Origin of the sequence: Marinobacter sp., from assembly GCF_041690615.1 — a bacterium.
Lineage (GTDB): Bacteria > Pseudomonadota > Gammaproteobacteria > Pseudomonadales > Oleiphilaceae > Marinobacter.
In genome coordinates this window covers 35,657-92,671 of sequence record NZ_JAWLGY010000011.1, presented here as the reverse complement: position 1 = coordinate 92,671, position 57,015 = coordinate 35,657, and the positions used below count along the sequence as shown (strand labels likewise).

Annotated in this window: 54 protein-coding genes, 2 tRNA genes and 1 pseudogene; 36 read left to right on the top strand and 21 right to left on the bottom strand. The window is 61.5% G+C overall.

Annotated elements, in window-relative coordinates; genetic code table 11:
• Together ACESMZ_RS09780 and hemN are read right to left on the bottom strand one after the other, a co-directional pair.
• Nucleotides 1-1,202 (bottom strand): sodium:solute symporter family transporter (locus tag ACESMZ_RS09780; RefSeq protein WP_372972529.1); only part of this gene is annotated, 1,202 nt, incomplete at its 3' end.
• Between the two features lie 871 nt (nt 1,203-2,073).
• The gene (hemN, locus tag ACESMZ_RS09775; protein WP_372956574.1) at nt 2,074-3,486 is read right to left on the bottom strand and encodes an oxygen-independent coproporphyrinogen III oxidase; all 1,413 of its coding nucleotides are present in this window, start codon (nt 3,484-3,486) and stop codon (nt 2,074-2,076) included.
• A gap of 156 nt (nt 3,487-3,642) precedes the next feature.
• Between hemN and ACESMZ_RS09770 the strand changes: the two genes are divergently transcribed.
• Nucleotides 3,643-5,175: a cryptochrome/photolyase family protein gene (locus ACESMZ_RS09770; protein ID WP_372956573.1), complete on the top strand. Its 1,533-nt coding sequence runs from the start codon at nt 3,643-3,645 to the stop codon at nt 5,173-5,175.
• 10 nt (nt 5,176-5,185) lie between these two features.
• On the opposite strand, the gene ACESMZ_RS09765 is transcribed toward ACESMZ_RS09770, so the two are convergent.
• Nucleotides 5,186-6,874: an HAD family hydrolase gene (locus ACESMZ_RS09765; protein ID WP_372956572.1), complete on the bottom strand. Its 1,689-nt coding sequence runs from the start codon at nt 6,872-6,874 to the stop codon at nt 5,186-5,188.
• 80 nt (nt 6,875-6,954) lie between these two features.
• Between ACESMZ_RS09765 and ACESMZ_RS09760 the strand changes: the two genes are divergently transcribed.
• The 14 genes from ACESMZ_RS09760 to ACESMZ_RS09695 all read left to right on the top strand — a co-directional run bounded on the left by ACESMZ_RS09760 (nt 6,955) and on the right by ACESMZ_RS09695 (nt 20,348).
• Entirely contained in the window at nt 6,955-7,110 is a 156-nt protein-coding gene (locus ACESMZ_RS09760) for a DUF2256 domain-containing protein (protein WP_372956571.1), read from the top strand.
• Nucleotides 7,107-8,633, top strand: coding sequence for an FAD-binding domain-containing protein (locus tag ACESMZ_RS09755; protein ID WP_372956570.1), 1,527 nt, complete (start codon nt 7,107-7,109; stop codon nt 8,631-8,633). The genes ACESMZ_RS09760 and ACESMZ_RS09755 overlap by 4 nt, the downstream gene beginning before the upstream one ends.
• Before the next feature lie 89 nt (nt 8,634-8,722).
• Nucleotides 8,723-9,559, top strand: coding sequence for a cytochrome c oxidase assembly protein (locus tag ACESMZ_RS09750; protein WP_372956569.1), 837 nt, complete (start codon nt 8,723-8,725; stop codon nt 9,557-9,559).
• Nucleotides 9,556-10,164: an SCO family protein gene (locus tag ACESMZ_RS09745; protein ID WP_372956568.1), complete on the top strand. Its 609-nt coding sequence runs from the start codon at nt 9,556-9,558 to the stop codon at nt 10,162-10,164. The genes ACESMZ_RS09750 and ACESMZ_RS09745 overlap by 4 nt, the downstream gene beginning before the upstream one ends.
• Nucleotides 10,165-10,307: 143 nt before the next feature.
• Nucleotides 10,308-11,672, top strand: a complete 1,365-nt coding sequence (locus ACESMZ_RS09740; RefSeq protein ID WP_372972528.1) for an ATP-binding protein — start codon at nt 10,308-10,310, stop codon at nt 11,670-11,672.
• 142 nt (nt 11,673-11,814) lie between these two features.
• Nucleotides 11,815-12,153, top strand: coding sequence for a hypothetical protein (locus tag ACESMZ_RS09735; RefSeq protein WP_372956566.1), 339 nt, complete (start codon nt 11,815-11,817; stop codon nt 12,151-12,153).
• A gap of 48 nt (nt 12,154-12,201) precedes the next feature.
• Nucleotides 12,202-13,605: a sodium:proton antiporter NhaD gene (nhaD, locus tag ACESMZ_RS09730; protein WP_372956565.1), complete on the top strand. Its 1,404-nt coding sequence runs from the start codon at nt 12,202-12,204 to the stop codon at nt 13,603-13,605.
• A gap of 18 nt (nt 13,606-13,623) precedes the next feature.
• On the top strand, nt 13,624-14,073 hold the full coding sequence (gene cadR / locus ACESMZ_RS09725; protein ID WP_372956564.1) for a Cd(II)/Pb(II)-responsive transcriptional regulator: 450 nt from the start codon (nt 13,624-13,626) through the stop codon (nt 14,071-14,073).
• A gap of 81 nt (nt 14,074-14,154) precedes the next feature.
• Nucleotides 14,155-14,793 (top strand): cation transporter, encoded by a 639-nt coding sequence (locus ACESMZ_RS09720; RefSeq protein WP_372956563.1) that lies wholly within the window; start codon nt 14,155-14,157, stop codon nt 14,791-14,793.
• A 107-nt stretch (nt 14,794-14,900) separates the two neighbouring features.
• On the top strand, nt 14,901-15,878 hold the full coding sequence (locus tag ACESMZ_RS09715; RefSeq protein WP_372956562.1) for an NADPH:quinone reductase: 978 nt from the start codon (nt 14,901-14,903) through the stop codon (nt 15,876-15,878).
• A 214-nt stretch (nt 15,879-16,092) separates the two neighbouring features.
• Nucleotides 16,093-16,803 carry a thioredoxin-dependent peroxiredoxin gene (gene prxU / locus ACESMZ_RS09710; RefSeq protein WP_372956561.1) on the top strand — a complete coding sequence of 237 codons (711 nt, stop codon included), beginning with the start codon at nt 16,093-16,095 and terminating at the stop codon, nt 16,801-16,803.
• A 93-nt stretch (nt 16,804-16,896) separates the two neighbouring features.
• On the top strand, nt 16,897-18,306 hold the full coding sequence (selA, locus tag ACESMZ_RS09705; RefSeq protein WP_372956560.1) for an L-seryl-tRNA(Sec) selenium transferase: 1,410 nt from the start codon (nt 16,897-16,899) through the stop codon (nt 18,304-18,306).
• 10 nt (nt 18,307-18,316) lie between these two features.
• Complete coding sequence (selB, locus tag ACESMZ_RS09700) at nt 18,317-20,242, top strand: selenocysteine-specific translation elongation factor (RefSeq protein WP_372956559.1); 1,926 nt, start codon at nt 18,317-18,319, stop codon at nt 20,240-20,242.
• Nucleotides 20,243-20,252: 10 nt separating this feature from the next.
• Nucleotides 20,253-20,348, top strand: a tRNA-Sec gene (locus ACESMZ_RS09695).
• Nucleotides 20,349-20,376: 28 nt separating this feature from the next.
• On the opposite strand, the gene ACESMZ_RS09690 is transcribed toward ACESMZ_RS09695, so the two are convergent.
• Nucleotides 20,377-20,856: an Lrp/AsnC family transcriptional regulator gene (locus ACESMZ_RS09690; protein WP_372956558.1), complete on the bottom strand. Its 480-nt coding sequence runs from the start codon at nt 20,854-20,856 to the stop codon at nt 20,377-20,379.
• A gap of 134 nt (nt 20,857-20,990) precedes the next feature.
• Between ACESMZ_RS09690 and ACESMZ_RS09685 the strand changes: the two genes are divergently transcribed.
• Entirely contained in the window at nt 20,991-21,611 is a 621-nt protein-coding gene (locus ACESMZ_RS09685) for a LysE family translocator (RefSeq protein ID WP_372956557.1), read from the top strand.
• A 140-nt stretch (nt 21,612-21,751) separates the two neighbouring features.
• Here the strand turns inward: ACESMZ_RS09685 and ACESMZ_RS09680 are convergent, their stop codons facing one another.
• From ACESMZ_RS09680 to ACESMZ_RS09640, 9 genes are all read right to left on the bottom strand, one after another.
• Complete coding sequence (locus tag ACESMZ_RS09680) at nt 21,752-22,495, bottom strand: SDR family oxidoreductase (protein WP_372956556.1); 744 nt, start codon at nt 22,493-22,495, stop codon at nt 21,752-21,754.
• Nucleotides 22,496-22,639: 144 nt separating this feature from the next.
• A tRNA-Sec gene (locus ACESMZ_RS09675) sits at nt 22,640-22,735 on the bottom strand.
• A gap of 5 nt (nt 22,736-22,740) precedes the next feature.
• Nucleotides 22,741-24,726 (bottom strand): selenocysteine-specific translation elongation factor, encoded by a 1,986-nt coding sequence (gene selB, locus ACESMZ_RS09670; RefSeq protein WP_372956555.1) that lies wholly within the window; start codon nt 24,724-24,726, stop codon nt 22,741-22,743.
• Between the two features lie 170 nt (nt 24,727-24,896).
• Nucleotides 24,897-25,424, bottom strand: a complete 528-nt coding sequence (locus ACESMZ_RS09665; RefSeq protein ID WP_372956554.1) for a UGSC family (seleno)protein — start codon at nt 25,422-25,424, stop codon at nt 24,897-24,899.
• The gene (locus ACESMZ_RS09660) at nt 25,421-26,854 is read right to left on the bottom strand and encodes a thioredoxin family protein (RefSeq protein WP_372956553.1); all 1,434 of its coding nucleotides are present in this window, start codon (nt 26,852-26,854) and stop codon (nt 25,421-25,423) included. The genes ACESMZ_RS09665 and ACESMZ_RS09660 overlap by 4 nt, the downstream gene beginning before the upstream one ends.
• Before the next feature lie 97 nt (nt 26,855-26,951).
• Nucleotides 26,952-27,395 carry a DUF2147 domain-containing protein gene (locus tag ACESMZ_RS09655; protein ID WP_372956552.1) on the bottom strand — a complete coding sequence of 148 codons (444 nt, stop codon included), beginning with the start codon at nt 27,393-27,395 and terminating at the stop codon, nt 26,952-26,954.
• A gap of 139 nt (nt 27,396-27,534) precedes the next feature.
• Nucleotides 27,535-28,527: a hypothetical protein gene (locus ACESMZ_RS09650; protein ID WP_372972527.1), complete on the bottom strand. Its 993-nt coding sequence runs from the start codon at nt 28,525-28,527 to the stop codon at nt 27,535-27,537.
• 60 nt (nt 28,528-28,587) lie between these two features.
• On the bottom strand, nt 28,588-29,508 hold the full coding sequence (locus ACESMZ_RS09645; RefSeq protein WP_372956550.1) for an AEC family transporter: 921 nt from the start codon (nt 29,506-29,508) through the stop codon (nt 28,588-28,590).
• 75 nt (nt 29,509-29,583) lie between these two features.
• On the bottom strand, nt 29,584-30,225 hold the full coding sequence (locus tag ACESMZ_RS09640; RefSeq protein WP_372956549.1) for a bacteriohemerythrin: 642 nt from the start codon (nt 30,223-30,225) through the stop codon (nt 29,584-29,586).
• Between the two features lie 286 nt (nt 30,226-30,511).
• On the opposite strand from ACESMZ_RS09640, the gene ACESMZ_RS09635 reads away from it, so the two are divergent.
• The 6 genes from ACESMZ_RS09635 to ACESMZ_RS09610 all read left to right on the top strand — a co-directional run bounded on the left by ACESMZ_RS09635 (nt 30,512) and on the right by ACESMZ_RS09610 (nt 36,067).
• On the top strand, nt 30,512-30,961 hold the full coding sequence (locus tag ACESMZ_RS09635; RefSeq protein ID WP_372956548.1) for a c-type cytochrome: 450 nt from the start codon (nt 30,512-30,514) through the stop codon (nt 30,959-30,961).
• Nucleotides 30,962-30,971: 10 nt separating this feature from the next.
• Entirely contained in the window at nt 30,972-32,387 is a 1,416-nt protein-coding gene (locus ACESMZ_RS09630) for a cbb3-type cytochrome c oxidase subunit I (protein WP_372956547.1), read from the top strand.
• A gap of 62 nt (nt 32,388-32,449) precedes the next feature.
• Nucleotides 32,450-33,409, top strand: a complete 960-nt coding sequence (locus ACESMZ_RS09625) for a 4Fe-4S binding protein (protein ID WP_372956546.1) — start codon at nt 32,450-32,452, stop codon at nt 33,407-33,409.
• 1 nt (nt 33,410) lies between these two features.
• On the top strand, nt 33,411-35,234 hold the full coding sequence (locus ACESMZ_RS09620) for a nitric oxide reductase activation protein NorD (protein WP_372972526.1): 1,824 nt from the start codon (nt 33,411-33,413) through the stop codon (nt 35,232-35,234).
• A gap of 5 nt (nt 35,235-35,239) precedes the next feature.
• Entirely contained in the window at nt 35,240-35,815 is a 576-nt protein-coding gene (locus tag ACESMZ_RS09615; protein ID WP_372956544.1) for a cytochrome c oxidase subunit 3, read from the top strand.
• A gap of 12 nt (nt 35,816-35,827) precedes the next feature.
• The gene (locus tag ACESMZ_RS09610) at nt 35,828-36,067 is read left to right on the top strand and encodes a cytochrome C oxidase subunit IV family protein (RefSeq protein WP_372956543.1); all 240 of its coding nucleotides are present in this window, start codon (nt 35,828-35,830) and stop codon (nt 36,065-36,067) included.
• 344 nt (nt 36,068-36,411) lie between these two features.
• Here ACESMZ_RS09610 and ACESMZ_RS09605 read toward each other — a convergent pair whose 3' ends face one another.
• Genes ACESMZ_RS09605 through ACESMZ_RS09590 form a run of 4 tightly spaced genes read right to left on the bottom strand, consistent with a single transcriptional unit; the run spans nt 36,412 to nt 39,192 of the window.
• On the bottom strand, nt 36,412-36,744 hold the full coding sequence (locus tag ACESMZ_RS09605; protein WP_372956542.1) for a hypothetical protein: 333 nt from the start codon (nt 36,742-36,744) through the stop codon (nt 36,412-36,414).
• A 7-nt stretch (nt 36,745-36,751) separates the two neighbouring features.
• A complete protein-coding gene (locus ACESMZ_RS09600; protein ID WP_372956541.1) occupies nt 36,752-37,540 on the bottom strand; it encodes a CbbQ/NirQ/NorQ/GpvN family protein in 789 nt (262 codons plus the stop codon).
• A gap of 51 nt (nt 37,541-37,591) precedes the next feature.
• A complete protein-coding gene (locus ACESMZ_RS09595; protein ID WP_372956620.1) occupies nt 37,592-38,809 on the bottom strand; it encodes a cytochrome D1 domain-containing protein in 1,218 nt (405 codons plus the stop codon).
• 23 nt (nt 38,810-38,832) lie between these two features.
• Nucleotides 38,833-39,192 (bottom strand): c-type cytochrome, encoded by a 360-nt coding sequence (locus ACESMZ_RS09590; RefSeq protein WP_372956540.1) that lies wholly within the window; start codon nt 39,190-39,192, stop codon nt 38,833-38,835.
• Nucleotides 39,193-39,407: 215 nt separating this feature from the next.
• Between ACESMZ_RS09590 and ACESMZ_RS09585 the strand changes: the two genes are divergently transcribed.
• The 10 genes from ACESMZ_RS09585 to trhA all read left to right on the top strand — a co-directional run bounded on the left by ACESMZ_RS09585 (nt 39,408) and on the right by trhA (nt 48,590).
• Nucleotides 39,408-41,135, top strand: a complete 1,728-nt coding sequence (locus tag ACESMZ_RS09585; protein ID WP_372972525.1) for a cytochrome D1 domain-containing protein — start codon at nt 39,408-39,410, stop codon at nt 41,133-41,135.
• 27 nt (nt 41,136-41,162) lie between these two features.
• Nucleotides 41,163-41,627, top strand: a complete 465-nt coding sequence (locus tag ACESMZ_RS09580; protein WP_372956538.1) for an AsnC family transcriptional regulator — start codon at nt 41,163-41,165, stop codon at nt 41,625-41,627.
• 29 nt (nt 41,628-41,656) lie between these two features.
• Nucleotides 41,657-42,169, top strand: a complete 513-nt coding sequence (locus ACESMZ_RS09575; protein ID WP_372956619.1) for an AsnC family protein — start codon at nt 41,657-41,659, stop codon at nt 42,167-42,169.
• A complete protein-coding gene (locus tag ACESMZ_RS09570; protein ID WP_372956537.1) occupies nt 42,153-42,641 on the top strand; it encodes an Lrp/AsnC family transcriptional regulator in 489 nt (162 codons plus the stop codon). The genes ACESMZ_RS09575 and ACESMZ_RS09570 overlap by 17 nt, the downstream gene beginning before the upstream one ends.
• Nucleotides 42,616-43,143 carry an Lrp/AsnC family transcriptional regulator gene (locus ACESMZ_RS09565; protein WP_372956536.1) on the top strand — a complete coding sequence of 176 codons (528 nt, stop codon included), beginning with the start codon at nt 42,616-42,618 and terminating at the stop codon, nt 43,141-43,143. Before ACESMZ_RS09570 ends, ACESMZ_RS09565 begins: the two co-directional genes overlap by 26 nt.
• A 118-nt stretch (nt 43,144-43,261) precedes the next feature.
• Complete coding sequence (gene nirJ, locus ACESMZ_RS09560; RefSeq protein ID WP_372956535.1) at nt 43,262-44,461, top strand: heme d1 biosynthesis radical SAM protein NirJ; 1,200 nt, start codon at nt 43,262-43,264, stop codon at nt 44,459-44,461.
• 11 nt (nt 44,462-44,472) lie between these two features.
• Nucleotides 44,473-45,336: a uroporphyrinogen-III C-methyltransferase gene (gene cobA, locus ACESMZ_RS09555; protein WP_372972524.1), complete on the top strand. Its 864-nt coding sequence runs from the start codon at nt 44,473-44,475 to the stop codon at nt 45,334-45,336.
• Nucleotides 45,336-46,826, top strand: a complete 1,491-nt coding sequence (locus ACESMZ_RS09550; protein WP_372956618.1) for a cytochrome D1 domain-containing protein — start codon at nt 45,336-45,338, stop codon at nt 46,824-46,826. Before cobA ends, ACESMZ_RS09550 begins: the two co-directional genes overlap by 1 nt.
• 141 nt (nt 46,827-46,967) lie before the next feature.
• Entirely contained in the window at nt 46,968-47,681 is a 714-nt protein-coding gene (locus ACESMZ_RS09545) for a Crp/Fnr family transcriptional regulator (RefSeq protein ID WP_372956533.1), read from the top strand.
• Nucleotides 47,682-47,924: 243 nt separating this feature from the next.
• Nucleotides 47,925-48,590, top strand: coding sequence for a PAQR family membrane homeostasis protein TrhA (trhA, locus tag ACESMZ_RS09540; RefSeq protein WP_372956532.1), 666 nt, complete (start codon nt 47,925-47,927; stop codon nt 48,588-48,590).
• 42 nt (nt 48,591-48,632) lie between these two features.
• Here trhA and ACESMZ_RS09535 read toward each other — a convergent pair whose 3' ends face one another.
• Nucleotides 48,633-49,196: a Yip1 family protein gene (locus ACESMZ_RS09535; RefSeq protein ID WP_372956531.1), complete on the bottom strand. Its 564-nt coding sequence runs from the start codon at nt 49,194-49,196 to the stop codon at nt 48,633-48,635.
• A gap of 110 nt (nt 49,197-49,306) precedes the next feature.
• Between ACESMZ_RS09535 and ACESMZ_RS09530 the strand changes: the two genes are divergently transcribed.
• The gene (locus ACESMZ_RS09530) at nt 49,307-50,449 is read left to right on the top strand and encodes an NnrS family protein (protein ID WP_372956530.1); all 1,143 of its coding nucleotides are present in this window, start codon (nt 49,307-49,309) and stop codon (nt 50,447-50,449) included.
• 258 nt (nt 50,450-50,707) lie between these two features.
• Nucleotides 50,708-52,300: an antiporter gene (locus ACESMZ_RS09525; RefSeq protein ID WP_372972523.1), complete on the top strand. Its 1,593-nt coding sequence runs from the start codon at nt 50,708-50,710 to the stop codon at nt 52,298-52,300.
• 49 nt (nt 52,301-52,349) lie between these two features.
• On the opposite strand, the gene ACESMZ_RS09520 is transcribed toward ACESMZ_RS09525, so the two are convergent.
• The 3 genes from ACESMZ_RS09520 to ACESMZ_RS09510 form a co-directional block, all read right to left on the bottom strand.
• Nucleotides 52,350-52,961: an ankyrin repeat domain-containing protein gene (locus ACESMZ_RS09520; protein WP_372972522.1), complete on the bottom strand. Its 612-nt coding sequence runs from the start codon at nt 52,959-52,961 to the stop codon at nt 52,350-52,352.
• A gap of 99 nt (nt 52,962-53,060) precedes the next feature.
• The gene (locus ACESMZ_RS09515) at nt 53,061-54,563 is read right to left on the bottom strand and encodes an MFS transporter (protein WP_372956527.1); all 1,503 of its coding nucleotides are present in this window, start codon (nt 54,561-54,563) and stop codon (nt 53,061-53,063) included.
• Nucleotides 54,564-54,604: 41 nt separating this feature from the next.
• Nucleotides 54,605-55,066 (bottom strand): universal stress protein, encoded by a 462-nt coding sequence (locus ACESMZ_RS09510; protein ID WP_372956526.1) that lies wholly within the window; start codon nt 55,064-55,066, stop codon nt 54,605-54,607.
• Between the two features lie 274 nt (nt 55,067-55,340).
• On the opposite strand from ACESMZ_RS09510, the gene ACESMZ_RS09505 reads away from it, so the two are divergent.
• Both ACESMZ_RS09505 and ACESMZ_RS09500 read left to right on the top strand, forming a co-directional pair.
• Complete coding sequence (locus ACESMZ_RS09505) at nt 55,341-56,696, top strand: MFS transporter (RefSeq protein ID WP_372972521.1); 1,356 nt, start codon at nt 55,341-55,343, stop codon at nt 56,694-56,696.
• A gap of 118 nt (nt 56,697-56,814) precedes the next feature.
• Nucleotides 56,815-57,015: pseudogene (locus ACESMZ_RS09500) on the top strand (ion transporter); the annotation flags it as partial.

Genomic DNA, 57,015 nt, shown 5'->3' with positions numbered 1-57,015 from the left:
CCCACGAACACCAGCATCACCAGGATATCCAGCGAGAAGCTGGCAAAGATCAGCCCGGCAACGGTAGCCACAATCATGGTGATACGGCCCACCATCATCATGATGCGGGGGCTGGGCTCGTCACCAGCGATGTTCTTGCCGTAGACGTCCGCCATCATGATGGTGGAGAGCGCTGACAGGTCAGAGTCTGCGGTGGAGGACAGCGAACCAATCACCAGGATAAAGAACAGGGCCACAAACACCGGCGACAGGTAGGTGGATACCATCTGCGGGATCAGGTTGTTCATCTTGCCATCAATGGGCTCCATGCCAACGGACAGCGCCATAAGCCCAATCATGCCGAGGCCGATAACGATGGCACCATAGCCAATGGTGGCCGTGACAAAGGTGGACTTGATGTTTTTCTCACGTACGGCAAACAACCGCTGGGAAATGGTCTGGTTACCGATGGCGTAGGCCAGTACCGCCACAAAGAAGGGGGCGCCCTGGTGCAGTATCGCCTCCATGGAAAACAGGTTTGCCTGCTCGTCCGTCAGTCGACTGAGTCCCTCCACCATGACCGAAGGGCCACCGGCCGCGAACAGCACCGCCGGGATGATAATAATGGCGATAGCCATCAGCGCCACCAGCTGGGCAAAGTCGGTAAACACGGACGCCCGGAAGCCGGACGTCAGGGTGTAGGCAAGCACGCCGATACCGGCAACCATGACGCCCACCTCGAACGACAGGGGCGAGAGTACTGATACCAGGGCACCGGCCGCGGTGAAGTTCACCATCAGGCTGATGACGCTGCCGAGGATATTGGAGCCAGCCAGGATCAGCTGGCTGGACGCGCCGTGGCGGGCGTGGATCAGTTCACCCAGGGTATGACCATTGGGCGCCAGCTTGCGGAAGCGACGGCCGAAAGGGTAGATAAACAGGATCATCAGCGCCCCCCAGAGCCCGTAGTGGATGGGACCGGAAACGCCGTAGGTGTAGCCGGATGTGGCCGCGGCGTAAAAGGACGCGGCCCAGATCCAGGTAGCGGTCATGCTCGCCGCGCCCATGCCATAACCAACGTGGTGCCCCGCCACCATGAAGCCGGAAGTGTCCTCTTTGTCCTTGCGGATCAGCAGGGTCAGCAGGTAGGTGCCACCGTAGAAGGCAGCAAGCAATAACAACACGGTAAGTGTTGAAAACTGGGTAAATCCGTTCTCGTTCAAATCAGGGCCTCTTTTTCTGAAACACAGGTATCCTGCCGGGACCGGGCCGATAGCTGACGGCCGCCAGGAACAGGGGTCTGGGGTTCCCGCGTGGGGTTTTGCCTTGAGGGCAACGGGCAGGGTGGGCTTTTCCAGCCCGGTTTCAGCGAGGCTAAGGGAAGCTCAGGTGTGGCAGCAGCTCACACAGTTCTTTAGACGTCATGATATTTGCACTCCTCAAAATCGAATACTGAACTGGCCGGCGCAGCGTTGTGCCGTGCAGTGTTCAAGCTTTTGGATGCGAAAATCTGACAAATCGCCGGTTTTCAGTCAGAAATCCGGGGTCAGAATGAGGGAGCGGCAGACCATACGAGATAACCGGGACAGAGTCCAGTGTTTAGTGGGCGTAATATTAGTGTTCGACTGAGGTCAATGCTGGAAGCCAGCTATTGGAGTTTGCGGTCTGGGGTTGGGGGCTGGCGCTGGGGCAAGGGCGCTTTTTACGCCGCAATTCACGGCCCGTCCATGGGCCGCCTTGCTAAAGCGACGTCCCTGTCGCAGCTCCAAAAGCGCCCTTACCCCATCACCGTCAGACTGCCTGCTGGTCGCCGGCAAGGAATAACGGAAATAAGGGTATTCGGTACCTTCGCCCGGTTAACCAAAATCGGAGCTAACAGTAACCGTTGAGATATCGAGAAAGTCACGAGTGTGAGGATGGGGGAGGTCTTTCAGAGCAGCGACATGGATGTCGCGGAAGCGTTGGGGTGGCAGGACGCCCCTCCAACGCGGCGGCGAAAGACCTCCCCCAGCCTTACACCGCCCCCCAAACCCTCAGGCTACAAACCCAAACTCCATAGCCCACAGGCAACTGAACCCAACGCTGAAGCCGAAATCAGATAATCCGGGAAAACCGCTGAGAAGCCCCTTCCTTCCGATAGAGATCGAAAATCTGGCAGATCGCCCGGATCAGCAGCCGGCCGGCGGGCTGGACCTGCAGAACACGGCCATCATCTCCGATCAGTTCATCCTGAATCATCGGCTTCAGGCGTCGCAGTTCATCGGCAAAGTAGCCGTCAAAGTCGGCACCCCAGGCGGCCTGGAACTGCTCCCGGTCAAGGCGGAACTGGCAGATCAGCTGACCGATTACCCAGCGGCGGATCTGATCGTCCCGGGTCAGGCCGACGCCGCGAATGGTAGCCAGCTGACCCTCATCGATGGCCTGCTCCCAGGCCGGCAGGTCATGGTTGTTCTGGAAGTAGGCATCATCGGTCTGGCCAATCGCTGACACACCAAGAGACACCAGGTCGCAGTCCGAATGGGTGGTGTAGCCCTGGAAGTTCCGGTGCAGCCGACCTTCCCGCTGGGCCACCGCCAGGGAGTCATCCGGCTTGGCGAAGTGGTCCATGCCGATGTACTCGTAACCGGCCTCCAGCAGACGGTTGATGGTGTTGTGGAGAATGGTCAGCTTCTGCTGTGGGCTGGGCAGCGTATCCCCCTGGATCCGGGTCTGGGGATAGAACCGGTCCGGCAGGTGGGCGTAGCTGAACACAGAGAGACGGTCCGGCGACATCTCGATCACCGACTCCAGGGTCTCGGCGAAGCTTTCCGGGGTCTGGTGAGGCAGTCCGTAGATCAGGTCCAGGTTGATGGACCGGAAGCCGATGCGGCGGGCCTCGTTCAGCACGCCCTCGGTCATCTCCCGGGGCTGGATGCGGTTGACCGCCTTCTGTACCACAGGATTCACGTCCTGCACGCCCAGGCTGATGCGGTTGAAGCCCAGCTTCCACAAGGTCGGCAGGGTGTCTTCGTCCACTTCCCGGGGGTCGATCTCCACGCTGTAGTCCCGCTCATCACCGGACTGCAGGTTGAACAGCTCGCCGTAACCGGCCATCAGGTGCTCCATCACATCCTTTGGCAGGAAGGTGGGGGTACCGCCGCCCCAATGCAGTTGCTGGACCGGGCGGTCAGCACCGAACAGCTTTGACTGGATAGCCGCCTCCTTCAGCACACGCTCCACATAGGGCATGGCCTTGTCCCGCTTCTTGGTGATGACCTTGTTGCAGGCGCAGTAATAGCAAAGGTGTGCACAGAACGGCAGGTGGGTGTACAGCGACACCGGGCCGCCCGTTGCCTTGCTGCGACCGGCCGCCTTCACCATATCGTCCACCCGGAAGTCCGGCGTGAACTCCACCGCCGTGGGGTATGACGTGTAGCGGGGGCCGCTCAGGTCATAGCGGCGGATGAGGGCCTCGTCCCAGATAAACTCGGGAAGAACGGATTCGGCAGTGGCCGGGGAAGCGGGCATGGCAATACTCGATCTGACGGGTGCATGGTGGTCGGCCAGTGTAGGACAACCGGCTGGGCGGCATATTGACCGACATCAGGTTCATTATAGGGCACGCGGTGCTGAACCACCCTCGGGCTGATGGCGTACTTCGGGTATCACTTAAGGAATAGCACCATGGCCAACCTGATCCTGATACTCGGTGACCAGCTCAGTCACCACCTCTCGGCCCTGGAGGGAGCCGATCCCGCCACCGACCGCATTGTCATGGCCGAAGTACACGATGAGGCCAGTTACACTAACCACCACAAAAAGAAGCTGGTGCTGGTTTTCAGCGCCATGCGCCACTTTGCCAGGGAGCTGACGGGTAAAGGGTGGCAGGTTGCCTACTACCGGTATGACCCCGATTCACCCCACAAGGATCTGCTGTCGGTTGTACAGGAACAGGTATTGTCCCTCAGCCCGGATAAACTCGTGATCACCGAATGCGGGGAGTGGCGGCTGGACAACCAGATTCGCAAGTGGTTCGATGCACTCGGCGTGCCCGTGGAAATCCGTCCGGACAGTCGCTTTATCGCCGGCAAGGCAGTGTTCGCCCGCTGGGCTGAAGGACGCAAACAGCTGCGCATGGAGTTTTTCTACCGGGAGATGCGCCGCAAGACCGGCCTGCTCATGACACCGGGCGACGAGCCGGAAGGTGGCCACTGGAACTACGACGCCGACAACCGGCGCAAGTGGAAGGGCCAGCCGCCGGCCCCGGCGCCTTTCCGGGTGGAGCCGGACGACATCACCCGGGAGGTGATAACGTTGGTCGACGGACACTTCAGGGACCATTTCGGCACCACCGATGACTTTCACTTTGCCGTCACCGCTGACAGGGCCCGGGAAGCCCTGGATCACTTTATCGACTTCGCCCTGCCCTGCTTCGGTGACTACCAGGATGCCATGGCGGACCAGGAGGACTGGCTGTTCCACGCTATCCTGTCACCCTACCTGAACTGCGGTCTGCTGGACCCCATGGAAGTGTGTGAAGCCGCCGAACGGGCCTGGTATGCGGGGCAGGCACCACTCAATGCGGTGGAGGGTTTTATCCGCCAGATTATCGGTTGGCGGGAGTTTGTGCGGGGTATCTACTGGCTGAAAATGCCGGAGTATGCCAGTGAAAACCGCCTGGACAATGACCGCTCCCTGCCCTGGTTCTACTGGAGCGGTGAAACCGGCATGCACTGCCTGCACCGGACCATCGACAGCACCCGGCGCAACGGCTATGCGCACCATATTCAACGGCTGATGGTCACCGGCAATTTCGCCCTGCTCGCCGGCATCAAACCGGAGGACATCTGCGACTGGTACCTGGCGGTCTATGCCGACGCCTACGACTGGGTGGAGCTGCCCAACACGCTCGGCATGGTGATGCACGCGGACGGTGGCTACCTGGGTTCCAAGCCCTACGCCGCCAGCGGCAAGTATATCCATCGTATGTCCGACTACTGCGGTCAGTGCCGGTACAACGTCAACCACACCTCGGAAGAGGACGCCTGTCCGTTCAACGCCCTTTACTGGCACTTCCTGGACCGCCACAAGGACGATTTCAGCCGCAATCCACGCATGGTGATGATGTACCGGAACTGGCAACGGCAAGACCCGGACCACCGCAACGCCACCCTGGAGCGAGCCAACTGGTTACTGGACCACCTGGACGAACTTTAAGGAAGCCCGGTCAGGGCGGGCCCTCTTCGCAGGCCAGCACAAGGGCCCAGAATTCCGAAAAATCGTTGACCACCACATCCGGCTTGTCCGGGTGCTTGTGGGTGCCCGGGAAGATCTTGTTAAGCCAGGGCAGGTCCCACTGGGCACCGTTGAAAAACACGGAGGTAAGTCCGGCCCGCTTGGCGGCGATCACATCCGTGGTGCTGTCCCCCACATACCAGACACTGGGGTCCGGCGGGTAGTCCAGCTTCTGGATCGCCAGCAACAACTGATCGGGATGCGGTTTGCGCAGCGGGGTATCGTCACCGCACACATCCACGTCGAACAGCTCCGTCCAGCCGGTACCCTCCACCGCTGCCAGCTCGTGCTCGAAGAACTCCCGGTCCCGGTTGGTAATCACCCCCACCTGGATATTCAGCCGCCGCAGGCCGTTCAGCACATCCCTCACCCGGGGCTCAAAGGCCTTGACCGTGCCGTAGTGTTCCCGGTAATGGCGGTTGAATGCCTTGTGGGCCACCTGCTTGGCTTCCTCGTCGTCACCAAACAGAACTTCGAAGATGTCAGTTCGGGAGATCTTGCGGTCCGCCCGCACCTTCGGGTGCAGACGGGCAAATTCCCGCACATAGGCTACCAGCCGTGCGTCATCCGGCGTCTTGCTGTCTTCCGGCGCCAGCATTCGCTCCATCAGGCCCAGTTCACTGAACTCCGGCAGCATGTCATCCACCGCGTGGTACATGGCGTCCAGGGTATCCACCAGGGTGGCGTGCCAGTCGAACAGCACCACTGCCGGGCGGATCAGCCTGACCACCGCCGGGTGCCAGTCCGGTTCGATGCGGGGCTCCGGACGCTCGGGGGGCGGGAACGGCCGCGGCCGGGCTTCGGCAGGGATAACCGAGAAGGCTTCCGGGTGACTGCGTTCCAGCAGGGCCAGCAGGTCCATCAGGTCCTCGAAGCTGTCCAGGATGGCCGCCGGCGCATCCCGGTGGCTGAACCAGCTGTCAATGCGCCCCGGCTCCCAGGCGGCGCCGTTATAGAACACGCCGGAGACACCGGCCTTGTTGGCGGTGAGCATGTCCACATAGCTGTCACCCACGTACCAGGCCCGTTCGTCCGCCGGCAGGTCCAGCTTTTCCAGCGCCTTGAGAATCACCTGGGGGTCCGGCTTGTATTCGGTTACATCATCGGCACAGACCGTGGCATCGAACAGGTTTGCCCAACGGCCTTCGTCTACCGTCTGCAGTTCCTTGTCCAGGAATTCCCGGTTGCGGTTGGTGGACACCGCCAAGCGGATACCCATGACCTTAAGGGCAGACAGGTACTCATAGGCGCCCGGCTGGAAGGGCTTCACCTGGCCGAAATACTTGCGATAGCAGTCGTTGTAGGCCTTGTGGGCAACGAGCTTCGCTTCCCGGTCGTCACCGAAGATGGCATTGAAAATATCGGTGCGGCTGACACGACGTTCCGCCAGGATGCGCGGGTGCAGACGACGGAAGATGCGGATATAGCGCACCAACCGGGCATCATCGGACGTACGGCACTGATCCTCCGGCAGCAGCCGCTCCACCAGGCCCAGATCCTCCAGCTGGGGCAGCATGTCTTCCATGGCGCTGAACATGGCATCATGGGTATCCACCAGGGTGCCGTGCCAGTCAAAGACCATAACGGAAGGCGGTGGCAGGCAGTCACTGAATCGCGCCATTGAGGCATCTCCTTGCAGACCCGTTTCCGGGAACCGAACGTAAGGGTTTGTTGTCTCTCAGTAAAACCCAAACCATCACGATGCACAAAAAAAGCCGCTTACCCAGCAAGACCTGCGCCGTTTGCCAGCGACCATTCAGCTGGCGCCGGAAGTGGGCCCGCGACTGGCCCCGGGTTCGCTACTGCAGCGAACGCTGTCGACGTAACCGGCAAAACCCTGGAGCACCCACCCAATGACAACGGTTGTCTGGTTCAAGCGTGACCTGCGCACCCGGGACCATGCCCCGCTGATAGCCGCCGCCGAACGCGGCCGGCCCGTCATTCCCCTGTACGTGGTGGAACCCGGGTACTGGCAACTGCCGGATACCAGCGAGCGTCACTGGGGGTTTATCCGCGAATCCCTGGAAGACCTGGACCGTCAGCTGCGCAAGGTCGGCAGTCGCCTGCTGGTCATCCATGGTGATGTGCTCGATGTGCTGGGTACCCTGCACGCCCACTACGGCATCGGACGCATATTCTGCCACCAGGAAACCGGCGGCCAGTGGACGTTTGACCGGGACCGGGCGGTACTGGGCTGGTGTCGCAGCCATGGCACCGAGTACCGGGAGTGGCAACAGTTCGGCGTGGTACGCGAGCTGCCGGACAGGGACGAATGGGATACCCGCTGGCAGTCCCTGATGACCGCTCCGGTGCTGTCGCCGCCGGAACACCTGCCCATGCCGGCAGACCGGTTCCAGGACTGGCCGGATATCGCCACCCTCTCCATGCCCGATATCTCCCACGGCATGCCCAGTCCGGACCGCCAGGCCGGCGGTAGCGGCCATGGCGAGAAATTGCTGGCGTCGTTCCTGGACCGGCGGGTTGCCGGTTACCAATACAAGATCTCCAGCCCCAATACTGCCCCCAGGGCATGCTCCCGCCTGAGCCCACACCTGGCCTATGGCACGGTCAGCCTGCGACAGGTCTACCAGCAGGCCCGGGCGATGGGGGATCATCAGAGCAGCCTGCCCCGCAAGCAACGCAGCCTAACCAGCTTTCGCTCCCGCCTGCACTGGCATTGCCACTTTATCCAGAAACTGGAGGACGAACCGGAGCTGGAATTCCGCGCCCTGCACCGGGACATGGAGCAGCTCAAGGCAGGCCCGGATGACTCCGAGCGACTGCAGCGATGGCAGCAGGGCCAGACCGGCTGGCCGCTGGTGGACGCCTGTATGCGGGCGCTGCACCACACCGGCTGGATCAACTTCCGCATGCGGGCCATGCTCATGGCCATTGCCAGCTATCAGTTATGGCTGCACTGGCGCGAGCCGGCCCTGCACCTGGCGCGATTGTTCACAGACTTCGAACCGGGCATCCATTACCCCCAGGCCCAGATGCAGTCCGGTCTTACGGGCATCAATGCCCTGCGTATCTACAATCCGGTGCTCCAGAGCCGCAAACTGGACCCCGAGGGGGCATTTATCCGCCGCTGGCTGCCGGAACTGGAAGGGGTACCGGATGAGTTCATTCATACCCCCTGGCAGATGACCTTCAGCCAGAAGCAGCGGTTCGGGGGCGACCAGTACATCGAGCCGGTCTGTGACCACGAGCAGGCCGCCCGTGAGGCGCGGCAGGCCATGGGCGAATTTATCCGCCATCGGGTAAACACCGGTGAAACTGACCGCGTCCTGGCCCGCCACGGCAGCCGGCGGCGGCAGCACCGTGCCCGTGCCGGTACAAACAGTTCCGCCCCGGATGATCAGCAACTTACCCTGTTCTGACAGCGGGGTTCCGCTGGTCAGTCTATGTTGCTATTCTCGGAGACCTGAGGCATTCCAATAACAACAGGCCAAACACCCGAGCTTCATCCATGAACTGGAATCTGCTGCTGCCCTACGATTTCTCGCCATTGACCATACTGGCGTACCTGCTGGTGGCCAGCGGCTATATCGTTGCGCTGCGGGCCCTTCCCGGCGAGGAAAAGCCCGGCCCGGTACGCATCTTTGCGTTCTTCCTGGGCCTTCTGCTTTGCTATGCGGTGATGCAGACCTGGTTCGACTACTACGCCTCATTCATGTTCTTTATACACCGGGGCCAGCACCTGATTCTTCATCACCTTGGCCCCATGCTGATCGCTCTGTCCAACCCCTTGCCGATTCTGCGCTTCTGGCACCGACAGCTGGCACCCGCCATGGGCGCCTGGGCCCTGCCCATCCGATGGGGTTACAACACGCTGCAACAGCCCTTTATCGCCGCCTTCCTGTTTGCGGGACTTGTGTACTTCTGGCTGTGGCCACCCATTCATTTTGATGCCATGCTCAGCCGCGACCTGTACTGGGTCATGAACTGGAGCATGCTGCTGGACGGCTTGCTGTTCTGGTGGCTGATTTTCGATTCCCGCTCCCCCCACGACACCCCGTCGCTGGGGTACGGCAAACGCATCCTGCTGCTGGTGATGGTGGCCGTACCCCAGATGGTGCTGGGGGCCTGGATCGTGTTCAACCGGGGCATGGTCTACGACGTGTATGAGGTTTGTGGCCGTGCCTGGCCCATGTCACCAGCGGATGACCAGCTGATCGGGGGCATTCTGACCTGGATTCCGGCCGCCATGATGAGCGTGGTGGGTATTCTGATTCTCATCGGCCGGGCCATGCGGGATGACCGTCCCCGTCCCCGGCGGCAAGTTGCGGAGGAAGTAACACCATGAGATTCCGAACCCTTTTCACCCGGTCCCTGTTGATCACCGGCCTTGTTCTGATGCTGTCGGGTTGTCTGGGTGAAGAACAGCAGTGGAACGCCAAGGAGATCGACGGCCTGCTGCCGGACCTGGAGTTTACCCTCACCCGGAGCGACGGCCGGACCGTTACCGCCGAGGAGTACCAGGGCCAGGTGCGCCTGATGTTTTTCGGGTTCACCAACTGCCCGGACGTCTGCCCTGCCACCCTGGCCAAGCTGACCCATGCCATCAAGGCCATGCCCGAAGACCTGCAGGACGAGGTCACGCCCCTGTTTGTCAGCGTCGACCCGCAACGGGACACCCCTGAGCGTCTGGGCGAATATGTGAACTTCTTCTACGACCGTACCGTGGGCCTGACGGCAGACGAGCCTGCCCTGCGCGAACTGGCCAAGCGTTACCGCACCACCTTCGGTTACGACGACCCGGACGACAGGGGCAACTACAACGTTTCCCACAGTGCCGCCATCTATGTCTTTGACCCGGAGGGCAATGCCCGGCTGCTGCTGCGCCCGGACCTGCCCACCGACCAGATTACCGAAGACCTGGTCCAGCTTGCCCGCGAGGCCCGCTCCTGAGCGGCCTTGGCAGCTCGCGTTCCGTGACCCTGTCTCACTCGTAATGTCCTCCCGGGCTCCGGTGGTTCACAATATTCCCTCGGGGCCAGAGCCCCTGCGCCCGAACCAAGGGAAGTCCGAAGTGTAAGGGAGATGTACCCGTTATGAGCCGTTCCATCCGCTCCAGCCTGTTCCTCATGGTGGCACCCTTTGCCGTGACCTTTACCCTGGCGGCCTGGGTGGTAGACAGCAAGATGGGACCATGGCTGGATCGCCCCCTCTTGCTCAACTGTACAGAACGCGGGTTCTCGCCCTGGATCTGCAGCCTGCAGGATGGCCTGTTAACGTGGATCGCCCTCGGGTTCGGCATCCTGGTTCTGCTTTCAGTGACGGCGCTGCTGTCCCTGAGTCTGTTCCGTAATCAGCTGCACAGCCTGCAGCAGGATGTGATGGACTTTCAGAAAGGGCACCGCAGTCATCTGCCGAATGCGCCCCGGGAAATGCACCCGCTGGTCCAGCTGCTGAACCGTATTCTGCAATCAGCCCTGAAAGATCCTGCGGGGGCCACGTCCAGCCACGATGAAAGCGCAGAGCCGCAGCCCAGGGCATCCGCCCCGGCGCCGGAACACCCGCCAGAGCCCGCGCAACCTTCTCCGCCACCACCACGGCCACCCCGCCCCCGAGCCGCTACCGAGCGCCCACGGGAGCCGGTCAGTTCACCCGGGCCGGTCGCACCGCGGAAACAGCCACAGCCGCGAACCCCGGAGCCGTCACCGGAGCCGGCTCCCCGGGAGCGGCCGGATGAACGGGACCTGGAAGTTTCCCTGAGTGAGCTGGACGCTGACCTTGAGCAGGCTCTTGCCGAGGCCGAGGCGTCCATTCCCGACGCTGAACCTGAACCTGAACCTGAACCTGAACCTGAACCTGAACCTGAACCTGAAAAAAGCGTACCTCCGCAGAGGAGGGACGCCACCGGCAACCCCGGTGTGGAGGTGCCCGAACCTCCCCGCGATACCCCCGCGCAGCCCGAGGCCCCGGGGAGGCCCGGGCGCCGCAAGAATGAGGCGTTCCCGGCCCGCAAGTGCCGCAAGCTGATCGCCATACTGGGTCACCGTTACCCCGACGTGAACTTCGAGCTGATCACCGATGTGACCGAAGACGCGCCCTGGTCCATCCATGAGGCGGAGCTGACCGAAGTCTTTGGGGAACTGCTGGATAATGCCGGCAAATGGGCAGCCTCCCAGGTGAACATCTTCCTCGCCATCAAGGGCAATATGCTGGTGTTTGGCGTGGCCGATGACGGCCCCGGGGTAGATCCGGAGCTGATGCCACACCTGGGCGAGGAAGACTTCCGGGGCAAGACGGACCAGGCACCCGGCCGGGGGCTGCCTGCCGTACGCCGGGTAATTGACAGCCACGGCGGGTCACTGGCGTTCGACCGCAGTCGTCTCGGGGGCCTCGAGGCCATTGCCGCGCTGCCCGGCTCACCGGTCCCCCGCCACGCGAGGGCATCCGGGCTTCATCACTAACAGCCAGTGCGGGAATACCGTGGCAATAATGAAATAGCCCTTTGCGGGTCCGGTGCGGTGTGATAGATATAGCGTCCACCAGAACCGGGCTTTCGGCTCCCCTGCTGCCCTGCCCGGATGTCCACTGCATCAGGTACTCCCCGTGCCCACAGCGAAAACCGCCCCGACCATTCTGTGTCAACTGGCTGCGCTCCTCGTGCTGTCGGGCATGGTATTGTGGGATGCTCCGGACCGCCTGACCAGCGACACAGAGAGCCCCGGCCAGGCCATCTGCGCAGAAGAATGCCTGCTGGTCACCGGCCCGTCCGCAGACGGTGCTTCTGCCGATGTCGTGGGACCGCCTCCGACAGCAAGCCGTGCACCCCGGCTTCCCATCGCCCGGACCACGATCACCAGCGGGACAGCACCATCAGCCTTCCGCCCCTCCGACCACCCCGGCCTGCCCAGGGCGCCACCACTCGGCTTCGCCTCCAGCGTCTGAATCCTGTTTTGCATCAACATTGATCGGGGCGATCCCCGGAGTAACCTAATGAAAAAAAGCCTGTTGTTGCCGGCAGCTGCCTTGTTGTCGGTATCCGATTCCCTGTGGGCAGCCGAAACCGGCCGTGCACTGGACCTTATCCATCACCCGGTGGGCTACCTGGCCATCGCCATCTTCGTGACCGGCTACATCCTGGTCATGCTGGAAGAGAAAATTCACCTGGCCAAGTCCAAGCCCATGCTGATGGCCGCTGGCCTGATCTGGATCCTGCTGGCCCTTGTGTATCGCAATGCAGGCGTGACCGGCGAGGTGGAGGAAGCCATCCGCCACAACTTCCTGGAGTACGCCGAACTCTTTTTCTTCCTGCTGGTGGCCATGACCTACATTAACGCCATGCTGGAGCGGGGCGTCTTCGACCAGCTGCGTATCTGGCTGCTGGGCAAGGGCTTCGGCTATCGCCGGCTGTTCTGGATCACCGGCACCCTGGCGTTCCTGATCTCGCCGGTGGCGGACAACCTGACCACCGCACTGATCATGTGTGCCGTGGTCATGGCCGTGGGTCGGGACAGTCCGGCGTTTGTGTCACTGGCCTGCATCAACATTGTTGTCGGCGCCAATGCCGGTGGTGCGTTCAGCCCCTTCGGCGACATCACCACACTGATGGTCTGGCAGAAAGGCATACTGCCGTTCCAGGACTTCTTCCAGCTGTTCCTGCCCAGCCTGGTTAACTTCCTGGTGCCGGCCCTGCTGATGCATATGGCGCTTCCCAAAGGCCAGCCCATGGCCCCGGAGAGCCACGACCGGGTCCTGCGCCCCGGGGGCCTGGTCATTTGCGGCCTGTTCCTGGCCACCATTGCAACCGCCATCAGCTTCCACCAGTTCCTGCACATTCCGCCGGTGTTCGGCATGATGACGGGACTGGCCTACCTGAAGATCTTCGGTTATTTCCTCAAGCGCCATGAGGAATATCAGTGGCAGGAATCCTCGGAAACCCCGCCCGGGGACAGTTCCGGTGAGCACAGTTTCGACGTGTTTGCCCACATCGCCCGCTCGGAATGGGATACCCTGTTCTTCTTTTACGGTGTCATCCTGGCGGTTGGCGGTCTGGGCTTTATCGGGTATCTGGGATTGATGTCCACTACGCTGTATGTGGACCTTGGCCCTACCGTGGCCAACATCCTGGTGGGCGTCATTTCATCCCTGGTGGACAACATCCCGGTGATGTTCGCCGTACTGACCATGAATCCCGATATGCCCGAGGTGCAATGGCTGCTGGTCACCCTTACCGCCGGCGTCGGCGGCAGCCTGCTCTCCATTGGTTCCGCCGCAGGGGTGGCACTGATGGGTCAGGCCAGGGGGCATTACACCTTTTTCAGCCACCTGAAGTGGACACCCGCCATCGCACTGGGCTACGGCGCCAGTATCTGGGTACACTTCCTGGTAAATGGCTGAGACAAGGCGGAGGCAGGCATGAAAATCGGCGAAATGGCGGAACAGTCCGGTATCCCGGCGGAAACCATCCGCTACTACGAGAAGATCGGCCTGCTTCCGGCCCCCGACCGGCAAGCCAACAGTTACCGGCATTACCGCCAGTCTCACCTCGACCGGCTGCTATTCATCCGCCGCTGCCGCAACCTGGACATGGCCCAGGAGGAAATCCGCGAACTGGTCCGCCTGGCGGACCAGCCCGACGCCGACTGCAGCGAGGTCGACGCCCTGCTCGACCGCCACCTGGGTCATGTCCGGGCCCGGCTGCAGGAACTGCGGGAACTGGAAAAAACCCTCAGCAACCTGCAAAAAGCCTGTTCCGAGGGTCGCACCGTAGCTGAATGTGGCATTCTTGGCGGTCTGACCCGGGACCTTGGGAGCGACCCGCCGCCGCATCACAGCAACCACATTCCCGGCAGCCATGGTCACTGAGACTTTTCTTGCCGGCGGAGGCTTGACCCTGTAGCAACTACAGGCCTTTGAATGGCTTCATACCATCAAAGGAGGAATGACATGGCCTGCAGTTGCTCCGCACCGCAACCCAAAACGCCCAGCCCGGGATTTCGCCGGGCGCTCTGGATTGCCCTCTGGGTGAACCTCACCATGTTCCTGGTGGAGGGGGTTGCCAGTCTCCAGTCCGGTTCCGTCTCCCTGATGGCCGATGCCATCGACTTTTTCGGCGACAGCGCCAACTACCTGCTGTCGCTGTCGGTCCTGTCCATGGGCATGGTCTGGCGCGGGCGAGCCGCCATGGTCAAGGGCGTCACCATGACCGTATTCGGCCTGGCGGTGCTGGCCCGTGCAATCTGGGTGGCGCAAAGCGGCATCACTCCGGAAGCCATCACCATGGGCGCGGTGGGCTTCCTCGCCCTCGCCGCCAACGTCGCCGTGGCCTGGATACTGTTCCGCTACCGCAGCGGCGACTCCGACATGCGCTCGGTATGGCTGTGCAGCCGCAACGATGCCATCGGCAATGTGGCCGTCATGGTAGCGGCCCTGGGTGTGCTGGGCACCGGTACCGCCTGGCCTGACCTGTTTGTTGCTGCCATTATCGGCAGCCTGGCGGTCACTTCCGGTATCAGTGTCATTCGCCACGCCCGTAGTGATATCAGCGAGGCACAACTGGCCCTGGCTCAACAACCCCGACACTGAAGCGGTACCATCTCCTTCCGTGATTTGGCGTATGATGAGGCAGTGCCATGATTGCAACAGCTTCGCAACGCTGAACAACAACAGCCTCAGAAAAAAGGAGCCCGGTTATGACCAAAGCCATTCGATTCTCCCGCACCGGCGGGCCGGAAGTGCTGGAATTCCTTGACGTGGACACCCCGGAACCCGGCCCCGGTGAAATCCGGGTCAGCAACCGGGCCATTGGCCTGAACTATATCGAGATCTACTTCCGCTCCGGCGTCTACCCGGTGCCCGGCCTGCCTTCCGGCCTGGGCACCGAGGGCGCCGGCGTCGTGGATGCGGTAGGTGAAGGTGTAACCGGTTTTGAAGTGGGTGACCGGGTCGCCTACGCCCAGGCACCGCTGGGCTCCTACGCCGAGCAGCATGTCCTGCCCGCCGACAAGGCCATGCAGTTGCCGGAGTCAGTGGACTTCGAGACCGCTGCCGCCACCATGCTCAAGGGTCTCACCGTGCAATACCTGCTGCGCCAGACCTGGCCGGTCAAAGCCGGCGAAACCATCCTGTTCCATGCCGCCGCCGGTGGCGTTGGCCTGATCGCCTGCCAGTGGGCCAGGGCCCTGGGTGTCAAGCTTATCGGCACCGTCAGCGGACCGGAAAAGGCGAAACTGGCCACGGACCATGGCGCCTGGGCCACCATCAACTACAAGGAAGAAAACATCGTCGAGCGGGTGCGGGAACTGACCGGGGGTGACATGGTGCCGGTTGTCTATGATTCCGTGGGCAAGGACACCTGGGAAACCTCCCTCGATTGCCTGCAGAAGCGCGGCCTGATGGTCAGCTTCGGCAACACCACCGGCCCGGTGAGCGGCGTCAACATCGGCATTCTCAACCAGAAAGGCTCCCTGTTTGTCACCCGACCCAGCCTGGCCGGCTACGCCGACACACGCCCACGGTTCGAGGCCATGTGCGGCGAGCTGTTCGAAATGCTGGCCAGCGGCGATATCAGGGCAGATATCCACCAGCGTTTCCCGTTAACTGATGCAGCCAAGGCCCACGAGGCGCTGGCGAGCGGGCAGACCACAGGGTCGACGGTCCTGTTACCCTGAACCTGGCCAGGGTTCCGGATTTCCGGTGGCTACAGCTGCTTTTCCCCTCCGGTGACTCCATAGATCTCGCCTGAGATAAAACTGGCCGCCGGCGATGCAAGGAAGGCTAAGTGTCGTCACCCTTGACCCAACTCACTGACAAGCTCCGTGGCGTAAGCTAAGCTGATGATGACGGGGCGAACGTGTCCGTCATAACTTGAGGGAGAGAAAACTGATGACAAATCAGGATTCTGCATCATGTGACCGGCCAACAGGCTCGGTCGGAAGCAGCCCGTCACCGGCTGCATCTGAACCAATTGCGAAAGAAGAGGTATCTGTGATGACAGCACGTGTCGGGCAAAAAGCCCCCGACTTCTCCGTGCCGGCTTATCACAAGGGGGGATTCACCAACGTGAAACTCTCCGATTATGCCGGTAAATGGGTGATGCTCTGTTTCTATCCGGGTGATTTCACATTCGTCTGAGCTACTGAAGTGTCGGCGGTCGCCGCAAATTATCAGAAGCTTCTGGACCTGAATGTTGAAGTTATCTCCGTAAGTGTCGACAGTCAATTCGTGCACAAGATCTGGGATGAGCACGAGTTGAGTAAAATGATTGGAGGTGAAGTACCCTTCCCGATGGTAGCGGATCAGAACGGTGCCCTGGGTCGTGCCTATGGTTGCTGGGACGAGAATCAGGGTGTGGAGCTCCGTGGCCGGTTCATCATCGATCCTGATGGTGTTATCCAGGCCATGGAGATGCTCACGCCGCCGGTGGGCCGTAAACTGGCCGAAACCATCCGGCAGATTCAGGCCTACCAGCATGTTCGTGCGACCCAGGCGAAGGAAGTCTGTCCCGCTGGCTGGGAACCGGGCAAGACCACCCTCAAACCCGGGCCGGACCTGGTCGGGAATGTGTGGAAGGTGTGGGACCCCTCCATGGAATAATCGGCCCTGCCTTGAAGCCGACGACGAACCCCGTCCAGGTGACGGGGTTCTTTTTGACCGAACGGCAGGGCCAGCAACAAGTGGAACTCCATAATGAATGCGCTTTCCAGGTTACCCTCAGTCAGCCACCTGCTTGCCCATAGCCGCATTGAGTCCCTGATTGATAGCCATGGCCGCGCCGTCGTTACCGGACTGATTCGCGACCAGCTGGCTGGGGCCCGCGAAGCCGCCCGAAACGGGGCAGGGATTCCTGACGAGTCACTTCTGATCGATGGTGTTTGCACCGCCGCCGGGAAGCAGGCCTTACCCCGCCTGCGCCCGGTGTTCAACCTGACCGGAACCGTATTGCATACCAACCTTGGACGTGCGTCCCTGCCTGAAGAGGCCATCACCGCCCTGGTGGAGGCTGCCCGCAATCCCTGTGCGCTGGAATACGACATCGAACAGGGCGGGCGGGGTGATCGTGACGACGTTGTTGAACAACTGCTCTGTGAACTGACCGGCGCCGAGGCCGCCACCGTGGTCAACAACAATGCCGCTGCAGTGTTCCTGCTGCTCAACACCCTGGCGTACAAGAAAAAAGTGGTGGTTTCACGGGGTGAACTGGTGGAGATCGGTGGCGCCTTCCGGGTACCGGATATCATGAAGCGGGCCGGCGCCAAACTGAACGAAGTCGGCACCACCAACCGCACCCACCTCAAGGACTTCGCCGCTGCAATCCGTCCTCGTACCGGTATGCTGATGAAGGTGCACACCAGCAACTATGCCATCGAGGGCTTCACCCACGCTGTCCCGGAACGCGAACTTGCTGCCCTGGCCCATGAACACGAACTGCCATTTACGGTGGACCTGGGTTCAGGGACCCTGACTGACCTCGAACGGTGGGGATTGCCCCATGAGCCCACGCCACGCGAGAGCATTGAGGCGGGTGCCGACCTGGTCACCTTCTCTGGCGACAAGCTCCTCGGCGGTCCGCAGGTGGGCATGCTGGTGGGCCGCCGGGACCTGATCGCCCGGATCAAACAGAACCCCATCAAGCGGGCATTGCGGGTCGGCAAGCTGACCCTGGCCAGCCTGGAAGCGGTACTGCGCCTGTACCGTGACCCCGATCGGCTTTCACAACGCCTGACCACCCTGCAGCAGCTGACGCGGCCCGAGGCCGGGATTCGTGAAGCCGCTCAAAGGGTGTTACCCGCCCTGCAATCCGCGCTGGAAACGCTGGAAGTAGACGTGGAAATCGTTCCGCTGCGATCCCAGATCGGTTCGGGTTCGCTACCGGTGGATCGCCTGCCCTCTGCCGGCCTCGCAGTACGCCCGCGGGGGCGGAGCAGTGGTGTGCTCAACCGCCTTGAGGCCGGACTCCGCAGCCTGTCCAAACCGGTGGTGGGACGCATTGAGGAGGGAGCCCTGCTACTGGACCTGCGCTGCCTGCCACCCGAACAGGAAGCGGATTTCACGGCGCAGCTGGCGCAACTGGATTTACCTCCGACACCAACACGCTGAGCTCCGTACCATGCTGATAGGCACTGCCGGACACATTGACCACGGCAAAACCACCCTCGTCAAGGTGCTAACAGGTGTCGATGCGGACCGACTACCGGAAGAGAAAACCCGCGGCATCACCATCGACTTGGGCTACGCCTACACCCAGCTTCCGGACGGTTCGGTGCTGGGCTTCGTTGACGTGCCGGGGCATGAAAGGCTCATCCGCAACATGCTCGCCGGGTCAACCGCGATTGATTTCGCGCTCCTGGTCATTGCCGCCGATGACGGGCCAATGCCCCAGACCCGGGAACACCTGGAACTGCTTGATCTGCTGGACCGGACCGAGGGGGCCATCGCACTGACAAAAATCGATACCGTCACGCCAGAGCGACTTGAGCAGGTACAACTGGAAATCAGGGAATTACTGGCCAGCACAGGGCTCAGGGACGCCCCGGTTTTCCCCCTCTCCGGCCACACCGGCGAAGGCGTACCGGCTCTGCGGGCGTATCTCGAATCGGCCGCAACCAACCGGCCAGCGCCTCCATCCGGAGGCAGGTTCCGACTGGCCATCGACCGCCGCTTCACCATCAACGGCGTCGGCACAGTGGTGACCGGCACAGCCCACGCAGGCACCATAACCGTTGGCCAGACCGTCATGGTCTCACCCCCTGGTCTGACGGCACGGGTGCGAGGACTACATGTCCAGGACCGGAAAGCCGAGACCGGCCGCGCCGGTGACCGCTGCGCCGTGGCATTGAAAGGGGATTTCGATAAACAGGACATCGAGCGAGGCATGTGGCTAATCGACCCGTCACGGCATCTGCCGCTCACTCGATTCCAGGGCGAGCTGCGTGTTCCTGCCGGCCAGCAACCACTCAAACACATGCAGACCGTGCATGTGCACCTGGGTACCGATAATCTTGTAGGGCGTGTGGCACTATTGGATTGCAAGCATGTCGAACCGGGCGGCACCGCGCTGGCTGAAATTCTGCTGGAACGGGAAACCCTGGCCCTCCGGGGTGATCGTTTTATTCTGAGGGATGCAAGTGCACGACGCACGGTTGGCGGAGGCCGAGTGCTTGATATCTTTCCACCGACGCGACACAAGCGGACGGAAAAGCGCCTGGCGCTACTTGACCAGATGCGCCATGACGACCCGGCTGCCACACTGCAGGCCCTGGCTGAACAAGCAGCGGCTGGCATCGACCTGCAGCGTTTCGCCCTCGCATGGAACCTGTCAGATGGAGAAGCGGAAACCCTCTGGGAACACTCCGGAATAAAGGTGATCCGCGACCGGGACAGCACCACCGGCTTCACCCAGCCAGCCTGGATTGCGCTCAAGACCCGGTTGCTCGATACCCTTGCTGGCGAACACGAGAACAGCCCGGACATGATCGGTGTCGAACCTGACCGGCTGCGTCGGATGACCCTCGCCCCGCTAGCCCGAGCGCCCTTCGACGCCCTGTGCCACGAACTGCTTGCCCTCGGCCAGATCCTTCAAACCCGTGCCTGGCTGCACCTGCCAGCGCACCAGGCGAACGTCACCGAAGCAGATCAGGAGCAGTTCGCCCAGCTCAAACCCCTGCTGGACGAGCAGCCCTACAACCCGCCGCGCGTCAGGGACGTCGCCAACGCCACAGGCGTGCCAGAGCATGAGGTACGGCAACTGTTCAAACGCCTCGCCCGTGCCGGCGAACTCTATCCGGTCGCCCACGATCACTATTTCACTGCCGCCACCGTTGCCAGGCTGGCCGGAATCGTCCGCGAGCTTAACGAAGGCCATGGCGGCGCCCGTGCGGCAACCTTTCGTGATATCGTTTATCCTGACGGCAGTGGTGGTCGCAAGGTTGCTATTCGTATCCTCGAATTCTTCGATCGTGTTGGCTACACTCGGCGTGTCCGGGATGATCATGTGCTACGCGAGGACAGTGCTGCACCGCCATGGTCAGCGTAAAAAGTTAAAAGGAAGAGATCGTTCCCCGGTGGGGCGTCCGGTCTTCAAAACCGGGAGGGGCTGTCAAGCAGTCCCTGGTAGGTTCGACTCCTGCTCTCTTCCGCCAGATTCCCCTTCCAGCAACGTCACCCCTTTCAAGGAAGATGGCCCAGCGGCAATGGCGACTGGGATTTCACCGTCTGAATCGCAAAGTTACTGCGAATATCCCGGACACCGGGTAATTTCAGCAACGTGCCTGTCAGAAAGTTCTCATAGGCGCGCAGATCCGGCACAACAACCTGCAAGTGGAAATCGGACTGGCCAGATACCAGGTGCGCCATGACCACTTCCGGTAACCGGCTCACGGCTTCCCGAAACGCCTCGGCTTCCCTCTCTCCGTGCTTCTCCACTTTGATATCAACGAACACCGTCAGGTTCAGGCCGACTTGTTCTCGGTCCAGAACAGCACTGTAGCCACTGATCACGCCGGACTTCTCAAGCATGCGCACACGCCTTGAGCAGGGTGATGGTGACAGCCCGATATCCGCCGCCAGGTCGATATTGGCCATACGCCCTTCTGCCTGAAGGGACTCCAGAATTCTCCGATCGTAGCGGTCAAGCTTCATTATTGGCATCCTTCTTCAATTTATCGGACTTGATCAGTCATTCTAGCCAATATTTGCCTGATTCCCAGCGCATTTAGCAAACCTTCGCTACATCATCCGTTATACGATTCTGATTACCCCCACTCCAACCTGAAGGTGCTGACATGGGTGACCTGGTCCTGTTTTCTTTTACGCTGGTGGCCATCTACCTGACCCCCGGCCCCGACATGCTCCTGGTTCTCAGTACCAGCATGAATGGCGGAGCCAGGCAGGCCGTGGCAGTCAGCGCCGGGCTGGCCCTGGCCCGCGCCCTCCACGTACTACTCGCCGCGATTGGCCTCGCGGCCCTGCTGCAAACCACGCCCTGGGCCTATCACGTGATCAGGCTTGCCGGTGCAACCTACCTGCTCTACCTGGCCTGGCGTTTCCTGACCCTGGATGCCCCCACCATGCAAACTGTGGAAGCCGCACCGGAACCACCCCGCCGCCGATATCTGCGTTCATTCAGCCAGGGTACCCTGACCAACCTGCTGAACCCGAAGTCGCTGATTTTCTGTTCGGTCCTGCTGCCGCAGTTTGTCGAACCGGCACGGGATGTGACCGTCCAGTTCGCCACACTCGGACTGATCCTCGTCGTTATTGGTCTCGGGTTTGACCTGGTTTATTCGCTGATCGGCAAGGAGATTGCAGCGTTCACCGCTTCGCGGAAAGGCCTGCAGAAGATGCAGAATCGGGTTGTGGCCGGGCTACTGGCGCTGATCGGGTTGAAGGTGGGGCTGGCCTGATTCTGGCACCCTGGTTTACAGCCGCCTCGCGGTTCCCAGGCCTGGCGAGCGAAGCCCCCGCCCTCTCGCATCACAAAGAGGACGCAAACCCGCTTCTCATCCTCACGATAAAACGCCACACGGTATGCAGACAATACTGACTACCAGGGCAGTTCCGAGCCATCCCAGCTCAGGAAACGGCCGTTATCCTCTTCGCTTAACGCATCGAGTACATCAAGCAAATTGGCAGCCGTTTCATCGGCTGAATGGACTTTCAGTCTGGCCAGGGACTGCTTGAACGGTTCACTCAAAGCGGATTCCGTGGTACCCGGATGGAGGGACACACAGGCAAGCGGTTTGCAACGGCGCGGTAGCTCGATAGACAGGTTTCGCACCAGCATATTCAGTGCAGCCTTCGAGCTCCGGTAGGCGTACCAGCCACCGAACCCGTTGTCGGTGATCGATCCAACTTTCGCAGAAATGGCCGCAACCTGCTTGAACCGACCGTGTCGAAGCCATGGCAACAGCACTCTCGCAAGTAATGCGAATCCCGTGGCATTCACTGCAAATGCACGCGCCATGCTGTCAGCATCCAGATCTTCAAGACGCTTCTCCGGGAACATGTCCGGCCCATGGAGCACCCCCGCAGCATAAATAAAGGTATCGATGCCTTCATCCCTGGGCAGAAGCAACTCAAGCGCCCCTGCCACCGCCGTCGGTGATTCGCCATCCCCGGCGTCCCACGCCAGCACATCACTGCGGTTGCTGGCCTGGAGTGCCTCGGGCGCCCGGTCAGGGTCACGACATAATCCGATCACCCTAACCTGCGGATCCCGCTCAATCAGCCGGGTCGCAAGCGCGCCCCCGATCGCCCCCGAAACACCAGCTATTACAACTCGTTTCATATGCACCTCCTTCACAAGGAGGACATACGAAGAAACTACTCCGTGGAGATGAGGTCACACATGAAACCGCTGATGACCGTGTTCAGTTAACGCAGAAGGCAGCGGCGCACGCTAGCGCGTCCGGCGGAGGCCGAAGGTGGGAAATGGCGGAAGGGTATGGGAGTCGAACCCACCAGGCACGCGTTGCGCACCTCACCGGATTTGAAGTCCGGGCGCTCCACCGGGAAGCGATCCCCTTCCTTTGATCAGAGCCTGGCAGTGTAACCTTTTTCGTTTGTCGTTGAGAGCGTTACCGCGGCCCTTCGCCGGTAGGCCGGTTGCAGGCGGCGTTCCTCGTTGATGAAGGCGGTGACACCGGCGCGGTCCAGGTATTCGAGTACGCTGACGGTAAGACGGCGGCCGATGCCGGAACGGTCGCGGTAGGCGCGGGCGTCGAAGGCGCCGGTGGGTGCGCTTTCCGCCAGCTCCACGGCAATGGCAGCCAGTTCGGTGACGGTTTCTGGCCGATAGAAGCGGTTCGGTGCCACGGCGACAAGAAAACCCAACCGGTGCATGCGCTGCAGGAAGGTCAGCATGGCGTCCCGTTCAAGACCCATTGCCTCTGCCAGTTCGCCGACAATGGGCGGTTTCAGGCCGGTACCTTCCAGTTCAGCCATAACCTGGCCAAGCAGGCACTGGTCCGCCTCAGTCAGTTCTGGCTGATGGCCTGGCCGATGAAACCGGAAGCCATTACGGGCCATTTCACCGGCTGCCAGTAGCCGATGCAACAGTTCATGACGCAGCTCCGGTTGCAGTCGTATACCGGGCAGCCGGGTCAGCTCCGGCTCTGTGGGGCCGATCTGGTCCGGGTGGTTTTCGTGCCACTGGTCCAGCTGCTCCAGCACGCGGGTCTGCAAGGCGGCCCAGTGCCCGGGGGCAAAGCCGACGCGACCTGTAGTGGCCTGGATAATGACAGGCTCAAGGGCCGCAAGAGCCGGGTCCAATTGGTCTTCCGGCAGGTTCTCAGCGGCTGCTAACCGGTCGATGTCTATGCCTTCCGGGGACGCGTCGAGCCAGGCCTGCAGTCGAACCTGCCGGTGACCGGCTTGCAGGCCATTGGCCGGAGAAGACTGATTTTCCAGAAGTGTTCGCAGCAGCTGCACCCGTTTGGCGGTGGACCGCCCACGGCCCTGCCCGAACGGGTCCACCACCTGGCCGCCACCGATGGTGCGACTGAGGGGCGGGTCACGCAGGATCAGCCGGTCACCCACACAGGCCTGCACTGGCTGCTCCAGCATCAGCTGCGCCAGCATCGGGCGGTCGCCCTGGCCTTCGTCCAGTACCACCACCCGGGCACTTCTCACCGCTGCCCCCAGGTGTACCTGGAAGATACCCCGGTGGAGCCGGGTGTCCGGGAGCAGGGCCAGCGCCACATCCAGGCGATCCGTGGGATGGTGTAACCAGGGGGCGACCAGCCAGTCGCCCCGGTGGAGGCTGTTATCGCTGATGTCTCCGGCCAGGTTGATGGCGCATCGCTGGCCGGCGCCTACGCTTTCCACCGGCTCACCGTGCGCCTCAAGCCCGCGGACCCGGACCGGATGGCCCGCTGGCGACGCCATCAGGGTGTCCTCACTGGCCAGCGTCCCAGTCACCAGGGTGCCGGTGACCACGCAACCCCGCCCGGTTACCGAGAAACTGCGGTCGACCACAAACCGTGTGCCTGCCACCGGGCTGCTGGCTTTCTGTCCATGGACGCGAGCCTGCTCTGTCAGCCACGCTTTCAGTGGTGGAAGACCGTCTCCCGTCAGTCCGGACACCGGAAACACCGGGGCGGTCGCCAGTCCGGTATCCACCAGCAATGCCCGAACTTCTTGCGAAACCTCGGCCAGCCTGGAGGCATCCACCCGGTCTGCCCGGGTCAGGGCCACCAGGCCGGCGTCCACGCCCAGCAGATCGAGAATGGCCAGGTGCTCCCGGGTCTGGGGCATGGGGCCGTCATCGGCGGCGATCACCAGCATGACGGCATCCACCGCCGCTACGCCGGCCACCATGTTGCGGACAAACTTCCCATGACCAGGCACATCGACAAATCCGAGCCAGTGGCCCTGCTCTGTGCGGCTCCAGGCGAAGCCCAGGTCGATGGTCAGACCCCGGCGCTTTTCCTCCGCCAGCCGGTCCGTATCCTGCCCGGTCAGGGCATGGATCAGGGTGGTCTTGCCATGGTCTACATGTCCGGCGGTGGCGATGATCACAATGTCACCATTTCCGGCCCGGATCGGGCAATAAGGGGCGAGCATGACAGGTGCAAAGCCGTGCCCTCAGCAGTTTGGCCTGCAGCGGGGCCTTCATTGAGGGCCATTCTCGGGGGGACTTTCTGAAGGGTTGTCATGGACTCCGCCATCCCTGGCGGAACCAGGGACATCTACTCTGTATGTGTCAGTAGCCGGACGATCTCATCAAGGGCCTTATCCGCCAGCTTTCGCATCTCGTCATCGGTGCGATCCTGGATCGGGTGACCCACGAACACCATGGCCGGCTCGAAGCCCAGGGTTTTCGACTGGGCCGCTGCGGCCTGGATGAACTCGGTGGAGGCCACGCCTACGCCCGGAATATTGCGACCTTCCAGGTCTGCGATGTCATGTGTACAACACGACGTGCAGGAACCTCAGTCGGCCAGCCCTTCAACCACCAGGTCCACTTCACCGGCAATCTGTTGCTTCAGCTCGGTGGGTGCCACCCGGGTGAATGTGGGCTTGCGGTAGCGTTTGACGGTGACTTCCATCTCCGTCAGGCGCTCCTCGATGCGGTCGAGGAACACATCGCCCCTGGGCTTTGAGATGTCCAGCAGCCCGACGGTCTTGCCCGCCAGGCTTTCGGGCCGGGCCAGCCGGGCCCGTACCGCTGGTGACAACTCGCCCGTGGGGTCGAGCATCACACTTGCTTGGGTCATACCTTCACCTCTCTGGTTACAGGACTGGAACCGACCGGACCGGAGGCGGCCCAGCCGGCAATGACAGCCGAAAACAGGCCGGCGGTGCCGCCAGCCCGGACAATCAGTAAACCGCCGGGGCGGAACTTGGGTATGGTCTTGTCCCGGTACTGCTCCGGCAGGCCTTCGGCAATACCGCCGGCGCCGGCCACCATTTCCTCCCCGGGGAACTGGAGCAGGCGCTCCAGTTCTTCCAGCAGGCGGGCCTTGGTCCAGCCTGCTTCAATGAATACGCGACTGTGCTCCGGCGATACCACCAGTACGGCATCGCCAGCCATGGCCATTTTCGGGTGATCCACCGCCCGCAGGGCCAGGGCAAAGGATTTCGCCAGGGATTCCGGTGTGCGGGATTTCTGGTCGACGATGCCCTGCACGCCCTCCCCCGCGAACAGGGTGACGGCGGAATTTCCGGAAGGCACACCGCGCTCTTCCGCCAATGGCAGCCACTCGCTGTCTTCCGCTTCAGCAAAGCAGAAGGTGTACTTGCCCGGTGTACCGAGGGTGGCCCGGTCGATTTCGCCGGGGCGGCCACCGCCCACGTTGCGGACGATCAGCTGCAGGGCCCGGCCAATGGTGGCATTGGCCCGATTACCCTGCCCCAGGGCGTTACCGCCGGAATTCATGCCAATGGATTTGGCCACCGGGCCGTTCACAACAACCATCGGACCGGCAAACATGGTGGTGCACAGCAGGCCGTGGAGGCCGAATTCCTCGGTCAGGGCCGCTTCCAGGGCCGCCAGCACCACCGGCATGTATTCCGGCTTACAGCCGGCCATGACCGCGTTGATGGCCACCTTTTCCACGGTGCAGGGCGCAAGGTCCGGCGGTACCAGGCCGATTTCCTCTGACGGGTTTCTGTCAGTGCCCTTGAGCATCCTCAGCACCCGCTCGGGCGTGGGCGGTACCACCGGCAGGCCGTCGCTCCACCCTCGTTCATAGCAGGCTTCGATCAGGTCGTCGGCATCGGTTTCTATCTCGCGGGCATGGAGATGGATGTTGCCAAACTGCAGCTCCAGTTTCTCGGCAATGCCCGGCTCCAGGGTCTTCGAGCCGCAGCCCGGGCGCATCACCGGCAGGTCATCACCCAGCCCGGGGATGCCGGTGAGGCGCTGCCAGTCTTCCCGGTGCCAGCCATAGGCGCGTTCCACTTCCTCTCCGTTCTCGACACGGATCAGCGTGGGGACAAATTCGGTTTGCAGGCGAAAGGAGTGTTCCAGGGTGGAGTCATACTGTGCGCCACGGACCCCCGCCGCAAAGGCCGGATCGTCCTGGGAATACACGGTCAGGGGGCCGGCCCGCTGCTCGATATCCGCCAGCAGCGGTTCGATCAGCTGGCAGGTGGGGCAGTCGCGCTTGGCGACGACAATGAGGCCATCGGGTAATGGGGTCATGGTCTGGGTTCCGCCCGATTTTCGGGTCTTGTTGTGTGTCAGGGAATGACTGTCAGCATAGCAGGCCGGACGGAAAAATCGAGCGCTTGCCCGCTACTTATTCAGCCCGTGTCCAGGTGGATGTGCGGCCGAACAAGGGCGCACCCACATAGCCCCTCAGCTTGAGGGTGTTCTCGTCTTCCAGGGTGACCTTGGCGTTGTAGGTCTTGCCGCTTTCCGGGTCGTAGACCTTTCCGTCTTTCCAGGTTTCACCGTCACCGCTGTCCTCCAGGCCCCAGACAATTTTCAGGCCTTCAATGGTGCGGTCACGGAGTTCTGGCTCGGGGTTTTCAGCGTCGGTTTTGGGGTTGCCGTTATCGTCCAGAGGCTCTTCCAGTGAGACGATACGTCCGCAAAGGTTATCACCGCAGGTTTCCACCTGAACCCTGGCGCTACGGTCTTCGGTATTCCACAGGCCGGTGGGGTCGGCGTAGGCTTCGCGGACGGCCAGGAAGGACATGGCGACCGCCACGACGGTCAGAAGATTGAGTCTGGTTCCCATGGATCTTTCTCTTTTGTTGTTGTTTTACAGCGCCTCGGCGCAGTTCACCGAATCATAGCCATACTGCGCGATTCAGGCCAGAGCAAATTGCCGCAAACCCGGCGAATCGCACAGAGTCAGTCTCTCCCTGGCCCGGCGTTTATCGCAGGGAGGCCCGGACCACCGTGTTGGTGTCGGTGCCGAACCACAGGCTGCGGGTTTTCCCGTCGAACACCATATGGCGCACGGTACCGCCGCCGCTGGGGATGGTGGCCGGCTCCGAGAAGCTCTCCGATTCGGGATCAAAGCCGATTAACCGGTTGGGGCTGGGGCCGGTTTCTACGAACCAGGGCCGACCCTGATCGTCCAGCGCCATGGCGTAGGGGTAGGCGTCGACGCCTCCCGGCACCGGCCACTCCTGGATGTCGCCGCTATCGATGGTCAGCCGCCCCAGATACCCCTTGGCGTAGTCCACGTACCAGACCTGGCCGTCATCAGTGATGTCCAGTCGGCGGGGCCGGGCCCCTTCCCTGGGCAGGGTGATTTCGTGGATTTCGCCCCTGGCATCCACGGTGGCCAGCTTGTTGGTGCCGAACAGGGCTACCCAGGGGCGGCTGTCCTTGCTGACCACCAGCCCGTAGGGCCTGGCCCACTCGGTCTCCACGTCAAACATGCGATAGTCGTACTGGTCCACATCCAGCCAGCCGATACGATTGCCACCCTGCTCGGTAAAGAAGATATCGCCGTTGGCGTCAAAAGCCATGGTGTGGACGTCTTTCGGGCCTTCCCCTTCCAGCCTGAACTTGCGGATTTCGCCGTTTTCCGGGTCCAGCAGTCCGATATGCTCCGCCTGGTTGCCCGCGTAGAAAGCACCGCGCTCATCCGCAATCACGTTGTGGGGCCCGGTGCCCGGGTCCAGCCGGTAGCGTTTCAGGTCACCGGTTTCCGGGTTCAGGGTGGCCAAGTAGTCGCCGGCCTGGCCCACAAACCAGACGGTGTTCTCGCCGGGCCCCACCCAGGGGTCGCGGGGACGAGTGTTATCCCAGGGGATGTCCCATTCCTTGAGGTTCGGGGTGGCGGGGGCCTCGGCACTGGCCACCGGCACGGACAGCGCCAGGGTCAGGCTGGTCAGGGCGGCGGCAATGGACTTCATGGCAGTTCTCCTTGAACAGGCGTAGGGACTGTTCGACCAATATAGTACGACCGAGCGGCCTCAGGACAGTACCAGGGCCACCATGACAGGGATGTAAACCAGCGCAAACAGGGTGCTGAGCAGCGCCGTGCCCGCCGCCTGCCGGGGCGCCGTGTCCAGCAACGTGGCAATCACCACGGTGTTGGCGGCTATGGGGGTGATGGACAGCAGGAAGATGGCCTGGTGCACCGCCGTGTCGTAGATACCCAGCACCGCCGCATCGAGCCACCACAGCCCCAGGGCCACCAGTGGCCAGACCACGAACTTGCCGGCAAAGGCCAGGCCGGTGAAGCGGACGTTCCCCGCCAGCCCCCGGAAACCGAGAATGCCCATGCCAATGATCATCATGCCGAGGATGCTGTAGGCTCCCCGCAGGTTATCAAACAGCGGTGTCAGCACATCGGGAATACCGATGCCGGACAGGTTCAGCCATACGGCCAGAACAAAGGCGTACACCGACGGCAGGCGCGCCACCCGCACCAGGGCATCCCGGATGCTGTACCTGCCCCGGGCCGCCAGGTAGAAACCGACCGAATTCTCGAACAGTGTGGTGCCCAGCATGCAGACGATATAGATCGCCAGCCCCTGCTCGCCGAACAGCAACAACGCCACCGGGATACCGAAGTAGCCGGTATTTCCGGTGCCCACGGACAGCGGAATGATGTTGGCGCTGCCGTCAGTCAGCACGCGCCGGGCCACCCAGAGATGAGCAACCCCGATCAGCGAGCACAGGGCAAAGGTCAGCAGCGGGAGAACAATGACTTCCGGGGACAGGGGGGCCGCCATTACCCCGGAGAACACCACCGACGGCGTGACGATATACAGCATGATGCCGGCAATATGACGGCTGCTGGCCTGCAGGTAACGGCCGGCAATCCACCCCAGGGCGACAGTGATGTACAGGGGCATCAGTTTCAGCAGCAGGGTCAGGGCGGCGATCATGGCGTCTCCGGATCAGCGGATGGCCATTGTACTGTCACGGTGTCTGAATCGACAGGATGACCGGAAAGGTACGTTCTACTCGCCTTCCGGCCTGCCCTTTTCCGCCCGCAACTGGCGCACTTCTTCCTCCAGCGCACGACGGGCGGCGCGCTCCTTCATCAGCTGCAGGGTGCTGCTGGAGAGCTTTCCGTAGATTTCCAGAATCGCTTGCACCATGACCGAGGTGGTGCCCCCGAGGGTGCGGTCGGCATCGTCGGCGGCTTCCTCCAGGGAGTGACCGGTGCGGATGGAGAACGTCATCAGGGCCATGCGCCGGTCGGATTCGAGGATGTGGAATGCCAGCCAGCGGGTGAGGAAGTCGAACATTTCTGCCAGGGTGTTTTCATTCCCCGCCTCACGACGTTCCTGATAGTGGCGCACCTGCTCAAAAAAGTGCTCGTGGGCCTTGTGGTGGTTGGCCTCGATGCTGCTGCCCGCAAAGTACTGTTTCCAGATACCTTCCTCAGAACGGAAGTGGTAGTGGGTGTAATCCAGCAACTCGTCCAGCACGTCGCTGGCCTGCAGTTCATCTTCTTCGGCGGACAGGTGCCACGCCAGGCGATTGAGGATGGCCACCAGCCTGCGGTGCTGCTCGTCGATCTGCTCAATGCCGGTCTCGAACTGGCTGTTCCAGGGGAAGAGTTCGAAATCGGGCTGGTTGGGGGCCCTTGCGCTCATAACACTGCTACCTTTCGCGACAATGTTGCAACGATATCACGTGAGTCAACCCCACCCCTTGAGAAATGAAAATCCTGACGGGTCACTTCCGACTACAGTGAACCACGGTTCTCCGGGGCCAATCCAACATTTTCAACAAGACACGACCTACCCCTCTTGGGGTAGTCAGGTGGTTCATTAGTGGCGCTTCCGGCCAGGCTTGATAACCATCAAGTCAGGCACTTCTTTATGGAAATAACCTAGTGCTGTAGTCAGGCATTTAAAAAACAACCATGGAGAGAGCGCTATGGCCGAACGCTTTACCAAAAGCATGGCCAGGAACATCTATTTGGGAGGAAGTGTCTTCTTCATCCTGTTGTTCCTGGCCCTGACCCTGGACACCCAGGTGAGGGCGATGCCCGAACGGGACAACCGTGACCAGCTGACCGATCAGGTGGTTCGCGGCAAACATCTGTGGGAAGACAACAACTGCGTGGGGTGTCATTCCATCATGGGTGAAGGGGCCTACTTCGCCCCCGAACTGGGGAACGTATTCGATCGCCGTGGCGGTGGTGACACCGAGGTCTTCAAGTCATACATGAAGGCCTGGATGAACGCCATGCCCACCAACGTTCCCGGGCGTCGGCAAATGCCGAACTTCAATCTGACCGATGACGAGATTGAAGACCTGGCGGCGTTCCTGGAGTGGACCTCCAAGATCGACGACAACGACTGGCCACCCAATATCGAAGGCTGAGGGCACTGACATGAAATACGAATCACAAAGGGTAGCGATGCCCTACTTCATCTTTGCCCTGATCCTGTTTGCCGGCCAGATCGTGTTCGGCCTGATCCTGGGGCTCCAGTACGTTGTGGGTGACTTCCTGTTCCCGGAAATTCCCTTCAACGTGGCGCGGATGGTGCACACCAACCTGCTGATTGTCTGGCTGCTGTTCGGCTTTATGGGGGCGACTTACTACATGGTGCCCGAGGAATCCCAGACGGAACTGCACAGCCCGCTGCTGGCGTGGATTCTGTTCTGGGTATTCGCCGTTGCCGGCACCCTGACCATTCTGGGCTACCTGCTCGTGGACTATGCCCGGCTGGCGGAGCTGACCTTCAACGAATACTTCCCCACCATGGGGCGGGAATTCCTTGAACAGCCCACCATCACCAAATTCGGGATACTGCTGGTGGTCGGCGGCTTCCTTTATAACGTGATGATGACCGCCCTGAAAGGCCGCAAGACCGTGGTCAACATTGTGCTGATGACCGGTCTGGTTGGCCTGGCAGTACTGTGGCTGTTTGCTTTCTATAACCCAGGCAACCTCGCCACCGACAAATATTTCTGGTGGTTCGTCATTCACCTGTGGGTTGAAGGGGTGTGGGAACTGATCATGGGTGCCATTCTGGCCTATGTGCTGATCAAGCTCACGGGTGTTGACCGGGAAGTCATCGAGAAATGGCTGTACGTGATCGTTGCCATGGCACTGATTACCGGCATCATCGGCACCGGCCACCACTTCTTCTGGATCGGGCCGCCCGAGTACTGGCTGTGGCTGGGTTCCGTGTTCTCCGCACTGGAACCGCTGCCGTTCTTCATGATGGTGGTGTTCGCCTTCAACATGATCAACCGTCGCCGCCGCAACCACCCCAACAAGGCCGCCCTGCTGTGGGCCATGGGCACCACCGTGATGGCGTTCCTCGGGGCTGGCGTATGGGGCTTCCTGCACACCCTGGCACCGGTGAACTGGTATACCCACGGTAGCCAGATCACGGCGGCCCACGGTCACATGGCGTTCTACGGCGCCTACGTGATGATTGTGCTGACCATCATTTCCTATGCCGTGCCCATCATGCGGGGCCGACCCTACGGCAACAGCAACACGGCCCAGATCGTCGAAATGTGGGGCTTCTGGCTGATGACCATCTCCATGGTGTTCATCACCCTGTTCCTGACCGCAGCAGGTGTGCTCCAGGTCTGGCTGCAGCGCATTCCGGAAAGCGGAGACGCCCTGTCGTTCATGGCGGGCCAGGATCAGATCGCCATTTTCTACTGGATGCGGTTCGTGGCCGGTGCCTTCTTCATGGCTGGCCTGGTGGTGTACCTTGGCAGTTTCTTCATCAAGGGTGCCGCAAGCCCTGCCGAAGAAGTCCGGGGACCCGCCACCGCAGACGCCTGACCGGCAACTAACCGCCGGGGCCTTCGGGCCCCGGCCATTCCCTCACTATCCGGACCCGTGTTGTGCATGCGCAAACCGTCAACCGCAAGGACACTCTCCAGCAGAAGCGCCTGATTTCCCGCAGCGCCTTCTTTCTGCTGTTCCTGCTTGCGCCCGTGCTCAACCTCTTTCGCTACGACCTCACCGAAACCCGGTTTGTCGTGCTCGGCTTTCCCCTGTCGTTCAACCTGGACCTGGCCTGGGTAAGCCAGAGTACACCGACGGAAGTCGCTGGCCAGATCCTGCTCTGGTTCGTTCTGCCCATTCTTGTTCTGGTACCCCTGGTACTGTGGATTTCCTTCCGGTGGGGGCGCATCTACTGTGGCTGGTTGTGCCCGCACTTTTCCGTGGTCGAGACCATCAACGACCTGATGACCCGCATAACCGGCCGGCCCACGCTCTGGGAGGCCCTGAAGAAAGGCAATACTGGCAAGGCTTTACACTGGACAGGGCTGACCCTGGTATGCGCGCTGATCGGTTTCGCCTGGGCACTCGCCCTGCTTTCTTACCTGCTGCCGCCCATCCCGCTGTACACAGACCTGGTGACCGGCGAACTGAGCCGTTACCCCGCCATTTTCCTGGCGGTTGCGACGGCGGTGTTTACCTTCGATTTCCTGTTTGCCCGGCACCTCTTCTGCAAATACGGCTGCGCCTTCGGGCTGGTACAGAGCATTGCCTGGATGGCCAACGGTCGGGGGCCGGTGGTCACCTTTGATACCAGGCGGGCCGCTGCCTGCCGGGACTGCACAAAGGCCTGTGACGAGGCCTGCCCCATGCGGCTGCCCACCCGCAGCCACAAGCGGGCGAAGTTCTCCTGCACCCAGTGCCTGCAATGCGTCAGCGCCTGCCGCGAGGTGCAGAAGGACAACCCGGAGGGTTCTCTGCTGACCTGGGAGCCCGGCACCCCGGGGCGACAAACCGTACTGATACCAATGCGTCAGCTCGACACCACAGCAACGACACACCTGAACCGGGGGAGTTGATATGGAAGAGTGGGTAGGCTTCAAATGGCACGAATACATCACCCGCCAGGCGATGGGAGAATTCCCCGAGTACGCGGTTCATCTCAAGGATGAAGCCCGGACCCTTGGGCTGCTGTTCCGTGCCATGGGGGGTGACCCGGCCCTGAGCCTCGTGGTGGCCGAACCCCGCCATTTTCGTACCCGCCGCCGCTTACTGCAGAAACTGGCCGGCACCCACAGGAAATTCGAGTTGGCCTGGCGGGATGAGCAAAGCCTGCGCCTGCCGGACCGGCTGGCCCTGTTCCCCTCGAAACGGGTCAACCGGGACCTGTACCTGTGGCTCGCGGCCCTCGCGTCCCGGGGCGAGTGTACAGACGAAGACTGGCTGACCGGCAACCAGGCCATGGTGCAGACCCTGCTGGGCCGCTTTCCGGGACTGGAACCGGTGTATCAGCGGCTGGTTCGCCACACCCTGCAGTGGCGCCCGAACCCGGCCACCCTGCCCGCCGCCGAAAGTCGCCGGGAAAAGGCCATTCGCCAGGCCCTGATCCATCCCGGCAGCGTGGAAGCCCTGCCGGCGGCAGACTCCGACCCCTGGCCGGTGATTGTCTGGCTCTACCCCACCATGACCCCGGGCAAACTGACCGGCCAGATCATCGGTGATGACAACATGAGCTCGAAACCCGGCGGGCTGGAGAAAAAACGCAAGCGACGGCGGGCGGAACGGGTGGACGCCTTTGACAAGGACCAGGGGCTGATGCTGTTCCGGCTGGAGAGCCTGTTCTCCTGGAGTGAGTTCATTCCCGTCGACCGCGCCAGTGACGATACCGAAGAGGAAGACGCGGACTCGGTCGCGGATGACATGGACATGATCTCGGTCTCCAGCGACCGCCGGGAGGCCTCCTCCGCCATCAAGTTCGACCTGGACCTGCCTTCGGAGGAGAACGACGACCTGCACCTGGGCCCCGGCATTCACCTGCCGGAATGGGACTGGCGCAGCCAGGGCTACCGGGAAAAGTTCTGTTGCCTGCAGCCCATGCTGAGCAAGGACTCTGTTCCTTCCCCCCTGCCGGTCCACCTGAGTCGGTCCGCCATGCGCCTGCGACGTCAGTTCAGCGCCCTGAAGCCCCTGCGCCAGTGGGAACGTCGCCAGACCGAAGGGGAGGAGCTCGACCTGGACGCCTGCATGGAACGGGAAGTCCAGCAGCGCCGGGGTATCGGCGAAATCGACCAGAAACTCTTCCGTCGCTGCAAACAGAACCAGCGGGACCTGGCGTGCCTGATCCTGGCGGACATCTCCATGTCTACGGATACCTACATCAACAACAGCCAACGGGTGATCGACATTGCCCGGGACGGTCTGCAGCTGCTGAGCGAGGCCCTGCAGGCCAGCCGGGATCCGTTTGCCCTGTTCGCGTTCTCATCCCGGCGCCGGGACCATATCCGCTTCCACCACATCAAGGCCTTTGACGAACCCTACTGTGACATCAGCCGCGGCCGCATCCAGGCCCTGGAGCCGGGCTACTACACCCGAATGGGTGCTGCCATTCGCCAGGCCACCCGGCTGCTGCAGGGCCGCCATGAACACCAGAAAATCCTGCTGCTGCTCACCGATGGCAAACCCAACGACCTGGACCTGTACGAGGGCCGCTACGGGGTGGAAGACACCCGCATGGCGGTGCAGGAGGCCTACAGGGCGGGGCTGACCCCGTTCTGCGTCACCATCGACGACGACGCCAGCGAGTACCTGCCCTACGTGTTCGGCAGCAACAACTTCGTGGTCATAAAGGACCCGGTGCAGCTGCCGCTCCAACTGCCGAAACTCTACATGAACCTGACCCGATGACGGCCATGGAAACAGTCCCCACCGGAAACCAGCGACACCTGCCCGGCGACCTCGCCGTGTGGTTCTTCATCTTCGCGGAACTGGCCGTGTTCGGCATCCTCTTCATCGGTTTCGGCGTCGCCCGCAGCCTGGACCCGGACACATTCGCCGCCGGCCGCGAGGCCCTGCACCCCTGGACAGGCCTGATCAACACCTTCGGCCTGATCACCGCAAGCTACCTGGTGGCGGTATCCGTACACCGCCTGCGCCACCGACAAACCCACGTCGCCCCGTTGCTGTGGGGGGCTATCGCCGCCTCGTCCATCTACACCTTCGGCAAGCTGTGGGAGTACGTGGAGTTATATGGCAGCGGCTATAACCTGGGGACGGATACCTTCTTCATGTTCTATTTCTTCCTCACCTTCTTCCACTTCATGCATGTGGTGCTGGGGCAGATCATTCTTGTTGTGCTGGCGGTCAAGGTGAAGAACGGCGACTACAACGGTGACGACATGAACGGCATGGAGTCCGGCGCCTCCTACTGGCACATGGTGGACCTGGTCTGGCTGGTGCTCTTTCCCATGCTCTACGTGCTGGCATAAGGAGGTCGGTTAATGGCAACCGTATACCTGGTCCTGCTGGCCTGCACCATGGCCCCGGTTATCGCCCTGCAACTGGGCGCTGACGCAACCGTCCTGGTCTGGATGGTCTTCACCCTGGTCCTCATCAAGGCCATCCTGTTGGTGGATCACTTTATGGAAATGAAACATGCCCCGCGGGGGTGGCGGCTGGCAGCCCAGGGCTGGGCTGTGGTTGTGGTTGCGGCTTTGGCGGGAGTTCGGTGGGTGCTGTAACTTCTGGTGCAGGGGACTGGTCGGGAAGGCTTTTCCAGAACACGCTCCTAAAGGCACGTCCGTGTGTCGCTTGGGTTCCGCCATCCCTGGCTCCGCACAGTTCTGGAAAAGCCTTCCCGACCAATCCCTACAAACTTCCTGCTCGCCTGAGGACAAACACCCAGCCGCGGCCTATACCCGAAGGTATCCTGGGAGGGACCGGGGCATGGTTTCCGAAACTGTGCGGAGCCAGGGACGGCGGAGCCCAAGCAACACATGGATGTGCCGGAAGGAGCGTGTTTCGGAAACCATGTCCCGGTCGCTCCCTCCCCCTAACTGTCAGGATCCAGGAAGGCGTCGCGGACTCAAACAAACCGCCGAGGAAAATAAGGCGGCTTATCCCCAATAGCCTGGGCCAGGGCAATCATCCCCCACAAAACAAAACTCGTATGCAGCACGATGGCCCACACAATCGCCCCGGTCCAGAAATTCCCGGTATTGCCAAAAGCCAGCCAGAACCCCGCCACACCACTGAAAATCAGCACCGCACCGAGAATCGACATATAAAAGGCCGCCCGGGCATGGGCCCGCCGCAGCGCCGGCATCTCCGCCGAACGCAGATACAGCCACACCAGCACCGCAAAGCCGATAACCGGCAACGCCAACAGATTCAGCAGATACCAGATAACCGGCACCACGGCCCCACTACCGGCTTTCGCCTGGCCTCCTGAATACGGCATACACCACCTCCATAAGCGCGCTGACGGTTGCTTCGTCGTCGGACAAAGGCTCAATCATGCCGGCACGGCACGCGTCGGTAACCGGCACACCCGCCTTGACCAGCCGGGCTGTGTGAATCAGCAGGCGGGTGGAAGCCGCCTCTTCCAGGTCATGGTCCTTCAGGTTCCGCACCGACTGGGCCAGGTTCACCAGTTGGCCAGCAAGCTCCCGGTCACAACCGGACTCCTCCATCACAATGGACTGCTCCGCTTCCGCCTCCGGGTAGTCAAAACTCAGGGACACGAAACGCTGCCGGGTACTGGGCTTCATACCCTTGAGCAGGCTCTGATAGCCAGGGTTGTAGGACACCACCAACATGAAGCCGGGGGCAGCTGTCAGTACCTCACCGGTGCGCTCAATGGGCAGCTCCCGGCGATCATCCGCCAGCGGATGCAGCACCACGGTCGTGTCCTTGCGGGCTTCTACCACCTCATCAAGGTAGCAGATACCCCCCTCCCGCACGGCCCGGGTCAGCGGGCCGTCCTGCCAGTAGGTACCTTCCGGGCCGATCAGGTGGCGCCCCACCAGGTCGGCGGCAGTAAGGTCATCATGGCAGGCCACCGTATACACCGGGCGCCCCAGCTGCTCCGCCATGTAGCGGACAAAGCGGGTCTTGCCGCAGCCAGTAGGCCCCTTGATCAGTACCGGCAAGCCGTTGTCGGCGGCCGCCTGGAAGAGTTCGATCTCGTTACCCACCGGTTGGTAGAAGGTCATTGGGAGAAATCTCCTGATAAACGAATTGATCAGCCAGTCAGGCCCCTGTATTCACAAGCCCAGGGTATGGGCCCGGCTGGTAAAGAAAATGCCGCTGGGCTTTTCCGCGTCCAGCTCCGCCACCGGCTCCAGGGTACGGGTGTTGTACACGGTGACCCGGTTGCTGTCCCGGGCAGACACCCATACTTCCTCGCCCCGGGGGGTGAACTCCATATGCAGCACCGCCTTGCCGGGTTCCAGGGTGCGGACAATCTCCCGGGTCCTGGAATCAATCACCTGTACCACATCGTTCTTCGGGTGGGCAAAGCTGACCCAGATCTGGCGGTTGTCCGGGCTGGCCATGACGAACACCGGCTGGCCCTGCACTGGAATCCGGTCCACCAGGGACCAGTCATTCATATCGGCCACCAGCACCTGGTGGTGGCCCACCGCCGGCACAAAGGCGCGGCCGTCGGCAATGGCCCAGCCTTCCAGGTGGGGCATCTTGTAGACCGGCAGCTGCTGCTCACCCTTGCCGTAGCCCGGCAGGATCTCGGTGACGCCGGCTTCTGGCTCCCACAAATCCAGCATGGAGAGGCCATCCTCACCAAACAGGCCGGCAATATAGAAGCGGCCATCCGGGGTGATCAGGGCGTCGTAAGGCGCCTTGCCGGCTTTGTGGCGTGTGACATTGGCCTCACCGTCAACCATATCCAGGGTCCAGATTTCGCCGGCGTCAAACAGGCTGAAAACGAATTGATTGCCCGGTGCATCCACAAGCCCAACGGTCTTTGACTCGGCGGTCTCGCCCTGTTCGTTGGTCCAGGTGGCCGGAATGTCGGCTACCAGTTCCAGGGTTTCACTGTCGAAAACCTTCACACCACCGGGCTCATAGTTGGAGACGGCAACATAACGGCCATCCTGGGAAATGGCACCGCCAATGCTGTTACCGGACTGGATCACCCGGTCCACAATGGAGCGGGTCAGCAGGTCCACCTTGGTCAGACCGCCATCCCGCCCGAAGACGAACCCATAGCGGGCATCACGGGAGTAGACCACCGAGGCGTGGGACAGGTCCCCCAGGCCCTCTATCCGGCCCAGCACCTTATGGCGGGTGGTATTGACCACCAGAACCGACCCGGAAGCCCGTTCGATAATCAGCCCCAGGTCCCCTGTGCCCATCAGTCCTGCCTGCCCGGAAGCGCCGGACCAGGACTGGCAGCCGGCCAGTGAAAGCAGGACCAGTAACGCAAGCGAAAGGCGAAAAGTCGAGGTTGTGCTGAAGCCCATGGCGAATCCTTCCTTCAGAGTAGTCATTCGGGCGTTATCAGACTGCCGGATTTGAGCTGCTCACTGATCCAGCGAATCTCCTCGGCGGACAGCAGCGCTTTCCAGGGGGGCATGGCAGTGCCGGGTACACCCTCCCGGATGATCGCTGCCACCGCCGCTTCCGGCAGGTGCTCCAGATCGCCCGGGCGCAGGGGAGGACCCAGACCACCCCTGAGCTTCAGGCCATGGCAGGAACCGCAGTCCTGGATGACCATATTGGCCAGTTCAGCCTTGCCCTTGGGACCTGCGTGATCCTCCCCGTGGGCAGGGGCCAGAAACACCCCGGTTAACGCGGCAACCACTACCCAGCCAAGCCGGTTTCTACCTGATGCTGATGTTTCCAAGTCCTGCTCCTCTCCGCCCGTCAATGGCATCCTGACAACCGGTTAAAGACACATCCTTGATCATGGTTAAAAGCCCTGCCCGATACCAGCACTCTTTGGGTATACCCACCTTTGGGTAGTGCGCACACAAACATGCCACCCCTGACATTGATCAATGTTTATACAGCGAAACAGGCGAAACCTAGAGGGACTCTTTAATCCAAGGAGAGAACCTGATGAGAGTAACCAACCCGTTTATCAAGCCACTGGCACTTGCGGTTGCCGTAGCGTCGTTTGGCGCCCTGGCAGCCGATGAGGCCACCAAGCACCCAGACGACCCGGCCTCGACAGCCTATGAGGGCACACCTAGCCCGATTGATCCGGGATCGGCCAAGGTGGTTCGCACGCCGGGTGCTCCCGACCTCACCGACGCCGAGTTCGAGCAGGCCAAGCAGATCTACTTCGAACGCTGTGCCGGGTGCCATGGCGTACTTCGTAAAGGCGCAACCGGCAAGCCCCTGACCCCGGACGTTACCCAGGAAAGAGGCATCGACTACCTCAAGGCCTTTATCAGCTATGGCTCGCCGGCGGGCATGCCGAACTGGCTGACCTCCGGTGACTTCACCGAAGAAGAAGTGGAGCTGATGGCCAAGTACGTCATGCACGAGCCACCCCAACCGCCGGAGTACGGGCTGGAAGAGATGAGGGCCACCTGGGAAGTGGTGATTCCTCCGGAGGACCGGCCCACCGAACAGATGAACGACCTGAACCTAGAAAACCTGTTCAGCGTGACCCTGCGTGATGCCGGCCAGGTCGCCCTGATTGACGGCGATACCCACGAAATCGCCCACATCATCAACACCGGCTACGCGGTGCATATCTCCCGTATGTCGGCCTCCGGGCGGTATGTGTTCGTTATCGGCCGGGATGCCCTGGTCAATATGATCGACCTGTGGATGGAAGAGCCCGATACCGTCGCCAAGATCAAGGTCGGCATGGAGGCCCGCTCGGTGGAAACCTCCAAATACAAGGGCTGGGAAGACAAGCTGGCCATCGCCGGCACCTACTGGCCACCCCAGTTTGTAATCATGGACGGCCAGACCCTGGAGCCGAAGAAGATTGTCGGCACCCGGGGCATGACCGTGGGCACCCAGGAATATCACCCGGAGCCACGGGTTGCAGCCATTGTCGCCTCCCACAAGCATCCTGAGTTCATCGTCAACGTGAAGGAAACCGGCAAGATCATGCTGGTGAACTATGAGGACCTGGACAACCTCTCCATCACAAACATCGATGCTTCCCGGTACCTGCATGATGGCGGCTGGGACGCCAGCATGCGTTACTTCATGACCGCCGCCAACAACTCCGACCAGATTGCCGTGGTGGACTCCCAGGACCGTAACCTGGAAGCCATTGTGGATGTGGGCAAGATCCCCCATCCCGGTCGCGGCGCCAACTTCGTGGACCCGGAACATGGCCCGGTCTGGGCAACCAGCCACCTGGGCGATCTCACTATCCAGATGATCGGCACCGACCCGGAAGGTCACCCGGACAAGGCCTGGAAGGTAGTGCGGACCCTGGACGGCCAGGGCGGCGGTTCGCTGTTCATCAAGACCCACCCGGAATCCAGCAACCTCTGGGTCGACACCGCGCTGAACCCGGCTGAAACCATCAGCCAGAGCGTTGCCGTGTTCGATATCAACGACCTGGAAGCCGGCTACGAAGTACTGCCCATCGCCGAGTGGGCGGACCTGGGTGAAGGCCCGAAGCGGGTCGTTCAGCCAGAGTACAACGTGAAGGGTGATGAAGTCTGGTTCTCGGTGTGGAACACCCAGGACAAGAAATCCGCCCTGGTGGTGGTGGACGACAAGACCCGTGAACTCAAGAAGGTGATCACCGATGAACGGCTGGTGACACCGACTGGCAAGTTCAACGTCTACAACACTCAGCACGACGTGTACTGACCAGTGCCGGCCCGGAGGAGATAACCCATGAAACTGGATGCCACTGACCGGCAACTGATCGACTTCTACCAGCGGGACCTTCCCGTGTGTGAGCGGCCCTTCCGGGACATTTCCCGGCAGCTGGGCATCACTGAGGACGAGGTCATCGGGCGCCTGCAATCACTCCAGGATCGCCAGGTGCTCAGCCGGGTCGGCCCCGTTTTCGAACACAGCCGGGCAGGCGCCAGCCTGCTGGCTGCGGTGGCGGCACCGGAACAGCAACTGGACCTGGTGGCCGCCCGCATCAACCGTGCCCCCGGGGTGAATCACAATTATGCCCGGGAGCACACCTACAACCTCTGGTTTGTCATGACCGCACCGGACGAAGCCGTCCTGGAAGACCGTCTGGATGAACTGGAACAACAGCTCAGGCTGCCGATGCTGCGCCTCCCCATGGTGGAGGGGTACCACATTGACCTGGGCTTCGATATCGACTGGGAGGCTCTGCCGTGATCCTGCCACCCTCACCGGAATACCTGGCCATCGCCCCCGAGACAACCGGCGGCGGTTCCGTCAGCGCCTGGGGATTGCTGCGACTGCGGCGGGAACTGGAAAAGGGGCTTCCGCTGACACCGCGGCCATACCAGACCCTGGCCGAGCGCTCGGGACTGACGGAAGGTGAAGTCATGGCTGCGGTCCGGCAGTGGCAGTCACAGGGCCTGATCAAGCGGCTGGGCCTTGTGGTGAAACACCGCACCCTGGGCTACACCGCCAACGCCATGGTGGTCTGGGACATATCCGATGATCAGGTACACGCCACCGGCCAGGCCATGGCCGCAATGCCATTTGTCACCCTGTGCTACCAACGCCCCCGGCGTGTCCCGGACTGGCCCTACAACCTGTTCTGCATGATTCATGGCACTGACCGGCCAGGGGTGTTGGCCCAGCTGGACAGTCTGATTGCTGACCAGGGCCTTGAGCAGACCCCCCATGCGGTTCTATTCAGCACCCGGGCGTACCGGCAACGGGGAGCCTGTTATGTCGGCCGTGACTGAGCGACAGGATGCCGGCGGCGCCACCCCCTTCACCGGGCCAGAGCGGGCGGTGATCAACCGCCTGCAGTCCGGCCTGCCATTGGTGCGTTATCCCTATGCTGCCATAGCGGAGGAGCTGGGCATCAGCGAGACCGAACTGCTCGCAACCCTGCGGAACCTCCTTGAGCGCAAGGTCCTGACCCGCTTCGGCCCCATGTTCCACGCCGGCGAAATGGGCGGCGGGCTGACCCTGGCTGCACTGAGAGTGCCGGATGCTGATTTTGACCGCGTTACCGAACTGGTGAACCGGTTCGATGAGGTGGCCCACAACTACCGCCGGGAACACGACCTGAACATGTGGTTTGTACTGGCGACGGAAACCCCCGAGGACATTCAAAGGGTCATCGCCGATATAGAGACCGCAACGGGTTACCCGGTCTACAACATGCCCAAGGAGGAGGAATTCCATGTCCACCTGTACTTCCCGGTCTGAGGCCAGCCCCCGGCTGGATGAGCAGGACCGGCAACTGGTTCTGGCCACTCAGGCCGGACTGCCCCTGGTCCCGGACCCCTGGAGCGCTCTGGGAGAACAACTGGGCCTGGACGCCGACGATGTGCTGATGCGCTTCCAGCGCATGCAGGAAAACGGCGTGATCCGGCGGGTGGCGGCGGTGCCGGACCACTACCAGCTTGGCTACCGGTTTAACGGCATGACCGTCTGGGACGTGCGCGACGATGCCATTTCAGACATGGGCCAGCGGGTAGGCGAGCTACCCTTTGTCAGCCACTGTTACCGGCGCCCACGGCACCTGCCGTACTGGAGCTACAACCTGTTTGCCATGGTGCACGGCACCAGTCGGGACGAAGTGGAAGCCAAGGCGGGGCAAATCCGCGAACTGCTGGGTGACACCTCGGCAGGAGACACCGTTCTGTACAGTTCCGCCATCCTGAAAAAGACTGGTTTACGTTTGCGAAAAGAGAAAGCTACCTCCTGAAGTACTCCATCAAAGGTATGGAGTCACACCGCCCCCGGGGCGATAGTGAACGGGCAAAGAGCCGGCAAAGGCCAACCCGGAGAGGCAGGAAAGCCACTCCCGATGAGAGAGAGAAACCATGTTCCGCATGACCCGTTACATCAAGAGCCTGATGACCCCCACCCCGGTACGCCCGGTGCCAAAGCCCCGCGCTCCCGTGGTGATCTGGAACCTGATCCGGCGCTGCAACCTGACCTGCAAACATTGCTACTCCATCTCCGCCGACATCGATTTCAAGGGTGAGCTGAGCACGGAAGAAGTCTATACCGTGATGGACGACCTGAAGGCCTACGGCGTACCGGTGCTAATCCTGTCGGGGGGCGAACCGCTGATGCGCCCGGATATCTTCGATATTTCCCATCGCGCCAAACAGATGGGCTTCTACGTGGGCCTGTCTACCAATGGCACCCTGATCACTGAGGAGAACATCGACAGGGTCGCCGCCGTCGGCTACGACTATGTGGGCATCAGCATCGACGGCCTGGAACAGACCCACGACACTTTCCGCCAGAAAAAGGGCGCCTTCCGCGAGTCCATGCACGCGGTCGCCTTGTGCAAGCAAGCGGGCATCAAGGTGGGGCTGCGCTTTACCCTCACCCAGGACAACTACCCCGAACTGCCGGCCATGCTGGAGATGCTCGACGAGCACAACATCGACAAGTTCTACCTTTCCCACCTGAACTATTCCGGCCGTGGCGGCCGCAATCGCAAGCGCGATGCCTGGTATGACATGACCCGGGACGCCATGAACCTGTTGTTCAACCACTGTCACGACGAACTCAAACGGGGCATTGAGCGGGAATACGTCACCGGCAACAACGATGCCGATGGCCCCTTCCTGATCGAATGGGCGAAAGAGCACTACCCGGACCAGGTGGACGCCCTTACCGAGCGGCTCACCAACTGGGGTGGCAATGCCTCCGGCGTCAATATTTCCAACATCGACAACCTCGGTGTGGTCCATCCGGACACCTTCTGGTGGGACCACGACCTGGGCAATGTCCGGCAGACCCCCTTCTCGAAAATCTGGTCCGAAACACAGGATCCGCTGATGCAGGGCTTCCGCCAGCACCCCAGGCCGGTCAAGGGGCGCTGCGCCGACTGTAGATTCCTGGCCATCTGCAACGGCAACACCCGGGTGCGGGCCTACAACGTAACAGGGGACTTCTGGGAAGAAGACCCCGGCTGCTACCTCACCAACGAGGAAATCGGTGTGGTGGACGACCTGCCTCGCCGCGTGGCCGCCCAGGCCATCGAAATCCCGGTCCACAACCTGTAAGGAACCACGCCATGAACAAGCGCCCACACAAGAAATGCCTGGTGGAATTCCAGATGGCGGAGCAGCCCTTGCGAGTGGGGGAAGTGGCCATTGTCGGTGCCGGCCCCGGCGACCCGGGTCTGCTGACCCTGCGGGCCCTGATGCTGATCCAGCAGGCGGACGCCATCGTCTACGACCGGCTGGTGTCCCCCGAGATCATGGAACTGGTCAACCCGAAGGCCGAGCTGATCCATGTGGGCAAGGCCAGCGGCTGCCACTACGTTCCCCAGGAGGAAACCAACGAACTGCTGGTGCAGCTGGCGGTCCGCCAGCGCCGGGTAGTACGCCTCAAGGGCGGCGACCCCTACGTTTTCGGCCGGGGTGGCGAAGAAGCCGAATTCCTGGTGGAGAACGACATCGACTTCCAGGTGGTTCCGGGCATTACCTCCGCAGCCGGTTGCGCATCTTACTGTGGCATTCCCCTGACCCACCGGGATTACGCCCAGAGCGTCACCTTCGTGACCGGGCACCGCAAGGCCGATCACTCACTGGAGCTGAACTGGCAGGTGCTGGCGGCCCCGAACCAGACCCGGGTGTTCTATATGGGCCTGCACAATGCCCCGACCATTGTCCGGGAGCTCACCGCCCATGGCTTATCCCGGCGCTGTCCGGTGGCCCTGGTGGAGCGCGGCACCACACCACAACAACATATGGCGGTTACCACCCTGGCAGAGCTTGAAGCCACCATCATCCGGGAAGGCTTCCAGCCCCCCACCCTGATTATCGTCGGGGAGGTGGTAAAACTGGCAGAGTCACTGGCCCAGCCTGCCCCCGGCGAACGGGCCAGCTTTCCCGCCCGGCACCCGGCCCTCTCCTCGGGAGGCCGGCCCGCATGATGCCAGGCAAGAAATCCCTGCTGATGCTGGCGACCAGCCTGTTACTGCCCGCAGCACTGTTCGCGGCCAGCGACACCGAAACCGAAGCCGTGTACCAGCAGCACTGCGCCAGCTGCCATGGCAGCGATCGCCTCGGGGGTATGGGCCCGGCCCTGCTACCGGAAAACCTCTCCCGCCTGAAGAAACCCCAGGCGGAGGAGGCCATCCGCCATGGCCGGCCCGCCACCCAGATGCCAGCCTTCGGCGATGTGCTCAGTGACGCTTCGGTTACCGCTCTGACTGACTATATTTACCAGCCGCCAGCCACGACACCCACCTGGACACAGGACGACATTGCTGACAGCCACTTGCTGCCCCACCCGGCCGGCACCCTGCCTGACAAGCCCGCCTACGAGGCGGACATGATGAACCTGTTCCTGGTGGTGGAGCTGGGTGATCACCATGTCACCCTGCTGGACGGCGATACCATGGAACCCATCCACCGGTTTGCCAGCCGCTACGCGCTGCACGGCGGCCCCAAATACAGCCCGGACGGCCGGTTTGTGTATTTCGGGTCCCGGGATGGCTGGATCACCAAGTACGACCTGTACAACCTGGAAGTCACCGCCGAGATCCGGGCGGGTATCAACATGCGGAATATTGCCGTATCCGCCGATGGCGCCTACGTCATGGCCGCCAATTACCTGCCCCAAACCCTGGTGCTGTTCGATGCCGAGGACCTTGAACTGATCGAGATTATCCCGGTGGAAAGCGGTGATGAGACGTCCCGGGTAAGCGCGGTCTATACGGCCCCACCCCGCAACAGTTTCATTGCGGCCCTGAAGGATATCCCCGAGGCCTGGGAAATCACCGTGGACAACGGGCAGGCCAGTGTCCGGCGAATGCGCACTGACACCTGGCTCGATGACTTCTTCTTTGACCCGGGTTACGACCACCTGATCGGCGCCGCCCGGGACGGCAAGCACGGCATGGTGATCAACCTGGACAGCGGCACCACCGTGGCGGACCTGCCCTTGCCCGGCATGCCTCACCTGGGTTCGGGAATAACCTGGGAATATGAAGGCAGGCGGGTGATGGCAACGCCCCATTTCCGCGCGGGTGCCGTCTCCATCATCGACATGGACAACTGGGAGGTGATCAAGACCCTGGAAACGGCTGGCCCGGGCTTTTTCATGCGCAGCCACGAGAACTCCCGCTATGCCTGGGTAGACGTGTTCTTCGGTCCCAACAGCGATAAGGTCCATGTGATTGACAAGCAGACCCTGGAGATCGTCAAGACCCTGCAGCCGGCCCCGGGCAAGGTGGCGGCCCATGTGGAGTTTGACCGCTACGGGGAGAAGCTGCTGTTAAGTATCTGGGACGAGGACGGCGCCGTGGTTGTCTATGACGCTGACACTCTGGAAGAAGAAAAACGCATTCCCATGAACAAACCGTCCGGCAAGTACAATGTGTGGAACAAGATCCGTTATGAGGAAGGTACCAGTCACTGACTTACGAGCAACCGAGCTCGGAGAGCAGCGCTTCAACCCGGCCGCCGACAGGCACTCCATGACAATCCCGCTACCTGCCTTAACATGCATTATGAATAGTGGAATAATACGGGGGTACTCACTCAGCCTCTGGTGCCCATCATGAGCGAAGGCTACGAAGATACTGCATACGATGCCCCGGCCTCGTCACCCTGCCTGCTGGACTCACTGCAGCCGGAGTTCCTGCAGCGGGCCGCGCCCCCGGCCTCGCTGGCGCTCACCAACAGCCTGAGCCGGGTATTCGGCATACGCCTGGACCACGAACAAAGCGAATCGCCGGACAACCACTTTCTGGGCAACCTGGCCCAGCTGTTCCAGCAACGTAAACTGGAGCCAGAAACTACCCTGGAAGCCCATGACGCCCCGTGGAGCCAGGTATACCTGATCCAGCATGGTGTGATGCGGCTGTACCGGGAGGCACCGTCCGGCCGTATCGCAGTACATCACTTTTTCTCCGAAGGTGACCTGGTATGGCCTGTTTTCGGCCGTACCCGTACCCGCCGCAATACCCTTTGCCTGACCACCGTCACCAACTGCTCCCTTTGGACCGCCAGCTTCCCTGCCTTCCGGGCCGCGGTTACCGCGAGGGGTGACGGTGCCTGGGCGCGATTCGCGCTGTCGCTGACCGAAGAACTGGCAGAGCTGACCAGCATGCGGGAATTCCGCAAGCAGACCATGCCGGCAAAGGAGCGCTATCAGCTGCTGCTGGACGAATACCCGGAACTGGTCCAGCGGGTACCGGACAACCAGCTCGCTGCCTGGCTGGGCGTGGTGCCAGCCACCTTCTCCCGCCTCAAGAACGCCAAAAACCGTTAGGGAGCCACACGAAGGCGATTGACGTTTTCTTAATCAATCAGCAACAAAGTCGCCGCAGCAGCTCAGCATGCACGGCAACCGTTTGATATGGCAGTGCCCAGGCTGCCAGGCCATGGTGGTAATCCGCCGCCACAGTGCTGCGGAGTACGCTGACAGGCGGCGCTCGAGGCTGCACGCTGAAGTCATTGTGATACGCTTGTCGAGAACAATTCCAAGTAACCTGAACACGGCCCCGGATGTGTCATGACCATAATCGAAGCCCGCGCCGACACCATCCACCATCGCATTGAGGAATGGCTCAACAGTGCCACCCACGGCATCGGAGCCATTCTCAGCGTGATCGGGACCATTGTGCTGGTGATGGCCGCCAGTCAGATGGGGGATGGCTGGAAGGTCGCCAGTTTCAGCATCTTCGGCGCCACCCTGATCCTGCTTTACCTCTCGTCCGCGTTCTACCATGGCAGCAGAAGCCCGAAGCTGAGGTCAGTCTTCAAGACACTGGATCACTGCGCCATCTTCCTGCTGATTGCCGGCACCTATACCCCGTTCCTGCTGGTCAATATGCGGGGTACCGTAGGCTGGACCTTCTTCTCCATCATCTGGTCCCTGGCCCTTACCGGCGTGGTGCTGAAAGTACTTTTCAGGCACCGGTTCCGTCTGGTTCGTGTCGGCATCTATCTGGTGATGGGCTGGCTCATTGTCTTTGCCTCGGCGGATCTGGTGAACAGCCTGAGTGAAACCGCCCTGTACCTCACCATTGCCGGCGGTGTGGTCTACACAATCGGGGTGGTGTTCTACCTGCTGGACCGCATTCCCTACATGCACGCCATCTGGCACCTGTTCGTCATCGGAGGCAGCGCCTGTCACTTCAGCGCCATCTATTTCGGCGTGCTGCCTCACATGGTCTAGTCTCCCATTCGGCTGGTTCGCTGACCTGGTGCCGGACGCCCATCAGAACGCCCAGACCATTGCCATCAGTACCCCCCAGGCCAGCACCGATGCGGCCATGACCGTGTAGGTGGCAGACATGGTTTCGATGTCGTTGTCACCCCGGTCGCACAGAAAACGGACACCCTGGTAAATCAGCGCACAGGACAGGAACAGGCCAACAAAGACCGCCACTACACTCACTGCCAGTACCGGCACCCAGAGGGCGAGTGACGACAGCCAGAGCGGCAGCGGTGCAACCGCCGCCAGCAGGTACGCGTCCTGGTAACTGATGGTCAGTTTCTGAGCCTCCAGCACCGCCCGGATCAGCCACCCCATCACAAAGAAGGTCAGCAGCTCCGCCAGGAAGAGGATGGTGGTTATCAGCCGCCATTCCTTGTCCCCGAATCCTGCCATGAATGCATCGCCATACTGGGTTCCGGCGTAATAGAGCATCACCGGAGGCAGGAAGGACATGGGCACAACCACGGCCCAGGCCAGTAAGGGGATTGAGAGGTTCAGCCGTTTCAGTTCACGCCATCCCTCGCCACTGGCAAACGGCAAGCGCACAAGGTTGCTGATATTCATGACCTGACCTCCTGTGTCCATCGGCCGTTGCCAGCCGATGTCTGACACAAATTATGATACATTTCATTTATTGTTTTAGGCGCCATCCCTATATCCGTCAAGGATCCGGAATGACTTCGGGCAAGAGTACTCTTCAGGCGTTCTGGCTGTTCTTCCCGGCGGCCGCCCTGCATGCGGCCCTGGCCGTACCCCTGTCTATCCTCGCGGTGACGTCCGGCAGCGGATGGCCCCCGGGGTTGTTGGCCGCCGGACACGGGCACGAGCTGATCTTCGGCTTTGCGCTGGCGCTGATCGCGGGCTACACACTCGGCCCCCAACCCCGCACCCGGCTCCTGGCCCTGCTGGCGCTCTGGCTGGCCGCCAGGGTCAGCTGGTCACTGGCGCCGGAAAGCTGGTATGCCGGGATTCTCAGCCCTGCCTTTGCACTGGCACTGGCCCGTTACGTGGTGCCCCGGTTCAGTGCCGCGAAAAAATGGCGTAATAAGACCGCGGCACCGCTGATCCTGACAATCTGCCTGCTGGCCCCCGGGTTCTGGCTTGCCAGCTCGCTGCCGTACCGCAGTGGGCCATTTGCACCCGACATCTATCAGCTGATGCAAACGGCCGTTCTGGGACTGCTTCTGCTGATGACGTTTATCGGTGGCCGGCTGATTGCGCCCGCCGTGGCGGGGACGCTGGACCGAAGGGGGATTCCGCTGACAGCCCGTGTGCAGCCCCGGGTCGAAGGCGCCCTGATTGTACTGCTGGCGTGCGCCATGGTTCTCAGTCTTCTCGCCATGCCGGGGTGGCTCACCGGACTGGTGCTGCTGATGGCGGCGGGCCTGATCCTGTTACGCACCGTTCGCTGGAAGCTCTGGCACTGTCCGGAGCGTCCCGACCTGCTGATACTGGCAGTGGGCTACAGCTGGCTCGCCGCCGGGAGCGGGATCACCGCCTGGCACCTGCTCGCGGGAAAGCCGGCAGCACCGGCCCTGCACCTGATTACCATCGGCGCTCTCGGCACCCTCTCCACCGGCGTCATGTTGCGACTGGCATGGCAGCGGGCTCACCGGCGCTTCCCGCCCGCCTGGCAGGCGGTGACGGTCGGCCTGCTGACCTCCGCCGCGGCCATCACCCGCTATTTCGCTGGTTCCGCCCCGTTTTCCGAGCCAGGCCTGCTCTGGTCCTCGGCGGCTCTCTGGAGCCTGGCCTATCTGGTCGTGGCCAGTCAGCTGATAATGTTGCGCCTGACCGGTACAAGTGCCCGGAAATGATTGGCTACCTCTATTGCCCCGCCCCTCTGACGCCTTACCCAGTTGGTGATACCACCTTCATAACCTTATGTTTTATAAAACCTTTTTTGACCCTTAAAATGACCTCGACGGACCTCGGAAAACCACTCTCGGTCGGCAAACTTTGTCCTTGCGAAATATCAAGAATGACTCCCCGCCCGCCTTTGCACAATGCACGGGAGAAACCCGAAAACCGCTGACAGGCGCCATCGGGCACGTTAACTGAGGGAGTCCTGACCTATGGCCAAAACCAACGCCGACATCGAACACTGGGATGTCGAAAACGAAGAATTCTGGGAGCAGAAAGGCAAGCGTATTGCCTCCCGCAACCTGTGGATTTCCATACCCAGCCTGCTGATGGGGTTTGCCATCTGGCTGATGTGGGGAATGATCACTACCCAGATGGGCAATCTGGGCTTTCCGTTCTCCACCGATCAGCTGTTTCAGCTGACGGCGGTGGCCGGCCTGGCGGGCGCCACCTTGCGTATACCGGCGTCGTTCATGATCAAGATCGCCGGTGGGCGAAATACCATCTTCCTAACCACGGCCCTGCTGATGATTCCGGCTTTCGGCACCGGTGTGGCGCTGATGAACCCGGAAACGCCATTTATCGTGTTCCAGGCACTGGCACTGCTCTCTGGCATCGGTGGTGGTAACTTTGCCTGCTCCATGAGCAACATCAGCTCCTTCTACCCCAAGAGCAAGCAGGGCTACGGCCTTGGCATGAACGCCGGTCTGGGCAATTTTGGCGTCACCACCATGCAGATCCTGATTCCCCTGGTGATGACAGTGGGCATCTTCGGCGCCCTCGCAGGCGACCCGATGGAGCTTCAGAAATCCAGCGGCACACTGATCGGTCGTATTGAAGCCGGCACAGACACCTGGATCCAGAACGCCGGCTTTGTGTGGCTGCTGTTCCTGATCCCCCTGGCCTTCGCCGGCTGGTTCGGTATGAACAACCTGAAAGCGGTCACCCCTAACCCGGGCCACCCGCTGTCTGCCTTTGGCAAGATCCTGGGTCTGTACGGGGTCGGCCTGCTGGCCTCTGCGGCCGGCATCTGGGCGCTGAGCGTCATGAGCATGTGGCTGGCGCTGCCACTCACCATCGTTCTGACCCTCGGCCTGTTACGGATGATTCCGGGTGACATCAAGCCCAACATCAAGAACCAGTTTGCCATCTTCAGCAACAAGCACACCTGGTCAATGACCGTGCTTTACATTCTGACCTTTGGCTCATTCATCGGCTTTTCCGCAGCGCTGCCCCTGTCCATCACGGTTATCTTCGGCAACATGATGGAAGTGGCTGCAGACGGCACCGTTACCCGGGTCAGCAATCCAGACGCCCCCAGCGCCCTGACCTGGGCCTGGATGGGGCCCTTCGTGGGCGCCCTGATCCGACCGGTCGGCGGCTGGATCTCCGACAAGGTGGGCGGCTCTATTGTCACCCAGGTCATCTCTGCGGTGATGGTTGTGGCGTCCGTGGCAACCGGTTACGTGATGATGCTGGCCTATAACTCCACTGATCCGAACAGTTACTTTGCGCTGTTCCTGATCCTGTTCATTGTGCTGTTCGCGGCCTCCGGCATCGGCAACGGCTCCACCTTCCGCAGCATCGGGTTTATCTTCAACCAGCAGCAGAAAGGCCCGGTTCTTGGCTGGACCTCGGCCGTTGCCGCCTATGGCGCCTTTATTGCCCCCATTGTGATGGGTCAGCAGATCAAGGCAGGCACCCCGGAACTGGCCATGTATGGCTTCGCCGTCTTCTACGCGATCTGCCTGGTAGTGAACTGGTGGTTCTATCTGCGCAAGAACGCCTACATCAAGAACCCCTGATACCGTCCTTTGATCTGCAACACTTGCCGGCCCTCCGTGGCCGGCTTTTTTATGGCTGGCACCCCAGCACTTCCCGAATTTTCTCAAGCCTTGCAGGGGATTCCCCGGCACTTGCCTGCAGTGCCAGCTCCCTGACCGACTCACCCTGCTTGTTGGTGAGCGCGGTATCCGCACCCGCCGACAACAGCAGCCTGACCATATCCGGGTTCCGGTTACGTACACCCCACATCAACGCCGTCTGGCCACTCTCGGTTTCCTGAACATCGAGATCTGCGCCCCGTTCCACCAGGATACGGGCCGTCTCCAGGCGGTTGTTGACGGCGGCTCCCATCAGGGCGGTATAGCCAGACTTCTCCCGGTGATTGATATCCGCACCCTCATCCAGCAGCCTGACCAGAATCTCGCTGTGTCCGCCTGACGCTGCCCGCATCATGGCCGTCCACTGACAATCGTCGCCGGCATCAACCCGGACGTTCTGTTCCAGCAGGTATTCCACCCGCTCAAGGTCTCCCTCTTCGGCAGCAACAATCAGTGGGGTGCGCCCCCGGAGATCCCGCTGCTCAAAGTCTTCCCCTTCCTGGAGGAAAAACCACAGCCCCGCCAGTACCAGTACTGCCACCACACCACCCAGGACACCTGACCAACGGTCTAACCAGGCCATGACCACCCCCATCCGGTTGTTACCACCAGACACCAGCTTACCAGAGAGACAAAAAAACCCGCCCGGATCTCTCCGGGCGGGTCGCTGGCCTCTTGGGGCTCAGGCAGTGGCATTCGCCTGGCGGCGGCGCTCTTCCTCTTCAATCTGGAGGTCCACCGAGGACACATGGTACTCGTCAGAGAAACCACTCTCCGGCTCTTTCAGCCACATGATACAAAGCAGCCAGCTCACAAAGGCACCGCCGGCAATGATGTAGAAGAATTGGGTCGGAGTGACGAAAGTGAAGATTGTCAGGTACACCACGGCACCCACGTTACCGTACGCACCTGCCATGCCAGAGATCTGACCGGTCAGACGACGCTTGATTGAGGGAATGATGCCGAAGGTGGCCCCTTCCGCGCCCTGCACAAAGAATGAGGTAAACACGGTGATTGCCACGGCAATGATCAGCGGCCAGTTGGAGTTCAGCAGGCCCATCAGCGCGAAGCCTACGGAGATACCAAACATGTAGCTGAGCATCACGAAACGACGGTTGCCCATGCGATCAGACACCAGCCCCCCCATGGGGCGGGCCACCAGGTTCACGAAGGCAAATGAGGCCGCGATCATACCCGCTGCGGTGGCACTGAGGCTCCAGGTCTCCTCGAAAAACATGGGCAGCATGGAGACTACGGCCAGCTCTGCGCCAAAGTTGGCGAAGTAGGTGCTGTTCAGGGCTGCCACGCTGTTGAACGGATATTTGTCATCCTCGGGCACACCCTTTTTCAGGATCGGAATGTTGACCCGCAGAATCTGGATAACCTGGTAGATAACGATAGCCACAATCACGGCGTAACACACGATGGCCCAGGTGACGCTCAGGTACCCCATGTTCTGGATACGCCACACCAAAATGCCCAGTACGCCCACCAGCGGAATGGTCCACAGGATCAGCTTGATCATGTCGCCCCAGCTGCTGACTTCCAGCGCAACGGCCTTGCGGGGTTTACGGTGCACCGTGCCCACGGGGCCATCCGTGATGGCGAACCAGTAGTAGACACCGTAGCCGGCCATCACAATGGCACTCTGGGCAATGGCCCAGCGCCAGCCGTCCTCGCCACCGTACATATGCAGCGCAATGGTAGGCAGGGAAAGCGCCGCCGCGGCCGAGCCGAAGTTACCCCAGCCAGCGTAGAAGCCCTCGGCAAAGCCGATGTCCTTGGGTTTGAACCACATGGCGGTCATGTGGATGCCCACCACGAAGCTGGCACCGATAGAGCTCAGTACCAGGCGGCTTACCAGCAGCTGGGTCATGGTGTTACCGAAGGCAAACACCAGGGCGGGAATGGACATGAGTACCATCAGCACCGAGAACACCCGGCGCGGACCGAACCGGTCAAGAGCCATGCCCACCACGATGCGGGCGGGGATGGTCAGGGCCACGTTACAGATGGCGAACAGGCGCAGGTCATCCTTTGTCAGCCAGTCCACACTCTTGAGCATGCTCGACGCCAGCGGCGCCATGTTGAACCAGACATAGAAGGTTATAAAGAATGCAATCCAGGTCAGGTGCAGGGCCCTGACCTCCGGATTGCGGACGCGGAACACGTCAGCGACTTTCATGGCAGCCTCCTTGGGCTAGCAATTCGGACAAGCGGCCGCAATCAGCGGCTGGGAAGAATAAGAAGCGGGCACTGAACACGGCGGGCGAGAAACGAGCTCACGCTGCCGAAAGTCATGTAATCCAGCTCATCAACGAAGTAGGTCAGGGAGCGGGCAATAAACCCGCCGTCCGGTTCATGGCTGTGACGTGCGATCACCAGCATGTCCGGCTGGAATTTCTTCTCGGTGGCGTACAACAGCATCTTGCGGGGGTCACCCTCCAGCATCAGGGTCTCGCAGGTCACCTCTTCGTTCTCACAGACCGCAATCGCCTCTTTCAGATGCTGTTTGAGTTCATCCACTTCCTGCTGGAACAGGTCTTCGTTGCCTGAGGTAATGTCCCGGGGGTTTTCCGCTACGGCCACCAGGATGAGGTGAGGCCTGAGCTCCCGGAACATGGTGATGGTCTGGGCAAGGGCCAGCCGGGCATTCCTCGAGCCATCGTAGGCGAGCATGATTTTCATGGGTTTCTCCTGATGAGAGCATCAACCGCCTCACAGGCGGCCTATTGATATCGATCAGCATTACCCCACATCCCGGCCACCCTGTTACTTGATCTATATCAACGCCTTCCCCGCGTACCCCACCAGAGAAATCAGGCACCTACCACCTCCCGTCCAGAGGGCGCGGTTTCCCTACCCACACACATCCAACAGGGGGTACCTCCAATGCCCCGCCAGCCAAAACCCTGTCTTTGGTATGGTTAAAGCGTCTGCAATGCAGGAATGGAGCACAGCCATGACGACCAGTCCCACCAGGCCACAACAGTACCGGGCGCTGGGGTTATCCACCTTTTCCTTCACCCTGTGCTTCGCGGTATGGACCATCTTTTCCATCATCGGCATCCGTATTGCCGAAGACCTGGCCCTGTCGGACACCCAGCTTGGTCTGCTGATGGCGACGCCTATCCTGACCGGCTCCATCAGCCGGCTCTTTCTCGGCATCTGGACCGACCGCTACGGCGGACGCTGGGTGTTCGGCATTCTGATGATCACCACCGCCCTGTGCGTATACCTGCTGACCTTTGCAACCACCTACCCCATGCTGCTGGTGGGCGCCCTGGGTGTGGGGCTGGCGGGGGGCTCGTTCATCGTCGGAGTGGCCTATACAGCCGCCTGGTTCGAGCCGGAACGTCAGGGCACGGCCCTGGGCATCTTCGGCGCGGGTAACGTGGGCTCGGCGGTCACCAACTTCGGTGCGCCCTTTCTGCTGGTGGCCTTCGGGTGGGAGCAGACCGCCCAGATCTATGCCACGGTGCTCGCCGTCATGGGCGTGGTCTTCCTGCTAACCGCCAGGGAAGACCCGCTGGCCAGTGAGCGCAGGGGCGAAAAAGCCAAATCCTTCCTGGAGCAGTTGGAACCCCTGAAAGAACTGCGGGTGTGGCGCTTTGCGCTCTATTACTTCTTTGTGTTTGGCGCCTTCGTGGCGCTCGCCCTCTGGCTGCCCCACTACCTGATTGGCGTCTACGGTCTGAACATCCAGACAGCGGGCATGATCGCCGCCCTGTATACCGTTCCTGCCTCCCTGTTCCGGATTCTCGGTGGCTGGATGTCGGACCGCTTTGGTGCCCGGCGGGTGATGTACTGGACATTTATCGCGTCAGTGATCTGCACGTTCCTGCTCAGTTATCCGCCCACCGAGTACATCATTCACGGTATCGACGGCGACATCCGCTTCACACTGGATATGACCCTGCCCATGTTTATCGTGCTGATCTTCACCCTTGGCTTTTTCATGTCCCTGGGCAAGGCCGCCGTGTACAAGCACATCCCTGTGTACTACCCGCTCCATGTGGGAGCCGTGGGTGGTGTGGTGGGCATGATCGGTGGGCTTGGCGGGTTTATTCTGCCGCTCACCTTCGGGGCCCTCAACGACCTGACCGGCATCTGGCAAAGCAGCTTCATGCTCATGTTTGTCATCGTGGCCGCCGCCCTCGCCTGGATGCACTACGCCATACGTACCGCTGAACGTGAGGAATGGGCCTCCAACCGGGAGCAGACCGACCTGCCGGAGCTGGCCACCCCGCACCTGTTCTACCCGCTGAACCGGACCCATCAACATAACGGCATACCCCGGCCGCCAGAGCGGGACTGAGGCAGGGGGGGGCGATTCCGCCCCCCCCCTGGCCAAACCCATTTTCTTCCGGCAGACCTATACCCCACCGGGTACTGGCATTAGAATCCCCGCGTCCTGTCCATCCGGAGCTGTTGTTATGTCTGCCGATCTGAGCCCCATGCCCGGGTTGCACCAGTTGCGCCGTATTGAATCGAGCAAGATTTTCCAGGGTGCGGTGATCACCATCATCATCCTGTCCGCCCTGACCATCGGCGCCAAGACCTACGACCTGCCGCCGCTGGTGGAGAACAGCCTGACGGTAATGGACAATGCCATCACCGTATTCTTCCTGATCGAG

Coding starts and splice junctions, on each gene's coding strand:
- hemN (WP_372956574.1), bottom strand. CDS start 3,486: ATGCCCGCTTCCCCGGCCACTGCCGAATCCGTTCTTCCCGAGTTTATC.
- ACESMZ_RS09770 (WP_372956573.1), top strand. CDS start 3,643: ATGGCCAACCTGATCCTGATACTCGGTGACCAGCTCAGTCACCACCTC.
- ACESMZ_RS09765 (WP_372956572.1), bottom strand. CDS start 6,874: ATGGCGCGATTCAGTGACTGCCTGCCACCGCCTTCCGTTATGGTCTTT.
- ACESMZ_RS09760 (WP_372956571.1), top strand. CDS start 6,955: ATGCACAAAAAAAGCCGCTTACCCAGCAAGACCTGCGCCGTTTGCCAG.
- ACESMZ_RS09755 (WP_372956570.1), top strand. CDS start 7,107: ATGACAACGGTTGTCTGGTTCAAGCGTGACCTGCGCACCCGGGACCAT.
- ACESMZ_RS09750 (WP_372956569.1), top strand. CDS start 8,723: ATGAACTGGAATCTGCTGCTGCCCTACGATTTCTCGCCATTGACCATA.
- ACESMZ_RS09745 (WP_372956568.1), top strand. CDS start 9,556: ATGAGATTCCGAACCCTTTTCACCCGGTCCCTGTTGATCACCGGCCTT.
- ACESMZ_RS09740 (WP_372972528.1), top strand. CDS start 10,308: ATGAGCCGTTCCATCCGCTCCAGCCTGTTCCTCATGGTGGCACCCTTT.
- nhaD (WP_372956565.1), top strand. CDS start 12,202: ATGAAAAAAAGCCTGTTGTTGCCGGCAGCTGCCTTGTTGTCGGTATCC.
- cadR (WP_372956564.1), top strand. CDS start 13,624: ATGAAAATCGGCGAAATGGCGGAACAGTCCGGTATCCCGGCGGAAACC.
- ACESMZ_RS09720 (WP_372956563.1), top strand. CDS start 14,155: ATGGCCTGCAGTTGCTCCGCACCGCAACCCAAAACGCCCAGCCCGGGA.
- ACESMZ_RS09715 (WP_372956562.1), top strand. CDS start 14,901: ATGACCAAAGCCATTCGATTCTCCCGCACCGGCGGGCCGGAAGTGCTG.
- selA (WP_372956560.1), top strand. CDS start 16,897: ATGAATGCGCTTTCCAGGTTACCCTCAGTCAGCCACCTGCTTGCCCAT.
- selB (WP_372956559.1), top strand. CDS start 18,317: ATGCTGATAGGCACTGCCGGACACATTGACCACGGCAAAACCACCCTC.
- ACESMZ_RS09690 (WP_372956558.1), bottom strand. CDS start 20,856: ATGCCAATAATGAAGCTTGACCGCTACGATCGGAGAATTCTGGAGTCC.
- ACESMZ_RS09685 (WP_372956557.1), top strand. CDS start 20,991: ATGGGTGACCTGGTCCTGTTTTCTTTTACGCTGGTGGCCATCTACCTG.
- ACESMZ_RS09680 (WP_372956556.1), bottom strand. CDS start 22,495: ATGAAACGAGTTGTAATAGCTGGTGTTTCGGGGGCGATCGGGGGCGCG.
- ACESMZ_RS09660 (WP_372956553.1), bottom strand. CDS start 26,854: ATGACCCCATTACCCGATGGCCTCATTGTCGTCGCCAAGCGCGACTGC.
- ACESMZ_RS09655 (WP_372956552.1), bottom strand. CDS start 27,395: ATGGGAACCAGACTCAATCTTCTGACCGTCGTGGCGGTCGCCATGTCC.
- ACESMZ_RS09650 (WP_372972527.1), bottom strand. CDS start 28,527: ATGAAGTCCATTGCCGCCGCCCTGACCAGCCTGACCCTGGCGCTGTCC.
- ACESMZ_RS09645 (WP_372956550.1), bottom strand. CDS start 29,508: ATGATCGCCGCCCTGACCCTGCTGCTGAAACTGATGCCCCTGTACATC.
- ACESMZ_RS09640 (WP_372956549.1), bottom strand. CDS start 30,225: ATGAGCGCAAGGGCCCCCAACCAGCCCGATTTCGAACTCTTCCCCTGG.
- ACESMZ_RS09635 (WP_372956548.1), top strand. CDS start 30,512: ATGGCCGAACGCTTTACCAAAAGCATGGCCAGGAACATCTATTTGGGA.
- ACESMZ_RS09630 (WP_372956547.1), top strand. CDS start 30,972: ATGAAATACGAATCACAAAGGGTAGCGATGCCCTACTTCATCTTTGCC.
- ACESMZ_RS09620 (WP_372972526.1), top strand. CDS start 33,411: ATGGAAGAGTGGGTAGGCTTCAAATGGCACGAATACATCACCCGCCAG.
- ACESMZ_RS09615 (WP_372956544.1), top strand. CDS start 35,240: ATGGAAACAGTCCCCACCGGAAACCAGCGACACCTGCCCGGCGACCTC.
- ACESMZ_RS09610 (WP_372956543.1), top strand. CDS start 35,828: ATGGCAACCGTATACCTGGTCCTGCTGGCCTGCACCATGGCCCCGGTT.
- ACESMZ_RS09600 (WP_372956541.1), bottom strand. CDS start 37,540: ATGACCTTCTACCAACCGGTGGGTAACGAGATCGAACTCTTCCAGGCG.
- ACESMZ_RS09595 (WP_372956620.1), bottom strand. CDS start 38,809: ATGGGCTTCAGCACAACCTCGACTTTTCGCCTTTCGCTTGCGTTACTG.
- ACESMZ_RS09585 (WP_372972525.1), top strand. CDS start 39,408: ATGAGAGTAACCAACCCGTTTATCAAGCCACTGGCACTTGCGGTTGCC.
- ACESMZ_RS09580 (WP_372956538.1), top strand. CDS start 41,163: ATGAAACTGGATGCCACTGACCGGCAACTGATCGACTTCTACCAGCGG.
- ACESMZ_RS09570 (WP_372956537.1), top strand. CDS start 42,153: ATGTCGGCCGTGACTGAGCGACAGGATGCCGGCGGCGCCACCCCCTTC.
- ACESMZ_RS09565 (WP_372956536.1), top strand. CDS start 42,616: ATGTCCACCTGTACTTCCCGGTCTGAGGCCAGCCCCCGGCTGGATGAG.
- nirJ (WP_372956535.1), top strand. CDS start 43,262: ATGTTCCGCATGACCCGTTACATCAAGAGCCTGATGACCCCCACCCCG.
- cobA (WP_372972524.1), top strand. CDS start 44,473: ATGAACAAGCGCCCACACAAGAAATGCCTGGTGGAATTCCAGATGGCG.
- ACESMZ_RS09550 (WP_372956618.1), top strand. CDS start 45,336: ATGCCAGGCAAGAAATCCCTGCTGATGCTGGCGACCAGCCTGTTACTG.
- ACESMZ_RS09545 (WP_372956533.1), top strand. CDS start 46,968: ATGAGCGAAGGCTACGAAGATACTGCATACGATGCCCCGGCCTCGTCA.
- trhA (WP_372956532.1), top strand. CDS start 47,925: ATGACCATAATCGAAGCCCGCGCCGACACCATCCACCATCGCATTGAG.
- ACESMZ_RS09535 (WP_372956531.1), bottom strand. CDS start 49,196: ATGAATATCAGCAACCTTGTGCGCTTGCCGTTTGCCAGTGGCGAGGGA.
- ACESMZ_RS09530 (WP_372956530.1), top strand. CDS start 49,307: ATGACTTCGGGCAAGAGTACTCTTCAGGCGTTCTGGCTGTTCTTCCCG.
- ACESMZ_RS09525 (WP_372972523.1), top strand. CDS start 50,708: ATGGCCAAAACCAACGCCGACATCGAACACTGGGATGTCGAAAACGAA.
- ACESMZ_RS09520 (WP_372972522.1), bottom strand. CDS start 52,961: ATGGCCTGGTTAGACCGTTGGTCAGGTGTCCTGGGTGGTGTGGTGGCA.
- ACESMZ_RS09515 (WP_372956527.1), bottom strand. CDS start 54,563: ATGAAAGTCGCTGACGTGTTCCGCGTCCGCAATCCGGAGGTCAGGGCC.
- ACESMZ_RS09510 (WP_372956526.1), bottom strand. CDS start 55,066: ATGAAAATCATGCTCGCCTACGATGGCTCGAGGAATGCCCGGCTGGCC.
- ACESMZ_RS09505 (WP_372972521.1), top strand. CDS start 55,341: ATGACGACCAGTCCCACCAGGCCACAACAGTACCGGGCGCTGGGGTTA.